At 61.5% G+C, this 53952-nt stretch carries 62 protein-coding genes and 1 pseudogene (2 of these 63 cut by a window edge); 40 read left to right on the forward strand and 23 right to left on the reverse strand.

Annotated elements, in window-relative coordinates; all coding sequences use genetic code 11:
• Positions 1-3134, reverse strand: partial view of a translocation/assembly module TamB domain-containing protein gene (locus U9970_RS06330; RefSeq protein WP_322765809.1) — the 5' portion only. It extends 1054 nt beyond the left edge of the window; 3134 of the gene's 4188 nt are visible here — the first part of the coding sequence; it begins with the start codon at positions 3132-3134; the stop codon falls past the left edge of the window.
• A 158-nt stretch (positions 3135-3292) separates the two neighbouring features.
• Here U9970_RS06330 and U9970_RS06335 point away from each other — a divergent pair, with 158 nt between their 5' ends.
• The 9 genes from U9970_RS06335 to U9970_RS06375 all read left to right on the forward strand — a co-directional run bounded on the left by U9970_RS06335 (position 3293) and on the right by U9970_RS06375 (position 11961).
• A complete protein-coding gene (locus tag U9970_RS06335; protein ID WP_322765810.1) occupies positions 3293-3760 on the forward strand; it encodes a DUF2518 family protein in 468 nt (155 codons plus the stop codon).
• A gap of 2 nt (positions 3761-3762) precedes the next feature.
• A complete protein-coding gene (locus U9970_RS06340; protein WP_322765811.1) occupies positions 3763-4146 on the forward strand; it encodes a DUF4332 domain-containing protein in 384 nt (127 codons plus the stop codon).
• Positions 4147-4330: 184 nt separating this feature from the next.
• Positions 4331-4528 (forward strand): hypothetical protein, encoded by a 198-nt coding sequence (locus tag U9970_RS06345; RefSeq protein WP_322765812.1) that lies wholly within the window; start codon positions 4331-4333, stop codon positions 4526-4528.
• On the forward strand, positions 4529-6154 hold the full coding sequence (locus U9970_RS06350) for a CocE/NonD family hydrolase (protein ID WP_322765813.1): 1626 nt from the start codon (positions 4529-4531) through the stop codon (positions 6152-6154). It abuts the gene before it with no gap.
• Positions 6155-6174: 20 nt separating this feature from the next.
• The gene (locus tag U9970_RS06355; protein ID WP_322765814.1) at positions 6175-6981 is read left to right on the forward strand and encodes a DUF3887 domain-containing protein; all 807 of its coding nucleotides are present in this window, start codon (positions 6175-6177) and stop codon (positions 6979-6981) included.
• 42 nt (positions 6982-7023) lie between these two features.
• Positions 7024-9348 carry a 1,4-alpha-glucan branching protein GlgB gene (glgB, locus tag U9970_RS06360; RefSeq protein ID WP_322765815.1) on the forward strand — a complete coding sequence of 775 codons (2325 nt, stop codon included), beginning with the start codon at positions 7024-7026 and terminating at the stop codon, positions 9346-9348.
• Between the two features lie 26 nt (positions 9349-9374).
• Positions 9375-10433 carry a uroporphyrinogen decarboxylase gene (gene hemE / locus U9970_RS06365; RefSeq protein ID WP_322765816.1) on the forward strand — a complete coding sequence of 353 codons (1059 nt, stop codon included), beginning with the start codon at positions 9375-9377 and terminating at the stop codon, positions 10431-10433.
• On the forward strand, positions 10430-11440 hold the full coding sequence (locus U9970_RS06370) for an NAD-dependent epimerase/dehydratase family protein (protein WP_322765817.1): 1011 nt from the start codon (positions 10430-10432) through the stop codon (positions 11438-11440). Before hemE ends, U9970_RS06370 begins: the two co-directional genes overlap by 4 nt.
• A gap of 179 nt (positions 11441-11619) precedes the next feature.
• Complete coding sequence (locus U9970_RS06375; protein ID WP_106501929.1) at positions 11620-11961, forward strand: c-type cytochrome; 342 nt, start codon at positions 11620-11622, stop codon at positions 11959-11961.
• Between the two features lie 118 nt (positions 11962-12079).
• Here U9970_RS06375 and U9970_RS06380 read toward each other — a convergent pair whose 3' ends face one another.
• A complete protein-coding gene (locus U9970_RS06380) occupies positions 12080-12286 on the reverse strand; it encodes a hypothetical protein (protein ID WP_322765818.1) in 207 nt (68 codons plus the stop codon).
• 58 nt (positions 12287-12344) lie between these two features.
• Here U9970_RS06380 and U9970_RS06385 point away from each other — a divergent pair, with 58 nt between their 5' ends.
• Positions 12345-12662, forward strand: a complete 318-nt coding sequence (locus tag U9970_RS06385; RefSeq protein ID WP_322765819.1) for a hypothetical protein — start codon at positions 12345-12347, stop codon at positions 12660-12662.
• 113 nt (positions 12663-12775) lie between these two features.
• Entirely contained in the window at positions 12776-15406 is a 2631-nt protein-coding gene (gene clpB / locus U9970_RS06390; RefSeq protein ID WP_322765820.1) for an ATP-dependent chaperone ClpB, read from the forward strand.
• On the opposite strand, the gene U9970_RS06395 is transcribed toward clpB, so the two are convergent.
• Complete coding sequence (locus U9970_RS06395) at positions 15389-15868, reverse strand: HIT family protein (protein ID WP_322765821.1); 480 nt, start codon at positions 15866-15868, stop codon at positions 15389-15391. The two genes, clpB and U9970_RS06395, sit on opposite strands and share 18 nt — an antisense overlap.
• Before the next feature lie 24 nt (positions 15869-15892).
• Positions 15893-16345: a secondary thiamine-phosphate synthase enzyme YjbQ gene (locus tag U9970_RS06400; protein ID WP_322765822.1), complete on the reverse strand. Its 453-nt coding sequence runs from the start codon at positions 16343-16345 to the stop codon at positions 15893-15895.
• A 42-nt stretch (positions 16346-16387) separates the two neighbouring features.
• Here U9970_RS06400 and U9970_RS06405 point away from each other — a divergent pair, with 42 nt between their 5' ends.
• On the forward strand, positions 16388-16627 hold the full coding sequence (locus U9970_RS06405; protein ID WP_322765823.1) for a hypothetical protein: 240 nt from the start codon (positions 16388-16390) through the stop codon (positions 16625-16627).
• Between the two features lie 23 nt (positions 16628-16650).
• Positions 16651-17082: a thiol-disulfide oxidoreductase DCC family protein gene (locus tag U9970_RS06410; protein ID WP_322765824.1), complete on the forward strand. Its 432-nt coding sequence runs from the start codon at positions 16651-16653 to the stop codon at positions 17080-17082.
• Positions 17083-17136: 54 nt separating this feature from the next.
• Here the strand turns inward: U9970_RS06410 and U9970_RS06415 are convergent, their stop codons facing one another.
• Positions 17137-18684 (reverse strand): deoxyribodipyrimidine photo-lyase, encoded by a 1548-nt coding sequence (locus U9970_RS06415; protein ID WP_322765825.1) that lies wholly within the window; start codon positions 18682-18684, stop codon positions 17137-17139.
• A gap of 186 nt (positions 18685-18870) precedes the next feature.
• Here U9970_RS06415 and U9970_RS06420 point away from each other — a divergent pair, with 186 nt between their 5' ends.
• Positions 18871-19305 (forward strand): DUF1499 domain-containing protein, encoded by a 435-nt coding sequence (locus U9970_RS06420; RefSeq protein ID WP_322765826.1) that lies wholly within the window; start codon positions 18871-18873, stop codon positions 19303-19305.
• Positions 19306-19307: 2 nt separating this feature from the next.
• Here the strand turns inward: U9970_RS06420 and U9970_RS06425 are convergent, their stop codons facing one another.
• From U9970_RS06425 to U9970_RS06445, 5 genes are all read right to left on the reverse strand, one after another.
• Positions 19308-19517, reverse strand: a complete 210-nt coding sequence (locus tag U9970_RS06425) for a hypothetical protein (RefSeq protein ID WP_322765827.1) — start codon at positions 19515-19517, stop codon at positions 19308-19310.
• Positions 19518-19841: 324 nt separating this feature from the next.
• Complete coding sequence (locus tag U9970_RS06430) at positions 19842-20405, reverse strand: pyridoxamine 5'-phosphate oxidase family protein (RefSeq protein WP_322765828.1); 564 nt, start codon at positions 20403-20405, stop codon at positions 19842-19844.
• Between the two features lie 30 nt (positions 20406-20435).
• Positions 20436-20900: a DoxX family protein gene (locus tag U9970_RS06435; RefSeq protein ID WP_322765829.1), complete on the reverse strand. Its 465-nt coding sequence runs from the start codon at positions 20898-20900 to the stop codon at positions 20436-20438.
• Positions 20901-21438: 538 nt separating this feature from the next.
• Positions 21439-21666, reverse strand: a complete 228-nt coding sequence (locus U9970_RS06440) for a hypothetical protein (protein WP_322765830.1) — start codon at positions 21664-21666, stop codon at positions 21439-21441.
• Between the two features lie 23 nt (positions 21667-21689).
• Positions 21690-22697 carry an SDR family NAD(P)-dependent oxidoreductase gene (locus U9970_RS06445; protein ID WP_322765831.1) on the reverse strand — a complete coding sequence of 336 codons (1008 nt, stop codon included), beginning with the start codon at positions 22695-22697 and terminating at the stop codon, positions 21690-21692.
• A 174-nt stretch (positions 22698-22871) separates the two neighbouring features.
• Between U9970_RS06445 and U9970_RS06450 the strand changes: the two genes are divergently transcribed.
• The 9 genes from U9970_RS06450 (at position 22872) to U9970_RS06490 (ending at position 30373) form a co-directional block, all read left to right on the forward strand.
• Positions 22872-23549, forward strand: a complete 678-nt coding sequence (locus U9970_RS06450; protein ID WP_322766051.1) for a peroxiredoxin-like family protein — start codon at positions 22872-22874, stop codon at positions 23547-23549.
• A 63-nt stretch (positions 23550-23612) separates the two neighbouring features.
• Positions 23613-23756 carry a chlorophyll a/b-binding protein gene (locus U9970_RS06455; protein ID WP_322765832.1) on the forward strand — a complete coding sequence of 48 codons (144 nt, stop codon included), beginning with the start codon at positions 23613-23615 and terminating at the stop codon, positions 23754-23756.
• Between the two features lie 177 nt (positions 23757-23933).
• A complete protein-coding gene (locus U9970_RS06460) occupies positions 23934-24170 on the forward strand; it encodes a chlorophyll a/b-binding protein (RefSeq protein ID WP_322765833.1) in 237 nt (78 codons plus the stop codon).
• A gap of 258 nt (positions 24171-24428) precedes the next feature.
• Positions 24429-24971, forward strand: a complete 543-nt coding sequence (locus U9970_RS06465) for a methyltransferase domain-containing protein (protein ID WP_322765834.1) — start codon at positions 24429-24431, stop codon at positions 24969-24971.
• Positions 24955-26136, forward strand: a complete 1182-nt coding sequence (locus U9970_RS06470) for an NAD(P)/FAD-dependent oxidoreductase (protein WP_322765835.1) — start codon at positions 24955-24957, stop codon at positions 26134-26136. Before U9970_RS06465 ends, U9970_RS06470 begins: the two co-directional genes overlap by 17 nt.
• Before the next feature lie 6 nt (positions 26137-26142).
• Complete coding sequence (locus tag U9970_RS06475; protein WP_322765836.1) at positions 26143-27213, forward strand: type III polyketide synthase; 1071 nt, start codon at positions 26143-26145, stop codon at positions 27211-27213.
• A gap of 845 nt (positions 27214-28058) precedes the next feature.
• Positions 28059-28337: a hypothetical protein gene (locus U9970_RS06480; protein ID WP_322765837.1), complete on the forward strand. Its 279-nt coding sequence runs from the start codon at positions 28059-28061 to the stop codon at positions 28335-28337.
• A gap of 231 nt (positions 28338-28568) precedes the next feature.
• Positions 28569-29849: a glycosyltransferase gene (locus U9970_RS06485; protein ID WP_322765838.1), complete on the forward strand. Its 1281-nt coding sequence runs from the start codon at positions 28569-28571 to the stop codon at positions 29847-29849.
• The gene (locus tag U9970_RS06490) at positions 29846-30373 is read left to right on the forward strand and encodes an NADPH-dependent FMN reductase (protein WP_322765839.1); all 528 of its coding nucleotides are present in this window, start codon (positions 29846-29848) and stop codon (positions 30371-30373) included. The genes U9970_RS06485 and U9970_RS06490 overlap by 4 nt, the downstream gene beginning before the upstream one ends.
• An 85-nt stretch (positions 30374-30458) precedes the next feature.
• Here U9970_RS06490 and U9970_RS06495 read toward each other — a convergent pair whose 3' ends face one another.
• Positions 30459-31994: a phytoene desaturase family protein gene (locus tag U9970_RS06495; protein WP_322765840.1), complete on the reverse strand. Its 1536-nt coding sequence runs from the start codon at positions 31992-31994 to the stop codon at positions 30459-30461.
• An 85-nt stretch (positions 31995-32079) separates the two neighbouring features.
• Here U9970_RS06495 and U9970_RS06500 point away from each other — a divergent pair.
• Positions 32080-32735: pseudogene (locus U9970_RS06500) on the forward strand (cytochrome P450); the annotation flags it as partial.
• Between the two features lie 98 nt (positions 32736-32833).
• On the opposite strand, the gene psbA reads toward U9970_RS06500, so the two are convergent.
• Positions 32834-33913, reverse strand: a complete 1080-nt coding sequence (gene psbA, locus U9970_RS06505) for a photosystem II q(b) protein (RefSeq protein ID WP_197147936.1) — start codon at positions 33911-33913, stop codon at positions 32834-32836.
• A 424-nt stretch (positions 33914-34337) separates the two neighbouring features.
• Between psbA and cysK the strand changes: the two genes are divergently transcribed.
• Entirely contained in the window at positions 34338-35324 is a 987-nt protein-coding gene (gene cysK / locus U9970_RS06510) for a cysteine synthase A (protein ID WP_322765841.1), read from the forward strand.
• 21 nt (positions 35325-35345) lie between these two features.
• Here the strand turns inward: cysK and gorA are convergent, their stop codons facing one another.
• Both gorA and U9970_RS06520 read right to left on the reverse strand, forming a co-directional pair.
• Positions 35346-36689: a glutathione-disulfide reductase gene (gene gorA / locus U9970_RS06515; RefSeq protein WP_322765842.1), complete on the reverse strand. Its 1344-nt coding sequence runs from the start codon at positions 36687-36689 to the stop codon at positions 35346-35348.
• Between the two features lie 219 nt (positions 36690-36908).
• Positions 36909-38114 carry an ammonium transporter gene (locus tag U9970_RS06520; RefSeq protein WP_322765843.1) on the reverse strand — a complete coding sequence of 402 codons (1206 nt, stop codon included), beginning with the start codon at positions 38112-38114 and terminating at the stop codon, positions 36909-36911.
• Between U9970_RS06520 and U9970_RS06525 the strand changes: the two genes are divergently transcribed.
• Both U9970_RS06525 and U9970_RS06530 read left to right on the forward strand, forming a co-directional pair.
• Complete coding sequence (locus tag U9970_RS06525) at positions 38113-38334, forward strand: hypothetical protein (RefSeq protein WP_322765844.1); 222 nt, start codon at positions 38113-38115, stop codon at positions 38332-38334. The two genes, U9970_RS06520 and U9970_RS06525, sit on opposite strands and share 2 nt — an antisense overlap.
• A gap of 309 nt (positions 38335-38643) precedes the next feature.
• Positions 38644-38985 (forward strand): P-II family nitrogen regulator, encoded by a 342-nt coding sequence (locus U9970_RS06530; protein ID WP_322765845.1) that lies wholly within the window; start codon positions 38644-38646, stop codon positions 38983-38985.
• Positions 38986-39094: 109 nt separating this feature from the next.
• Here the strand turns inward: U9970_RS06530 and U9970_RS06535 are convergent, their stop codons facing one another.
• Positions 39095-39613, reverse strand: coding sequence for a phycocyanin subunit beta (locus U9970_RS06535; RefSeq protein ID WP_322765846.1), 519 nt, complete (start codon positions 39611-39613; stop codon positions 39095-39097).
• Positions 39614-39706: 93 nt separating this feature from the next.
• Between U9970_RS06535 and U9970_RS06540 the strand changes: the two genes are divergently transcribed.
• The 3 genes from U9970_RS06540 to U9970_RS06550 all read left to right on the forward strand — a co-directional run bounded on the left by U9970_RS06540 (position 39707) and on the right by U9970_RS06550 (position 41884).
• The gene (locus U9970_RS06540) at positions 39707-40963 is read left to right on the forward strand and encodes a glutathione S-transferase family protein (RefSeq protein ID WP_322765847.1); all 1257 of its coding nucleotides are present in this window, start codon (positions 39707-39709) and stop codon (positions 40961-40963) included.
• Between the two features lie 6 nt (positions 40964-40969).
• Positions 40970-41527 carry a DUF2808 domain-containing protein gene (locus U9970_RS06545; protein WP_322765848.1) on the forward strand — a complete coding sequence of 186 codons (558 nt, stop codon included), beginning with the start codon at positions 40970-40972 and terminating at the stop codon, positions 41525-41527.
• Positions 41528-41605: 78 nt separating this feature from the next.
• A complete protein-coding gene (locus U9970_RS06550) occupies positions 41606-41884 on the forward strand; it encodes a DUF427 domain-containing protein (RefSeq protein ID WP_254941654.1) in 279 nt (92 codons plus the stop codon).
• Between the two features lies 1 nt (position 41885).
• Here U9970_RS06550 and U9970_RS06555 read toward each other — a convergent pair whose 3' ends face one another.
• From U9970_RS06555 to U9970_RS06570, 4 genes are all read right to left on the reverse strand, one after another.
• Positions 41886-42401, reverse strand: coding sequence for an SgcJ/EcaC family oxidoreductase (locus U9970_RS06555; protein ID WP_322765849.1), 516 nt, complete (start codon positions 42399-42401; stop codon positions 41886-41888).
• Entirely contained in the window at positions 42395-42631 is a 237-nt protein-coding gene (locus tag U9970_RS06560; RefSeq protein WP_322765850.1) for a hypothetical protein, read from the reverse strand. The genes U9970_RS06555 and U9970_RS06560 overlap by 7 nt, the downstream gene beginning before the upstream one ends.
• A 104-nt stretch (positions 42632-42735) precedes the next feature.
• Entirely contained in the window at positions 42736-44904 is a 2169-nt protein-coding gene (locus U9970_RS06565) for a glutamine synthetase III family protein (RefSeq protein ID WP_322765851.1), read from the reverse strand.
• Positions 44905-45029: 125 nt separating this feature from the next.
• Positions 45030-45425, reverse strand: coding sequence for a Hepatitis C virus core protein (locus U9970_RS06570; RefSeq protein ID WP_322765852.1), 396 nt, complete (start codon positions 45423-45425; stop codon positions 45030-45032).
• 79 nt (positions 45426-45504) lie between these two features.
• Here U9970_RS06570 and arsS point away from each other — a divergent pair, with 79 nt between their 5' ends.
• The 4 genes from arsS (at position 45505) to U9970_RS06590 (ending at position 48215) form a co-directional block, all read left to right on the forward strand.
• A complete protein-coding gene (arsS, locus tag U9970_RS06575) occupies positions 45505-46491 on the forward strand; it encodes an arsenosugar biosynthesis radical SAM (seleno)protein ArsS (RefSeq protein ID WP_322765853.1) in 987 nt (328 codons plus the stop codon).
• Positions 46492-46664: 173 nt separating this feature from the next.
• Complete coding sequence (locus U9970_RS06580; RefSeq protein WP_322765854.1) at positions 46665-47033, forward strand: PilZ domain-containing protein; 369 nt, start codon at positions 46665-46667, stop codon at positions 47031-47033.
• Positions 47030-47623, forward strand: coding sequence for a hypothetical protein (locus U9970_RS06585; protein WP_322765855.1), 594 nt, complete (start codon positions 47030-47032; stop codon positions 47621-47623). Before U9970_RS06580 ends, U9970_RS06585 begins: the two co-directional genes overlap by 4 nt.
• Before the next feature lie 70 nt (positions 47624-47693).
• The gene (locus U9970_RS06590) at positions 47694-48215 is read left to right on the forward strand and encodes a LexA family protein (RefSeq protein WP_322765856.1); all 522 of its coding nucleotides are present in this window, start codon (positions 47694-47696) and stop codon (positions 48213-48215) included.
• 89 nt (positions 48216-48304) lie between these two features.
• On the opposite strand, the gene U9970_RS06595 is transcribed toward U9970_RS06590, so the two are convergent.
• A complete protein-coding gene (locus U9970_RS06595) occupies positions 48305-48619 on the reverse strand; it encodes a hypothetical protein (RefSeq protein ID WP_322765857.1) in 315 nt (104 codons plus the stop codon).
• Positions 48620-48709: 90 nt separating this feature from the next.
• Here U9970_RS06595 and U9970_RS06600 point away from each other — a divergent pair, with 90 nt between their 5' ends.
• Entirely contained in the window at positions 48710-48874 is a 165-nt protein-coding gene (locus U9970_RS06600) for a hypothetical protein (protein ID WP_322765858.1), read from the forward strand.
• 93 nt (positions 48875-48967) lie between these two features.
• Positions 48968-49180: a hypothetical protein gene (locus tag U9970_RS06605; RefSeq protein WP_322765859.1), complete on the forward strand. Its 213-nt coding sequence runs from the start codon at positions 48968-48970 to the stop codon at positions 49178-49180.
• Positions 49181-49792: 612 nt separating this feature from the next.
• Here the strand turns inward: U9970_RS06605 and U9970_RS06610 are convergent.
• The 3 genes from U9970_RS06610 to U9970_RS06620 are packed head-to-tail and all read right to left on the reverse strand — an operon-like array spanning position 49793 to position 51248.
• On the reverse strand, positions 49793-49930 hold the full coding sequence (locus tag U9970_RS06610; protein WP_322765860.1) for a hypothetical protein: 138 nt from the start codon (positions 49928-49930) through the stop codon (positions 49793-49795).
• 40 nt (positions 49931-49970) lie between these two features.
• On the reverse strand, positions 49971-50093 hold the full coding sequence (locus U9970_RS06615) for a hypothetical protein (protein ID WP_322765861.1): 123 nt from the start codon (positions 50091-50093) through the stop codon (positions 49971-49973).
• Positions 50094-50111: 18 nt separating this feature from the next.
• The gene (locus tag U9970_RS06620) at positions 50112-51248 is read right to left on the reverse strand and encodes a rhodanese-like domain-containing protein (protein WP_322765862.1); all 1137 of its coding nucleotides are present in this window, start codon (positions 51246-51248) and stop codon (positions 50112-50114) included.
• 110 nt (positions 51249-51358) lie between these two features.
• Between U9970_RS06620 and U9970_RS06625 the strand changes: the two genes are divergently transcribed.
• The 4 genes in view from U9970_RS06625 to U9970_RS06640 are tightly spaced (at most 47 nt apart) and all read left to right on the forward strand, a layout consistent with a single transcriptional unit that may run on beyond the window.
• The gene (locus U9970_RS06625; protein ID WP_322765863.1) at positions 51359-51679 is read left to right on the forward strand and encodes an ArsR/SmtB family transcription factor; all 321 of its coding nucleotides are present in this window, start codon (positions 51359-51361) and stop codon (positions 51677-51679) included.
• A 47-nt stretch (positions 51680-51726) separates the two neighbouring features.
• Positions 51727-53277 (forward strand): carboxypeptidase M32, encoded by a 1551-nt coding sequence (locus tag U9970_RS06630; RefSeq protein WP_322765864.1) that lies wholly within the window; start codon positions 51727-51729, stop codon positions 53275-53277.
• A gap of 30 nt (positions 53278-53307) precedes the next feature.
• Positions 53308-53895 carry an inorganic diphosphatase gene (locus U9970_RS06635; protein WP_322765865.1) on the forward strand — a complete coding sequence of 196 codons (588 nt, stop codon included), beginning with the start codon at positions 53308-53310 and terminating at the stop codon, positions 53893-53895.
• Positions 53896-53909: 14 nt separating this feature from the next.
• Positions 53910-53952 carry the 5' portion of a L,D-transpeptidase gene (locus tag U9970_RS06640; protein WP_322765866.1) on the forward strand. Its footprint extends 446 nt past the window's final position, so only the first 43 of its 489 coding nucleotides appear in the window; it begins with the start codon at positions 53910-53912; its stop codon lies beyond the right edge, outside the window.

Genomic DNA, 53952 nt, shown 5'->3' on the forward strand with positions numbered 1-53952 from the left:
ATGCTGCCCCGGGAAATAGCCAGTTCCCCGCCAATATCAAGGGCAGCAAGGCTGCCTCCGATTTGGAGGGCCCCATCAGCCACGGCCTTGATACGGGGCATGGCGAAGGCCACCTTTTCGAGCTCCACCTTCAGGGTGGCGTCTTTGCCATCGGCGGTGGCCTCAGGGCGAAACAGCCCCAGGCTTCCTTGACCGCGCAGCACTCCCTTATCTCCCACCTTGGCGTTGAACTCCTGAAGCAGGAGCTGCTCAAAGTCGAACAGCACGGTTGCATCGACGTCACGAACCTTTTGGCCGATGAACTGCAACTGAGCCCCCCGGAAACGCAAAAATCCGTTAGCGATCGGCTCGCTGACGCTGCCGCGCACCAGCAGTTGCAGGTCGCCGCTGCCCTGATTCCACTGCAGGGCAGGCTGGGCAAGCCCCGCCAGGAAACGCAAGCCGTCGTCGCGGCTGGCCAGGCGCAGTTCAAGACCCTGCTTACCTGAATCCAAGGGCACAACCCCCGCCAATTCGACGCTGCTTGAAGCCCCTGCCGCCCGCAAAGAAAGATCAAGGAGCAGCCTGGCCTGCTCCAGCTGAATGGTGCCCCGCTCCAGCACCAAAGCCGTTTCCCTTAGGTAGCCATCAACCAGGCTGATGTTGAGGGCAAGCTCAGGCTGGGGAGTTCCGAGGCGGTAGCGCCCCTGCAGAGATAGGCGGCCCCGCAATCCGGCGGGCACAGGGGTAAGCAGCGCCAACAGCTCAAGGGGCAGGTCGGCCAGGCTGAAATTGCCAGCCCCCCGCCGCAGGGGCCCGGTGAACTTCACCAGCACCGGCACAGAGGTAAGGGGCTGGTCCTGGTTTGCCTCAGGCAACCAAAGGTGGGCGCGGGCCTGGAGGTCGGCGCGGGCTTCCAGCAGGGTGGCTCCATCAAGGCGCAGGTCTGCGTCGATGTGACCTGCCAGCCGCTGCAGTCGCTCTTGAGGAGTGCTTTGCCGGTCACGCTCCAGCCGGGCAACCCTCAGCCGAGCTTTAGCGAGCTCCAGGGCCCGCAGCTGGTCCTGCACGCTGCCGCCAAAGGTATCGATAAGCAGGGTGCCGATGTCGCTGGCCCGGCCCAGGATCGGAACCCCCTCGCCGCGCCACAGGGGCCAGGCCCGCACCAACTGCTGCAAAAACAGCGGCGGCAATCTGTCACCCTGCAGGCGGGCTCGGAAGGCGCCATGCCAGACGCCACTCCAATCGATGGCAAGTTTGCCCCCAGCAAGAGGAGAAATAGCTCCTTGGGCTGAGTAGCGACGCTTGGCATAGCGGAAATTCGCCTGGGCCGATTTCCCCCAAACGCCCAAAAACACTGGCCGATCAAGCTGGGCGTTGCCGCTGAAGGCCAGGGGTTGGAGTTCCAGCAGGCCCTCACCGCTCAACAGGGCCTGCAGGGGCTGCCGGCGGGACTTGGGCCCTAGGGCTAGCTGCAATCCATCGAGGGGCATCTGGATCGCCTGCCAGCGATAGCCCCGAGGGCGGCCGTTGAGTTCCAGCGTCCCGCCGGCCCGTTCAAGGCGCACCTGAAGCGGTACCCAACTGGAATCGAGGCGGGCAGTAAGCACCCCCACCGGCGCTGGGGCGAGGGCTTCCATGCGTAGGCGCCCACCACCAACCGGATCACCCAACCAGTTGCCCTGCCAGTTTTCTCGCAAGCTCAGGGGGCCGGCACCGGGCTGGTCGATCCGGAGATCCAGGTCTGGGGTCAAGGCATTGAGAGGGCCCCGCACCCGGCCGGAGGCTTGCAAGATTCCCCGCATTTGGGCGCCCAAAAGCAGGTCGAGTCGCTCCAGGGGGTAGCGCTGCAGCTCCAAGCTGAGATCGAGCTGGCCTGGCACCAGCCCCTCACCCGCCCGTAGGCCCAGGGGCAACACGCCACGGGCCGAGAGGTGGGCACTGCTAAACCGCTGCAGCACTAGGCGCTTGTCGCGCCAAGCCAAAACCGCATCCCAGGGACCCAGCAAGGGGTTGCTGGGCTGACCAAAGCGGGCCTGGAGCTGGGGCAGGTCCCACGGCCCCCTAGCCGAAACTGAACCGCCTACCTGTTGGTTCAACACCCACTCAGGAGTTCCAGCCTGAAGGGGAAGGTCGCTTGGCCGGAGCTGCCATTGCCCCGTCAGCTCAAAAGTCCTGGCCAAGCTCCCCTTGAGCCTTAGCCAGGAACTGCCGCGGGCCAGCTCAAACTGGCGTACCTGAAGCTGGTTGCGCTGCCATAGCCCCTCAAGCTGCAGCGTGCCCTGCAGGCCCTTGCTCCCCGGTGCGCCCCAGCGCCAAGCAGAGCGATCCAATTCGAGCGCCTGGCCGCTGCAGCGCAGTTGGCTGAATGGCAACTCCAATCGGGCAACGCCAGTAGCTGGCCGCCAGCGCAATTGGCGCAGCTGGGCTCCCCCTTTACAAAAGGGCTGGCGATCCCTCCAAGCCAAGGCGAAGGTGCCATCTGCCCTGCCAGCAAGCAGACCAGGCACGCCTAAAAGGCGCTGCAGCGGGGCAAGCTGCAAGGCCTTTGCCCGTAAGGTTCCACCCCATCGCTGACTCTGCCAATTACCCTGGAGCTCCATGGCCAGCTCGCCAGCGGCCGCCTCTGAGCCCAGCCAAGCCGCCAGCTCCAGCTCGCTCCGATGGGGCCGAACTGCACCGCGGCCCGTGAGGCGGAGGCTGGCACCGGAAGGCAGCAGGGTGAGCATGGCGGGATCAACCAGGCGCAACCTGAGATCCAGCCGCGGCGGCTTTGTGCCTAGGTCAAGCCGCCCTGGCACCCAATACTGACCTTGAGAATTGCGGCGCAGCTCAGCTCGCACTCCGGCCAAGCCCACATGCAGCACTGGCAAACGCTGGCGCAGGCTCGCCAGCGGGTCCAGGCTCACCGAAACCGAACGCACCAAGACTGTGGAGCCATCCAGCCGCCCAGGGGCGATGCCACTGGGCCCAATGCGCAGACCACCCCAGCCCAGACCCTGATACTCGCCAAGCTCAACGGGATGGCCGGAAAGCTGGCTGAGCGGCTGCTCAAGCCGAGGTCTCCAATGCTGGTAAAGCTTTCTCAGGGCCTGATCACCACCCCAAGCAAGCAAAAACAGGGTGCCGCAGCTGCCAGTCAATGCGGCCAGCAAGCGGACGCCACCGGAGCCGCGAGGCCAGGGTGGGGGAGCAAGTGATGACGAAGCGGGGACGGGCCCAGGGTTCTGTTCCGGCAACTCCGCCATTCCGGTGGGCTGCCACCCCTTGCGACCGGCGCAATATAAAGGCACTAACCAAAACTTCCAGCCCTATGGCCGCTGATCCAATCCTGCTGACAGCGGGCAAATGGCTGGGGGCCGCCAGTGGGGTCCTGGCTTTGACGACGATTGCCGGTTATCTGAGCCGCTGGGGGATTCGCTTTCGCCTGGTTGGTGTCACCAGCTTCACGGCTCTGCTTGCCGTTTCCTGCCTGACCTTCGCGGTGAGCTACAGCCCTCGGGTGCAGCTAGCTGGAGCAGTGAGCGTGCCGGTGGTGTTCGACAACGGCATCGACCTGGTGGTGGCAACAGCTCCAGACGGCCTGGCGGACGGGGCCGCGGCAGCCACCGTTCAACAAGTAGCCCTAAACCTCAGGGGTGGCGGGCGCAGCAGCGCCGACAACCTGGTGCATGTGCGACTGCGCCGGGTCGAGACGGTCGCCCCAGGGCTGAGCAAGCCGGTGGTGCTAGCGGAAGCCACTCGCAGCCTGACGGATGGTGACGTTCAGCTACAGCCCTAACCATGTGGCAATTGCCAATTCACTTTCAGCGTGAACAAAGCCAATTGGAGCTGGCCGGCATCGATGACTGGCCCCAACTGGCCGGTCTTCAAGACCAGGATCTGCGCCGACTCGGCCGCAGCGGCGGCGCCAGCGAGGCCCGGCTGATCAAGCTTCGGGGCCAGGCCCGGCTAGTGGTGGAGGTGGGACTCGAGCCTGCAGAAGCCGCCCTGCTGCTCTACGCCGGCATCGCTAGCAGGGCTGGCTTGGCGGCTAGTGACCCGCATCAACTTTTGGTCCAAATGGGCCGGCTGCAGCGAAGCCTCACAGGCATGGCTTCCCCCCTGCTCGATCTGGCCACCTTGAGCGAATGGATCCGGCGGGCCAAACGCCGCCCCACAAACTGATCTAGAGCAGGCTCCAGCCGCTGCGCCGTGTGGCTCAAATGGAATAGCTATGGGGCTGCATGAATTGTCTGATCTCCACTCCCCCAAAATTCATTCGGCAGTTGGAAGGGCCCTATCCAGTCTTCTGTCCTTACTGCTAATCAACATTGCAGCGGTTGGGTCGCCTGCCCTGGCCCAATCCCAATTGCTTGAGTCCGTAAAGCAAAACCCTGCCAGGGCGAAGGCTCTTTGCAGACAGTTTCAGGGCTTCAACGCCCAGGGGCTCTCAGCTACATCCCGCTCGGCCGTAGGCCAAATCGCCCGCCAAGAAAACCTCAGCGCCATGGATTCAGAGGTTCTTATCACCTACGTGATCGGCCTGTATTGCCCCGACGTGCGCTGAGTGAGCAGCCCGGCGCCAGAGCTGCTGCGGGTTCAGTGGCGCGACGAGGCCATGGAATGCCGCGATGGCATCAAGTTAATCAGCCGCGTTTGGCAACCAGCCGGCCAGGGACCATGGCCGGTGCTGCTGATGCGCCAGCCCTACGGCCGGGCAATCGCCTCAACTGTTACCTATGCCCATCCCAGCTGGTACGCAGCCCACGGCTTTCTGGTGGTTGTTCAGGATGTGCGCGGTCAAGGTGCCTCCCAGGGGAAGTTCCAAGGATTCGAGCAGGAGTTATCCGATGGTGCAGACACCATTCGCTGGGTTCGCAAACTTGCTGGCAGTAACGGGCGAGTCGGTTGCTATGGGTTTTCTTACCAAGGCCTGACCCAATTACTTAGCGACGACCCTGCGGCTATTCCTGACTGCCTCGCTCCAGCAATGACAGGCTTGGACGAGCGCAGCGACTGGGCTTGCGAGGGAGGAGCCCACTGGTGGGCCCTAGGCCTCGGCTGGGGACTGCAATTGGCGGCCATGCGCTGCCAAAAACTTGGGGACGATGCCGGCTGGCAAGCAATTCGCCGCAGCCTCGACTCAAGAGACTTTCTTGCTGAAGGCTTGGACCTTCTCAAGCGCCATGACCCCCAAGGCATGGCCTGTCGCTGGCTGCAGCTCCCGGCAAGCGAGGCCCCCAGGTGGGTTTGCCACCAACCAGACCCAGCTCTTTGGCAGCGCCCCATGCTGCTGATTGGTGGCTGGTACGACCCCCATCTGCGCGGCATCTTGAACCTCTTTTCACTTGCTAAAGCTGCAGGGGGCTCGCCGCTGTTGCGCATTGGCGCCTATACCCACCTCGACTGGAACGGCGGTCTTGATCGGTTGCAACTGGCCTTTTTTCAGCACCATCTGCAGGATCAAGCCGCTGCAGAAGAGCTAAGCGTTGCCGTTCTTTTAGAAAAAGACCCCCATGCATACGGCAAGCAGTCAAGCCGCCATTGGCGAGCCCCAAATTCAGCCGGCAGCCCCCTGAGCTGGGGGCTGGGCAGTAGCGGCCTGGCCACAATCGACGCGGAAGAGGGCGAGTTGCTGCTCGATCAATTTGGCAGCGGCGAGGTTGCCCTGGTGCACGATCCCTGGCGACCAGTTCCAGGCCGGGGCGGCCACCTTGGCCTCGATCCAGGCCCATGTGAGCGCGGCGATCTGGACTGCCGTGGTGATGTGATCTGCTTCACGAGTTCACCACTTAGCGCAACCCTGGAGCTGGAGGGACGGCCGGTATTAACTGTTGCTGTGCGGGCGGACCAACCCAGCTTTGACCTTTGTGCAACGCTATCGGTACTGGATATCCAGGGAAGGGTGCTCCAACTGAGCACGGGCGTGGCCCGAACCCAGCAGCCAGCCGGTGAAAAATCGCTGCTGCAAGTTCAATTGCAACCCCTGCTAGCTGAACTCGGCCCCGGCGAACGGTTGCGACTCTCCTTAGCGGGAGCGGCCTGGCCGCAGATTGCCGTCAACCCCGGCGATGGCCGCGAGCCCCTTGGCCCTGCCGGCCCGCTCCATCGAGTCATCACGCTTGAGATCGAACTCGCTGATTCCCAATTGCAGCTGCTGCCCCTCTTGGACAGCAAATTTGGGCCACACTGAGCCAAATGTTTGTTTTTGCGATGTCGCTGCGCCACCTGCGCCCTGCTCAACAGCCCCAAACCCTCAGTCGCATGGCTCTGGCCATGCTTTCCCTGGCTACTGGGCTGAGCATCACCGTGGCTTCCCTGCCAGGAGTTCCAGGTGGTGCGGCTTTGGCCCAGAGCCAGAGCGGTGGCGTGGATCGTCCAGCCCTCAGCGTCGAAGCCGCCCGCGCTGCCGCCAATCGCATTTTGGCAGCAGTAAAAAGCCGCGATCCCAACCTGCGCTACAGCCAATTCTCAGAGGAACTCAAGGCGGTTAGCAGCCCTTCGATGGTGGCGGAGACAATGCGTACCCAACCCCAACTACTGAGCTGGAAGCTGCTCAGCGTCCAGCGCGGCCTGCGCAGCACCACCGTGGAGGTCAGTCTCAACACGAGCGCTGGCAAGAGAGAGGTGTTCCTAGTGCTCAATGGTGCCGGACAGATCAGCGGTTACCACATCGATCTGGCCGATCAGGCCCCCAGCCTGGTGGCCATAAAATTTGTCACGGCCCTCAGCACTGGCCACTTCATCTCTGCCCGCGGCTTTCTCAGCCTGGAATTGCAGGGGGAGATTGACGTCGCCAGTCTGCAGGCTCGCTGGCAGCAGCTGCAGCGCCAGACCGGAGATTTTGTGCGCATCAACAAGGCCGTTGAAGCGGGCAGCAGCGCTGACCAGCACCTGGTTTTGGTTTACACCGAATTCAACCGACTGAGCGACTCCCTGTTTGTGATCCTTAATGCCAACAACGACATAATCGGTATCGACTTTCCCAGCGATCCAATCGTCCCCAAGCAGGTGCGCTGAGCCCTAGGCCGCCTAAGCTCGCCATCCGATCGCTGCTGGTACATGTCCTTGCTCACCCTTAACTGGATGGCGGAGGATTGCCAGCGGCTGGCTGAATGCCGGCACGACCACCCGTTTGCGGTGCTGGGGCCCCAGCCTCTCGAATCGGGCGGTTGGGTGCTGCGCGTCTGGATGCCTGAGGCAGAGCGCGTTGAGCTGCTGATCGATGGCCAATCGCTGCCGATGGCCACCCCGAATCATCCTTGGATTTTCGAGGCCCCTTGGGGCAGTGATCCTGGTTCTTCCTATCAGGTGCGGGTCAACCGAGGCGGCATCGAACACGTGCAGCCCGATCCCTGGTCGTTTCGCCATGAGTGGATGGGCGAACTGGATCGCCTGTTATTTGCAGAGGGCAACCACCACCACATTTGGCGCCGCATGGGTGCCCACGTAGTCGAGCACAACGGCGTCAAAGGCGTTCAGTTTTGCCTCTGGGCCCCTAATGCCCGCAGCGTGGCGGTGCTGGGCAATTTCAACGGCTGGGATGGCCGCCACCATCCGATGCAGGCAAGGGTGGGCGGATCCTGGGAGCTATTCATTCCTGGGATTGAGCCAGGTGAGATCTACAAATACGAGGTGCGGGCTCAAAACGGGCACTGCTACCAGAAAGCCGACCCCTATGGCTTCCGCCACGAGATTCGTCCAAACAACGGCTCAATAGTTGAGTCCCTTGCAGGCCACCATTGGCAAGACTCGGGCTGGATGCAGGAGCGGGACAGCCGCAACCCCCTCGACCAGCCGGTTTCTGTGTATGAAATGCATCTGGGCAGCTGGATGCACGGCGCTGCCGACCAGCCCTACATCGAACCTGACGGCACACCGAGAGCGCCGGTGCCTGCAGCCGACCTCAAGCCCGGTGCTCGCCTGCTCACCTATCCAGAGCTAGCTGATCGGGTCATCCCCTATGTGAAGGCCCGCGGCTTCACTCACATCGAGCTGATGCCCATCTCGGAGCATCCCTTTGATGGTTCTTGGGGCTACCAAGTCACGGGCTGGTACGCCCCAACCAGTCGCTTTGGCACACCGGATGAATTCCGCTCCTTTGTAGACCGTTGCCACGCCGAAGGCATCGGCGTGATCCTCGACTGGGTGCCAGGCCACTTCCCCAAAGATGCCCACGGCCTGGCCTTCTTTGATGGCGCCCATCTTTATGAGCATGCCGATCCGCGCATCGGCGAGCACAAGGAGTGGGGCACCCTCATCTTCAACTACAGCCGCAACGAAGTACGCAACTTCCTTGTAGCCAACCTGGTTTATTGGTTTGAAGAGTTCCACATCGATGGCATCCGCGTAGATGCGGTGGCCTCCATGCTTTATCGCGACTACCTGCGTCCAGATGGTGAATGGTTGCCGAATGAGAATGGCGGCCGGGAAAACACCGAGGCCGTTACTTTCCTGCAACAGGCCAACCACGTGCTGTTCGAGCACTTCCCCGGAGCACTCTCTATTGCCGAGGAATCCACCACCTGGCCCATGGTTACCCAGCCCACCAATATCGGTGGCCTCGGGTTCAACCTCAAATGGAACATGGGCTGGATGCACGACATGCTCGATTACTTCGAGCTTGATCCCTGGTTCCGCCAGTTCCACCAGAATAACGTCACCTTCTCAATCTGGTATGCCTTCACCGAGAATTTCATGCTGGCTTTGAGCCACGATGAAGTGGTACATGGCAAGAGCAACCTCTTGCACAAAATGCCAGGTGACGACTGGCAAAAATTCGCCAATGTGCGGGCACTGCTGGCATACATGTGGACCCATCCCGGCAAGAAGACCATCTTCATGGGGATGGAATTTGGCCAGCGGTCTGAGTGGAACGTATGGGGCGATTTGCAGTGGGATCTGTTACAGCACGACTCTCACCAGGGATTGCAGCGCCTCGTCGACGATCTCAACGTCTTCTACAAATCTGAGCGAGCTCTCTGGGGAGACGACTTCAGCGAATTTGGCTTCCAGTGGATCGATTGCAACGACAATCGCCACTCGATCATCAGCTTCATGCGTCGTGAAAGTGCTACGGGCAAGTGGCTTGTGGTGGTGGCCAACTTCACCCCCCAGAGCCATTCCCACTATCGAGTGGGTGTACCGCTGGAAGGCTTCTATGAGGAAGCCTTCAACACCGATGCCGAGCGCTACGGCGGCAGCAACCTGGGCAACCTGGGTGGCAAATTCACCGACCAGTGGGGTATTCACGGCTATGAACAATCCCTTGATCTCTGCCTGCCACCCCTTTCGGTGCTCGTCTTCCGTCGGGATGAAATCCGCAGCCAGCAGCTGGATGAAGACACCTGTGACGAAGCCGCCAATTCCGGGGCCCTGCTCGGGTAAGTTCTCGCTTCGCTCTGCTTGCACCCATGACCGAAACCGCCCCCCTGCTGCTGCGCGCCGCCCGAGGTGAGCAGGTGGAGCGGCCCCCTGTCTGGATGATGCGCCAGGCCGGCCGCTACATGAAGGTGTATCGCGACCTTCGCGACCGCCATCCCGGCTTCCGGGAGCGCTCGGAAAACCCCGATCTCTCATACGAGATCTCGATGCAGCCCTTCCACGCCTTCAAGCCCGACGGCGTGATCCTCTTTTCAGACATCCTCACGCCCCTGCCGGGTATGGGGATCAACTTCGACATCATTGAAAGCCAGGGGCCCCTGATCCAGGAGCCAATCCGCAATCTTGCCCAAGTAGAGGCTTTGCGAGCCTTGGAGCCGGCCGAGAGCATGCCTTTTGTGGGTGAGGTGCTCACCCGCTTGCGTCAATCGGTTGGCAATGAAGCTGCCGTACTCGGCTTTGTGGGTGCTCCCTGGACCCTGGCCGCCTACGTGGTGGAAGGCAAAAGCAGCAAGAACTATGCCGTTATCAAGGCGATGGCCTTCCAGGAGCCGGAGCTGCTGCACAAGCTGCTAGACCACTTCGCCGAATCAATTGCCACCTACCTGCGCTACCAGATCGATTCCGGCGCCCAGGTGGTGCAGATGTTCGATTCCTGGGCCGGCCAGCTCAGCCCCATGGATTACGACAGCTTCGCGGCGCCTTATCAGAAGAAGGTGGTGGATCTGGTTAAGCAAACCCATCCCGATACCCCCTTCATCCTCTACATCTCCGGCAGCGCCGGGGTGCTTGAGCGCATGGCAGGCACAGGGGTAGACATCATTTCGCTCGACTGGACCGTGGACATGGCCGAGGGCCTGGCCCGCCTGCCCGAGCACATCGGCGTGCAGGGCAACGTGGATCCCGGATTGCTGTTCGGTACCCCGGCAGCCATCCAGGCCCGCATCGACGACACCGTGCGCAAAGCCCGCGGCCGTAAGCACATTCTCAACCTGGGCCACGGCATCCTGCCGGGCACTCCAGAAGAAAACGGCCGCGCCTTCTTTGAAGCAGGCAAGAGTGTGATGGAGCGCATCGGAGCGGCTGGTTGAGCAGCCCCGCTGGTGGATCCCGGCCCCAGCGGATCCTGATCACAGGGGCCAGCGGCTGCGTTGGTCAATACATCACCGAGCAGCTTTATCGCCACAGCGATGCGGAGTTGCTGCTGCTGCTGCGTGATCCAGCCAAGCTCAAGGTTGTTTCAGCGGATGATCCCCGGATCACGCTGCTGGTTGGTGACCTGCGGGAGCTAACGCCCCATGCCGGTGCAATCGCCACTGCTACCCGCATCATCCACACGGCCACCGCCTGGGGCGATCCCTTAAGAGCCCAGCAGGTGAACGTGGACGCGGTGAAGCAGCTGCTGGCTTTCACCAGCCCTGTATGGCTGGAGCAGGTGATCTACTTCTCCACTGCCTCAATTCTGGATCGCCACTTGCAGCTGCTGCCCGAGGCAGCGGAATTTGGCACTGAATACATCCAAACCAAGGCTCTCTGCCTGCAACAACTGGAGGCCCACCCCCTCGCCGCCAAAATTGTTGCCGTATTTCCCACCCTGGTTTTTGGCGGGCAGGTGGGTCCGGGCGACTGCCATCCCACCAGTTATCTCACCGCTGGGATTAGGGAGGCAACCCGCTGGTTGTGGCTTGCTAAGTGGCTGCGTGCCGAGGCCAGCTTCCACTTCATCCACGCCGCCGACATAGCCCTGGTGTGCGCCCACTTGGCCACCCAGCCCCATCAGCCCAATCAGGAGCCAAACCAGGGAGCCCTGCGGCGCCTGGTGCTCGGCCAAGCGCCGATCAGCGTCAATGCCACCGTGGCCCAGCTCTGCCGTTGGCGCCGCAGCTGGCAGCCAGCCTTTGGCATCGATCTGCAGGGCTGGCTGATTGAAGCCCTGATCAAGCTGCTACGCATCGAGGTCAACGCCTGGGATCGCTTCTCAATTCGCCAGCGCCACTTCGTGCACGAACCGGTGAGCCCACCAGAACGCTTTGGCTTGGTGAGCTACGCCCCCACTCTCCAAGCTGTGTTCGAAACCGCTGGCCTGCCGCACAGGTGACTACTACAGGAATGGTTGGGGCAGCAGGGATGACCGCTGAAATCAACGTCCTGGGACCTGGCTGATCCCTCTAGCGACCCAACTTTGTGGCAATTGTTTCGAACCTGGTTGGCAGAGGTCACATCAGCCCGGTTCACGCCTTAATTTTGGCGGGTTGCCCATGCTTTTAAGCGCCCCCCATGCGCCGTCTCTTCTCTCTGATCGCTCTCTGCCTGGCGCTCGTGCTGGGTGCTGCTCCGAGTTTCGCTGCCGATGTGGCCCATGGCGGCCAGATCTTCTCCGCCAACTGCGCCGCTTGCCACATGGGTGGCGGCAACGTTGTTAACGCCGAGCGCACCCTTAAGCAGGATGCACTAACGGCCTACCTGGCTAACTACAGCGAAGGCCACGAAGCTGCCATTGCTTACCAGGTGACTAATGGCAAGAACGCCATGCCTGCCTTCGGTGGCAAGCTAAGCGAAGGTGACATCGCCGATGTCGCCGCCTACGTCGAAGACATGTCTTCTAAAGGCTGGGCTTGATCTAAGCCTGCTCTCCCGGACTGATGTCCAATTAGTCCTTAAGCAAACCCCGGCTAAGGCCGGGGTTTTTTGTTGGCCACGGAAGCCAAGCGAACATCCCGGAACTTCAGAGCTGATCTCAGCTCTGGCTTCGGCGCACAGCCAGCACGGCCAGATAGAGCTCCTCCGGAACCTCGCGGATGTCGTATTCGCTGGGAAGCACACCGTGCACATAGCGATGCACGGCCAGCCAGCAGTTGCGCTCCGGATCCCGACCAGTGCCATCAAACTCCCGCGACTCAGCAGCCAGTTGCTCAATCAACGGGTCGTTCCAGGTGTCTTTCACGGCAGCGATCCCCTATCTGGGGGGCCAGAGTGGGAGCAGTCTGAACTAGTGCACTGGCATGGCAGCCCATACCCCCTCGCCAGCGACGCTACTGCTGCTGGGACTCGCCCTCGCCGGGGTTGGGCTGCTGGGAAGCCTCCAAGGCCAGGCTCTGGCTCAGGGCTTGCCTAAGCCCTCCTGTCCCCTGGCGGTGCCGCCTAGCCAGAAATTGTTCCAGCCCCGGCGCATCCAACCCAATCAGGTGCAGGCCAAGAACGCAATGGGCTGCCTCTCCCCCGCCGACGCGGTTTACGGAGCGGATGGCTGTCCACTGCGCATGTGCGGCGCCGAGGCCGGCGTGATCCAGCTGCCTGATTACAACGGCACGCCGCGTTGACGGTTTCCCACTAGCTCTAGGGAGGACCGAATCAATCCGTTCGGTTCTCCTCGCTGCTGGATTGAGACAACGGACATACGGTTGATCGAGCAGCTCAAAGGAGGCAAGTGGCCATGCATCCCACCGCCGAACTTTTCACCGAGAAAGCCTGGGCCTCCGTGGTGGCGGCCCAGCAACTGGCGCAGCAGCGGCGTCAGCAGCAGATGGAAAGCGAGCATCTGCTCGCCGCCCTACTAAGCCAGCAGGGCTTGGCCGGCCGCATTCTGGAAAAGGCCGGCGTAGATGTGGGCACCCTCAGTCAGAAGGTTGAGGCCTGGATCCTCGCTCAGCCAAGCCTTAGTGCGCCCCCCGATAACGTCTATCTCGGCAAGGGGCTCAATACCGTTCTTGACCAGGCCCAGGAGCTCAAACAGTCCTACGGCGACAGCTACATCGCTATTGAGCACCTGCTTCTGGCCCTAGCGATCGACGACCGCTGCGGCAAGCAATTGCTATCTCAAGCTGGCACAAACACCAACAAACTCAAAGAAGCTGTACAGGCCATCCGCGGATCCCAAAACGTGACCGATCAGAACCCAGAAGGCACCTATGAATCCCTGGAGAAATACGGCAGGGATCTCACGGCCGCTGCGCGCGAAGGCAAGCTCGATCCGGTGATAGGCCGCGATGAAGAAATCCGCCGCACGATCCAGATCCTCAGCCGCCGCACCAAGAACAACCCGGTGCTGATCGGCGAGCCCGGTGTGGGCAAAACCGCGATCGTCGAGGGCCTGGCCCAGCGCATCGTCAATGGCGATGTGCCCCAGGCGCTGCAGAACCGCCAGCTCGTGTCGCTGGATATGGGGGCCCTGATCGCAGGTGCCAAATACCGCGGTGAGTTTGAGGAGCGGCTCAAGGCCGTGCTCAAGGAGGTCACAGCCTCCGAGGGCCAGATTGTGCTGTTCATCGACGAGATCCACACGGTGGTGGGGGCAGGCGCCAGCGGCGGTGCCATGGATGCAAGCAACCTGCTCAAGCCGATGCTGGCCAGAGGTGAACTGCGCTGCATCGGCGCCACCACCCTCGATGAGCACCGCCAGCACATCGAGAAGGATCCGGCCCTGGAGCGGCGCTTCCAGCAGGTGTTCGTGGATCAACCCACGGTGGAAGACACCATTTCAATCCTGCGGGGCCTGAAAGAGCGCTACGAGGTGCACCACGGCGTACGCATCGCCGACAACGCCCTGGTGGCAGCTGCCGTGCTCTCCAGCCGATACATCGCCGATCGCTTCTTACCAGACAAGGCAATCGATCTGATGGACGAATCGGCCGCCCGCCTAAAGATGGAGATCACCTCCAAGCCGGAGCAGATCGACGAGCTCGATCGCCGCATCCTGCAGCTGGAGATGGAAAAGTTGTCTCTGGGGCGCGAATCCGACCCTGCCAGCAAGGATCGGCTTGAGCGACTGGAGAAGGAGCTGGCCGATCTAAGCGAACAGCAGAGCACCCTCAATGCCCAATGGCAGGCAGAAAAGAGCTCCATCGATGAGCTGGGCGCCATCAAAGAGGAGATCGAGCAGGTGCAGCTGCAGGTGGAGCAGGCCAAGCGCAACTACGACCTCAACAAGGCCGCTGAGCTCGAATACGGCACCCTGGCCGAGCTGCATAAGAAACTTGCAGCCAAAGAAGAGGCACTTAATGCCAGCGGCAGCGATAAGACCATGCTGCGCGAAGAGGTCACCGAAGACGACATCGCCGAGGTGATCGCCAAATGGACCGGCATCCCCGTGGCCAAGTTGGTCCAAAGCGAGATGGCGAAGCTGCTGCACCTGGAGGAGGAGCTGCACACCCGTGTGATCGGTCAGGCCCAGGCGGTCACAGCAGTAGCCGATGCAATTCAGCGATCAAGAGCAGGTCTGAGCGATCCCAACCGGCCAATCGCAAGCTTCCTGTTCCTTGGCCCCACGGGTGTGGGAAAAACGGAGCTCTCCAAGGCCCTGGCGGCCCAGCTGTTCGATTCCGAGGAGTCAATGGTGCGCATCGACATGAGCGAATACATGGAGAAGCACGCCGTGAGCCGCCTGATTGGAGCCCCTCCGGGCTACGTGGGCTACGAGGAGGGCGGCCAGCTCACCGAAGCCGTGCGGCGCCGGCCTTACGCCGTGATCCTGTTCGACGAGGTGGAGAAGGCCCACCCCGACGTGTTCAACGTGATGCTGCAGATCCTCGATGATGGCCGCGTCACCGATGGCCAGGGGCGCACGGTGGACTTCACCAACACGGTGCTGATCCTCACCAGCAACATCGGCAGCGCCTCGATCCTTGATCTGGCAGGAGATCCGGCCCGGCACGGCGAGATGGAAGCCCGGGTGAATGAGGCCCTGCGCAGCCACTTCCGCCCCGAGTTCCTCAACCGCCTGGATGAATCGATCATCTTCCACAGCCTCAGGCAAGAGGAATTGCGCGAGATCGTGGAGCTGCAGGTGCAGCGGCTGGCCAGGCGGCTGGAGGACAAAAAACTGGGGCTGCAGCTCAACGCCGATGCCCTCGACTGGCTTGCCGGTGTGGGCTACGACCCGGTGTATGGCGCCCGTCCACTCAAGCGCGCCATCCAGCGCGAGCTGGAAACCCCGATCGCCAAGGGCATCCTGGGAGGCCAGTTCACCGGGGGCCACACGATCACGGTCGATGTTGCAACCGAAGGCGAGGCGCGCAAGTTGCGCTTCCAGCAAAGTGAGCCAGCCAAGTTACCCGTGCTGGTGTAGTTCATCCAAAAGCTGGTGCGAGAAACTGTGGCGGGCCCGGGTCACCAGGTCCGTCACCTGCTCAGGCGCTGCGGGTAGCAACTCTCCAGCTGCCACCGCCCGGTAGTGATCTGCCACCAACCAGGCGCTGGTGCGGGGATCGCCAGCAAAGCGGGGAATTAAGTGGAGGTGCAAATGGGGCGCACCTTCGCCAAAAGCAATCGCATAAACCCTGTCGCAGCCGGTTTGTTCCTTGAGCAGGGCGCTGGCATAGCGAACTGCAAGCCCCCAGGCGGCTGCCTCCTTGTCGTTGAAATCAGCCGGGCCCGCTACATGGCGAAGACTATCTAGGAGCAACCAACCAACCAGGGGCGCGGGGTCGGGATGGTGGCGCAGCAGCCATAGCGAACCTCGGCCTATTTCGTAGGCGTCACGCGCTGCGGGGTCGTCATGAAGGCTGCAGATGGGACAGGGCCTGGTCATGGATCGCTGGAAAAGGACGTGGCCCTAAGAACCCAATAGGTGGACTGTTAGCAACCGCTCGCTGCCCCTCCTGCGATGCTCCCACAGATAGACCGCCTGCCAGGTACCAAGCAACAGACGGCCAGCCTCAAACGAAAGGCTGAGCTGACTGGTGGTGAGGGCCGTACGGATGTGGGCCGGCATGTCATCTGAGCCTTCATCAGCGTGTACGTAGGGGCGCAGTTCACCCCGGCCACTAACCGGACGGATGCCCTCCTCCGGCACCAGGGCGCGCAGGTAGCTGGAGAGGTCACGCAATACGCGTGGGTCGGCGTTTTCGTTGATGGTCAGGCTGCAGGAGGTGTGCAGACACACCAGATTGAGCAGCCCCTGCTCCATGCCGCTAGAGGCCAAAGCGGCATTGAGTCGGCCGGTGAGATCGGTAAAGCCCTCACCTGGGGTCACCACCCTCAGGGTCTCAAGGCTTTGGCGAAGCATGCAGAATGACCAGGTATCCACTCCTGCCTAGCACCGGCTGCCATGCGCATATTGCTGTCCCTGTTGATCGTGTTGCCGGGCCTGGCATTGACTGCCCCAGCCGCCCAAGCCCAGCGCCAGGTTCCAAAAATCGGCGACATCTGCCCAATGGGGTATGTAGACATGCTGAATGGCAAATGCAGCACCCTGGGACTGATGACCTACACGGTGCAACCCACCAACGGAGAAGCCTGCCCGACAGGTTGGATGAATGTGGGTGGAAACTACTGCCGCAAAAAGTGAGTCCCACCGCTTGCGACAGACATTTGAACGCAGCCGATTTTCCAGCACTCACCCTTCTCTTCGACGGGGGTTGCCCCCTCTGCCTGCGGGAAGTGGAGCTACTGGGTCGCAAAGACCGGCAGCGCCATGGGGAGCGACTGAAACTCGACTTCGTGGACATCGATCAGGCCGACTACAACCCAGATAGCTACGCCGGCATCAGCTACAGAGAAGCTATGGGTCGCATCCACGCCATTGATGCCAGTGGTGCAGTTCTGCGTGATGTCGAAGTGTTTAGACGGGCCTACGAACTGATCGGCTTGGGGTGGCTCTATGCCCCAACCCAGTGGCCACTACTCCGTCCCATGACAAACCTTGCCTATGGCATTTGGGCAGATATGCGGCTGCGGATCACAGGACGACCGAGCTTGGAAAGACTCTGTCAAGGGCGCAAGGATATTTGTCGCCGCAACTAACGCAGATGTAGTTGAGCTACTTGTAATCGACAGCCCTTGAACGGAATGAATCCGTTACTGAGCAACGGCCGTATCTCCCACAAAATCCAAGCAAAGCTGGTCTATAGGCGAATTGCCTCGCCGTCCTCTGCTGCTGGTGCGCAGACCAGAACGCCGAGAACCATGGCGCTGCTGGATGGCGTCGGCAGTTGCCGCAAAACCATGCTGCTGCCGTAGGGCCCAGACTCGCTCGCGGGCGACTGCGGCCGCCGTATGCCAATCGATCAGCGGCAGCGGGTAGGAGCGAGCGATCTCGATGCCAAGCCGGGCCTGGCTGCGGCCATCCATGGTCCAGGGGGTGTGCAAATACACCGGTGGAACCGCCGCCAGCTCGGGCAGCCAGCGGCGGATGAACACACCCTCGGGGTCGTGGTCTAGACCCTGCTTTAGCGGGTTGTATATGCGGATCGTATTGATGCCGGTGGTGCCAGATTGCATCTGACACTGGCTCCAGTGAATGCCAGGTTCATAGTCGACGAATTGGCGGGCGAGATGTACACCGCTCTCACGCCATGGAATCCACAACTGATAGCTGGCCACGGACAGCAGCATCGCCCGCATACGGAAATTCAGCCAACCGGTTTCGTTCAGAGAGCGCATGCAAGCATCCACAAAAGGAAGGCCCGTGCGCCCCTCTGCCCAGGCTGCCAAACGCTCATGGTTACTTTCGCGCAGTCCGGCAGTGAGGTGATGGAGCTCGCTGTATTCCAAGCTCGGCTGGCATTCCAACTTCTGGATGAAATGGCAATGCCAATGCAGGCGCTCATCAAAGCGCTGCAAGGAGCGCCGCCAGGGGGCCACCGCAAGAGCCTGGCGGCGTAGGCGGCTTTTTTGCACTACCTCACGCATCGACAAGCTGCCCCAGCTGAGATGGGGCGAAAGGCGCGAGCAGCTGACGTCGGCCGTATTGGGGCTAGACAACCCCGATTGGTAGGAGCGGCTGCGCTGATCCAAGAAGGAAGCGAGGGTTATCAAGCCCTGGGCTCGCCCCCCCTTTTGCCGACCAGGGCAGTAATCGGTCTCCAGTCCCAGCTCTGCTGCCATAGGCAGGGCGCCGGGGTCGAGCCGGGGCAGCGGGGTAAGTCGGGGCGGCGCGGCGCTCAACTCCTCAGCCATGCGCTGCTCCCAGCGCTTTGCCCAACCCGTTCGCCTGCTGAGCCGCCGGATGACACCGAACTGGGGAATCTCCTGCCACTCAATGCCGTGCTGGCGGGCCCAGTCAGCGACACGCCGGTCGCGGGCGTAGGTCCAGCCGTTGCCAGTCTCCTCGTGACTCCACAAGCCAGCTACACCAAACTGTCGATGGGCCCGCTCCAGCACCTGCTCAATCGCACCGATGCGCACCACAAGTGGTTGGCCGAGGCCGCCAAGGGCCGCGCGCAGCTCTACTAGGCATTCGCGGCAAAATTCCCACTGCCGAGCGGAGCTGTCTGGCTGGCGCCACAGGTCTGGCTCCACCACAAAGAGTGGCAGCACTGGTCCCCGCAGCGACGCCTCTAGTAAAGGTCTGTGATCGAAGCTGCGAAGATCGCGCTTGAACCAAACGATTTGCAGCGGCCCCATGGCGCGAGAGGCAAAATCCGCAAAATTAGTTTAGTCAATCTGGAGCTAGCCAGGCGGCCCAACCTGGTTACGGTGGCAGCATGAATGCTCTACAAGCATTGATCCTGGGGGTTTCCGCAACGATGGGGTGGCAGCCTCAATCGCTCGATTCCTGCCTATCTCCAATCTCCCCCACCTGAGCCAGCGATGATCAACCTGCTACAGCATCTGGCCGTAGTGCTGAGCCTTGCCCTGTTTCACTTCGTTGGTCCGGTACCGATCGAACTGGGCGTGCACGACGGTGCCCTGGCCCCTTGTCCCACGCCAGCTCACTGCGCGAGGGCGGACTGGCCTATCCAGCAGAGCGGGGGCGATACTCCCCAAAGCGCCCTCGAAAGCCTGATTCCCGTGATTGAAGCGATGGGGGGCGCCGAGATTGTGGAGCGAACTGAGGGTTATCTGCACGCAACCGCAACTAGCGCCCTGTTTGGCTTCGTCGACGATCTAGAGCTACATGCCGACAATGAGCAGGCAATTCTCCAAGTTCGATCCGTCTCGCGGCTTGGCGATTCAGATCTGGGAGTCAACAGCAAACGCCTAGAGATCTTGCGCCGAGCGCTGAAACCAGCACCACAGGTGTGAAATCAGCTGGCCCGGCGTCCCCAGCGCTGCTGGACACCTAGCAGCAGCGATTGTTGGATCTGCCAAAGGAAGTCATGAAGGCGTTGCTGTCTGGCAGCAGAGCGGGGCAAATGGTCCGAAAAAGCTCCGGCGTGGCAGAGATCAACCAACAGGCCAACCTCCTCGGAGCTGAGGCAGATCAGATGCTGATCGCCGTGACGAGAAACCTTCATCGCAAGCCGACTCTGATTTTATTCAACAGGGAGGCGTTGAGGGGTGCTTTTGGGCGGGCTTTGGTGTTTCAGCGGCTGACTTCAAGCCGTCAAACAACTGGCCAAGCAGAGTTGCCATATCAGGAGGCAGTGCCGCCTGGGGAGCAGCCTCAGAAGCCAGTACCAACAAGGCACAGGCATCAACCAAACGGGAGGCCTCTGATGCCGTTAGGGCGATCAGATGTTCAGAATTGCACCGCGTAATTCGCATACAGCTGCGTCCTTACCAGTTAAACGGTACTCCGTAAAGGGGTTGCGTGTGATCGAGCACTCCAAATGGCTGAATCAAGGGTTCAGCAGCTGTTCAGACCAGGCCCCAGAGGCGCTCCAGCGCCTGCGCCGGTGGGGTTGCCCGCCAAGTTCCAGCAACTCAACCTGATGCACCTCAAAGCTCAGCAGTTCAAAGTGGCTGGGCATGGGTGTGGTGTCGCCAAGTTCCTGGGGGAAAGCTGCCTCCAGCTCGAGGGGAATTCCTGGCTCAGGCCAGCCCCACAAAGCCCTAGCGGAGGGTGTGAGGCTTTGCCAATGGTGCTGCCGCTGGATCAGCAGCTCCGCTGCAGGAAGCTGGCATCGCCTTGAGCGCAAGCGAAACTGGCTGCGTGCCCGAGGCAAAAGCCAGCAGATTTCCGCCTCTGGCAAATTTCGCAGCTCGCTGGCTTTCTCACTGCGACCATCAGTAAACAAATCCAGAACCGCTGGAGCTGACCAGCCCCTAAACACCAAGGTGCGCACCCTGGGGGTGCCATCGCAGGCGACAGTTGCAAGTTGTAGCCAGCGGCTATTGGAAGATCTGCCCTCCCTCTGCAGGGCAGCTCGCAAAATGGGGCGCCATGGGGGGAGAATATCCATTATTAAGCCCAAGCAGAACAGCCAGCTGGTTCAGCGGTTTGAGTTGCTGGCTTTAATTGGCACGTAAGCAGGGGCCAATCCTGAAATGCCAGCGGAGGGGGCAGAAGTCTCTGGCTTAATACGAACAACTGGCTTAAGGAGCAGACCCTTCAGCATGCCGGCATCAAATGAAAAGCGGCCAGGACCAACAAGTAAGAGGGCAAGGCTGCCGCCCAAATAAAGGACTACCAGCTCGAGCACATAAATGTTGAGCCCTGCGGTAAGGATGTGTTGGTAGGCGGCAACTGTCATAGTGCCGGTAAGGGCAAGAGCTCCAACTGGTGTCAGCAAGCCGAGAATCACCAACCAACTGCCGATCAGCTCAGAGAAGCCTGCGGCATAAGCAAAAAACAAGGGAAATGGCAGGTGCAGAGATGCCACATAGATATTGGCAAATTGTTGCGGATCGGCAAGTTTTTCCTGGCCATGGTGAATCATCATCACGCCGATAGCCAAGCGAAGCAGCAGCAGGCCGAGCGACGCAACCGCGCCTGGCTTCAGCACATAGGCCTCTAAACCGGAACGGATCCGTTGAGCCTGGCCAGTCGTGATCCATTGATCATTTGCAGGGCTCTGGGCGGCAGCCGGTTGATCAGCAGGGCGGCTGAGGGCGACAAACCAAAGAGCCATACAGGCAGCCAAGAAGCTTCCAAACAGCTCAAGAAGCAGGGGCGTGGACATGGTGAATTGATTGCTTCACCAATCTTGGCAAGCCAGATGAAGAAACGTGAAGCAGCCAGTTGGACCTGCCCAGGGCTTAGCCCAGCGCAACGGCGATCATGCGGGCGCTGGAGCGGTAAGCCAGTGTTTCACCCCCTAGGGTTCGGCCAAACGCCAATGCCTGCGTTTCCAGCCAACCCATTTGCTGGTGAAGCGACGCATCAGGGGCCGGAGCAGAAGCTGCCACGGAAATACCCATTTATCCCAGAGGATTTAAGAAGAAGGATAAGTTCCTTTTGAATGTTATCCGCTTACTACGCATTTATTACCAAAATCAGGGGGTTTGCTGAAAGATCTGCTCTAAACGCTCGCGGCTGAAGTCGACGTAAAGCACCTCTTCGCCTGCCTGGGGAGCCTCTGGGTGAACCCTGCTGCGCTTGCGAGGAGCTCGAAGCGAATCACTCTCCTGGGAATTACGCAAATTTTGAGTCATCAGAGCAAAGGCGCCGCCTGCGATGGCCGCAAAGAAAACCAAATAAATGAGTGCCAGTAAATCGTTCATTAGTCCATCGGCTTTTACAAATCCTAATATGAAGAAATGTGAAACGTGGCTTTCGGCCCTGCCGCTGCGGCGCTCAGATCCCATAGAAGCCGCGCCAATGGATCGGAGCAAGCCTCCGCACTGGGTTGGCTGGCCTCAAAACGCAGCCGACCTGGCCCCACAACTCGGTTGCTCAGGTAGTGGAAGCCACTGGCGTGCTGTTTTGAGCCAGCGGCAAAGCCGGCCAACAGGGCGCCTGCCCTCTGGGGAGTTTCGGTGAGCCGCAGCAGGTCGCGGGCAACGAAGGCGAACAGGGCCTGGCCCACGGGGTTATGGCTGCAGCTGTAGCGGAAAAAGCCGCCCTTGCTGCGCGGGATCACCAGCCCCGGGCTCCAGGCGAGCACCGGCAGCTGAATGCCCTGCTCTCTCAGCCGCCGCTCCGCCTCCCTTGCCATCAGCAGGTTGCAGAGCTTGCTGTCTTTGTATGCCTTCTCGGCATTGAAGCTGCCGCTGCCATCCAGCATTAGCGCCCCAGGACCCTGGCGCAGACCAGCAAGATCCCCGAGGCCAGCCGGGAGGCCCACTTTTCCTCCGGCACTGGTGGGGTCATGCACCTCCGATGCGGTGACCACCAAGCGAGGGGCTGTGCTGCGAATCAACAGGGGCAAAAGTTGCTGCAGCAGGGCCTGGTGGCCTAGGTGGTTGACGGCGATAGTCAGTTCAAACCCCTGGGCCGACCAGCGGGGCTCGACCATGCCGCTGTACTGCAATCCGGCGTTGAGCACCAAGGTGTCGATCGGCTCGCCCTTTGCCAGCAAGGCATCAGCACAGCGCCCGATACTGATCAGATCGGCCAGATCGCAAGTAGGGGTATCGATGCTGCCGCTCAGGCGCTGGCGCAGGAGCGCGGCGGTGGTCCCGTCCCGGCAGGGAATGATGAGCTTGTGACCGGCCTGGAGCAGCAGGGTTGCCGCCTGAAAACCGATCCCGGAGCTGCCACCAGTGAGCAGGATCTTGCGCGCGGCTCCATCACTGTGCTCATCAACCGCCATGGCATCTGTTTCCGGCAAGACTCGATTCTGTTGATCCAATAGGCGGATCGCCAGAGAACCTGATATGCGCCGGCATAGCGCCACGATGGTCAGCTCAAGAGCGCAGTGATCCCCGTGGCCAGCACCGAGTTAGCCCCAGATGCCCTGGTTGAGCGGCTAGCGAGCGTTGCGGGGATGGGTCGGGGACGCCGCCGTTTGGTGCTTCTGCTACCCCAGCTGGGGGATTTCGACAGCCTCGAATACGCCCAGGCCCTGGTAGCCGCTTTGCCGCAGCTGGAGTCTGCTGGCATCGTTGTGCTGGCAATCGGTATCGGCCAGAGCGCCGGAGCCGATCGCTTCTGCGAGTTCACAGGCTTTCCCCGCGAGCTACTGCAGGTGGATGCAGACCCACAACTGCACCGTGCCCTAGGCCTCTACGAAGGCCTGCAGCAACTCGGCGGCCCCTGGCCCAACCTGCTTTTGATGTGCGCCGGCATCGGCTCCCCCGGCACCCTGGCCGAGGTGTTGCGCGGCTACACGGGCGATCGAACGGCCCCCCAGCGAATCGCCGATGACGAGACCATCCAGGCCGGCCCCTTACCGCCGATCAAAGGTGCCTTCTTTGCAAGGGCTGGCGGGACCGGATTCCAGCGCCCCTTCGAACTGGCCACGGTTCGCCTGCGCAACATGAGCGAAGTGTTGGGCAACTGGCGCACCTACGTGCCTTGCGACGACTTTCTTACCCAGCGCGGCGGCACCTTCTTGCTGGAGGAAGACGACACCCTGCTCTACAGCTACAAAGACCGCGGCATCCTCGGCTTCTCGGCATCCATGGCAAGGCCGCTCAGCTTCCTGGATCCTTACCTCGAATGAGCCTTTAGCCCACGGACCCTCGTCATATCGCGTTACAGTCCTCCGTAACAAACCGCAACACTCATGGCCAATTCTGCTGCCCGCTTCGGATTCGTTGAATTTGCTGAAACCTGGAATGGCCGCCTGGCCATGCTCGGCTTCGTGATCGGCCTTGGCACTGAGCTACTCACAGGCCAAGGCATCCTTTCCCAGATCGGTTTGGGTTGATCAGCATGGAAACCGATTACACCGCCGCCATTTTCACCGTGATCGCCCTTGTGGTGGTGCTTGGTGGCATGAGCATCTATGTGCTCAGTCGCCCCACCGATCTGACCCCTAGGTCCAGATAGGCGCAACCCTCGAGATCGTTGAGTTTCTTACACCTCCATCTTTGCTGCAGAACCAATGACGAACACTCCGGCTGGCCGAGAATGGCTGAAGCATCGGGCCGAAGAGCTTATTTTATTGGAGCAGCTCAAACGAGTTGAACTATTTAACGGCCGGGCGGCAATGTTGGGTATTGTGATTGGCATCATTACTGAAGGGCTTACGGGCTCCGGTATTGCCCATCAGATTGGCCTCGGAGCCCTAATAGACGGTTACGCGGCCTGTCGTACCCAGTTTCTGCCCTTCTGCTTCTGATCCCGCTAAATGCGGCAAGGAAATTTGCAGCCTAAATTCGCTAATCTTCAAGCGGACCTTGCGGTGCCCTTGCCCCAGTTATGGAGTCAGCTTGATCAGCGGCAGCTCAGGCCAGAGCTGATGGATCAGCCCGGACTTGATCCTATCCATCATCAGCAAGCCCTGCTTGGGCTGGCTCGCATCAATGGCTTGACCCGCAGTGCTGCTTGCTTCTTTCCGGATATCCGTCGTCTAGCAAAATTGAATCCATCTAGGAGGTTGCGCCTCCTAGATGTGGCCTGCGGTGGGGGCGACACAGTGCGTGCCATTAGTCGCATGGCCCGGCGCGAAGGGATTGATCTGGAAGTGCACGGCTGCGACATCAGCGCTGAAGCTGTTTCCCTGGCAGGGGCCGCTGCAAAAGCTGAGGGATTGGAAACTCATTTCTTCCAAACCGATGCAATCAATACTCCTCTTCCTGGTGGTTATCACCTAATTACCACCTCTTTGTTTTTGCATCACCTCAGGGAAGCCGATGCAGAAAGTTTGTTGCGCTCTATGGCCGCCGCCACCCTCGAGCAGCTGTTGGTGCACGACCTAATCCGCAGCCACGTTGATCTACTGCTCACCTGGATCGGCACCCGGCTGCTTAGTCGCTCGCCGATCGTGCAGATTGATGGTCCACTCTCGGTGGGGGGTGCCTTTCAACTCGATGAAGTGGCGCAGCTGGCAGCAGCGGCTGGCCTGGTTAATGCAGAACTCAGCCGGTTTTGGCCCGAGCGCTTCCTTCTCAGCTGGAGCCGGAATGCCCTTAGCTCCTGAGGTTCAAGGGTTACCTAGCTCCACTTGCTGGGATGTGGTGGTGGTGGGTGCTGGACCGGCCGGCGCCCTTGCCGCCCATGGTCTCGCCAGCCGGGGCGCGCGCGTGTTGCTGGTGGAGCAGCGCCTGTTCCCGCGCTGGAAAGTCTGCGGGGCCTGCCTCAGCCCCCAGGCCCTGGCAGCACTTGAAGCCGCAGGACTTGCCGACCTAGTGGCAGCCCAGGGTGGCCTCTCCCTTGAGCGGCTGCAGTTAGGGGTGGCCGGACTGGTGAGCCCAATCGCCCTGGGGGCTGGCCGGGTCCTATCCCGCTCTCGCCTTGATCAGGCGCTGCTGGAAGCAGCTGTAGCTGCTGGTGCCACGGTGCTGACGGGTACCCGAGCCGTATTAGGAGCCACCGCCACCGGCTTAGAACCAGACCGGGAGGTGGTGCTGCAAACAGGCACGGCGCGGCGGAGTGTCAGCGCCAAGGTGGTGTTGATCGCGGCGGGACTCAGCCACCGCGCCATCGATGACGAGTCTGAGATCAGCACCAGCATCGAGCCCGGTAGTCGTATGGGCGCAGGATGTGTGCTGCCCGGAGAAGCTGCCGGGCTCCCGCCCGGTGTGCTGCAGATGGCTGTGGGCCGAGGCGGTTATGTGGGGTTGGTGCGGGTGGAGAGCGGGGAGATCAACCTGGCCTGTGCCTTCGATCGGCCCATGCTGGGCTCCGGTGGTGGTGCGGCCCTGGTATGCCAAAAAATCCTTGCTGAAGCTGGCTTTGCGCCGCTGCCTGGCCTCAAAGAGGCAGCCTGGCAACTCACCGCAGCGCTCAGCCGCCGCACAACTCCGCTTGCGGGCCACAGGTTGCTGCTGCTTGGTGATGCCGCCGGCTATGTGGAGCCCTTCACCGGCGAAGGCATGGGTTGGGCTCTGAGCTCCTCACTAGCTGCCCTGCCTCTAGTGCTTCGCGGATTGGAGCAGTGGGATGGCGCGATTGAGATGGAGTGGCGGCACCTGCACCGGCGCTGGGTTACAAAGCGGCAGAGATCATGCCGAGTGCTGGCAGTGGTTTTGCGGCACCCCAGGATCAGCTGGGGCCTGCACCGGCTAGCGGGGAGCTTCCCCACGGTCGTCGGCTCCATGATTGGGCTTCTGCAACGGCCCGCCCTGCCCTGCTCGACGGCCTGATCAATCATGCCCTTGTCCTTGATTGGTCTTGGCACTGCGGTGCCTCAGAGGCGCATCAGCCAGCGAGAAGCCCTGGCCCTTGCACCACAGATGCGCAACGCCAGCCCTCGTCAACAACGCCTGCTGGAGAGGATCTACCAGCGCTCGGGCGTGATGCACCGCCACTGCATTCCCCTGCCTGACTCCAGCAACCCGTCAACGGCTGAGCGGATGAGGAGCTATCAACCGGCCGCGCTGGAGCTAGCTCTAGAGGCATCCCGGCTAGCGCTGAAGGATGCCGGCATCGAGGCAAGCGCGATCACCCACTTGATCACCGTTTCATGCACAGGCTTCGGCGCCCCTGGCTTTGACCTGGCCTTAATCGCCAACCTGCCACTAGCAATGGATGTGGCCCGAACCCATGTGGGTTTCATGGGCTGCCACGGAGCGTTCAACGGACTGCGGGTGGCGCGGGCCTTTGTGGAGGCTGATCCCAGTGCCTGCGTACTGCTGTGCGCAGTGGAGTTGTGCAGCCTGCACCTGCAGGAGGGCTGGAACCCCGACCACATCGTGGCCAATGCCCTATTCGCTGATGGTGCAGGCGCGGTAGTGGCGATAGCTGCCGATGGCGCTGATGTGGGCTCAACTAATAAAAAAGGCTTGCAGCTAGTTGCTTCAACTTCAACGGTGCTGCCTGGCACTGAAGAGCTGATGGGTTGGATCATTGAAGATCATGGTTTTTCCATGGTTCTTTCATCAAAAGTCCCCAGTCGCATCGCCACCCAGCTGCGCCCTTGGTTGGAGCAGTGGCTGGCGGGCTTGGGGCTGACGTTGCCAGAAATAGAAACCTGGGCTGTTCATCCCGGCGGCCCCCGCATCCTTGCGGCGGTACTAGAGAGCGCTGGGTTGCAACCGGCCCAGATTGATCTCTCCACTGCGGTATTGCGTCAGTTCGGCAATATGTCGTCGGCAACTATTTTGTTCATCCTGGAGCGGCTGCGCACCTCAGCAGGCCGAGACGGCCCCTGCCTGGCTTTGGGGTTCGGTCCCGGTCTCACAGTGGAAGCGGCGTTGCTCATGGTGCAAAAGCCCATCTGATTGCGGTTCTGACCACCGGAGATGGGAGCAGGTTGGGGTGTTGGCGTGCTGCTCACCAAAGGCCTGGCAGCAGCCGGGAGCTGCGCTGCTGCCAGGCGCTGAATTCCGGGTATTTCGCTGCCATCTGCTTTTCCTTCTGGCCGATGCGCTGCAGGTAGATCAGCAGATCGCCTAGGTAGTTCACATGGCGCACACGCCGCCAGATGCCATCGCTCACCAGGCCAGCCCCCATCGCTCACCAGGCCAGCCCCCATCGCCTTGGCGGTGGTTTTCTGCGCATCGGCGCTGGCGTTGATCAGGCTGCCAAAGCTGAAAAGCACCAGTGCCAGGGCTACGGCGGCCTGGGAGATCGGCACGGGATTGAGAAAAGCCAGCAGCCCCGGCAGGCTGTAGAGCACGCCGATGAACAGCAGGGCGAAGCCAAAGCTCACCACCCCTACGCGCTCGTTGAACAGTTGGCGGGCCCGCTCGGGAAACAGCCACTGCTCCAGCAGCCACCAGAGGCAGTAGCTGATGTGCAGGCTGAGGTAAAGCACCTGGCGCATGTCCTGCACCCCGATCACGGCCGCCAGCACCAGCAGCAGCAAAATCGTGAGCGCCTTGGCGGTGTTGATCGCCGTGAGTTGGCTCCAGCCCATTAACACAACCGCGATGGCGCACCCTACCGGCGCTGCCAGTTGGGCCAGAGACGCCCATTTGCTCGTGCTGGATCCCTGGCTGCCCTGCAGGTATCCCTGCCGACCCTGGTCTGGGCCCCGGCCGCATAGGCGGAACAGCCCTCCGCTCCCTCCAGCCGTTGCAACAAAGCCACCCTGAAGGGCACTTACCTCTATAGCTCGGTCGGCATGCTGGATGGCAAGCCCTACGCCGAAGCCGGCCGGGAGGTGTATGACGGCAAAGGTGGCGTTGAACTCACCTACCGCGGCACCGGTGGCGCCACCGGCACGATGCGCACTACCTACAGCCCGAGCCCCGACTGCATCGGCAAGGCTGTCTATCCCTACGGTCAGACCCTGGTGAGCTTCATCAGCCCCGATGGCAGCCGCTTCGCTTACACGATCACCCGCGGCCCTGGAGATCGGCCCACCGTGCTCTCAGGCTGGGAGATCCGCGTCGATCCTTAAGGACCCGTCGTTGCCGAACCACCCAGAGCAGTTTGTGGCGGGCCCTCACCTTCCACCAACTCAGAAGGGACTGGCGAAAGCCTTCCTGCCGGGGTGTGATCTGACCCGCTGCGACGGCGTATTCGGCCCCTATGCCGCGTCTCGCCTCTGATCCCTGGGTTGCCAGCCTCGGGGCTGTAGGGCGAGCGCCCCTAGGGTCCGCTTTGGCTCCAAGTTTCCTGCGGCGCGCCCATGGCTTTGATCCAGCTGATCAGTGTGGGGTCGCGAGGCGATTTAGTGCCTTATCTGGCCTTGCTGCTTGAGCTGCAGCGCCTCGGCCACAGCGTCACCTTGATCGGCAGCACCAATTTCGCCGATGCGGCCCGGAAGGCCGAGATTGCCTTTACCCCCTTGCCCGGTGATTTCCGCGACCTGCTGGGCTCCCCTGCCGGACTGGAGCTGATGCAGGGCAAGCCGGTGCGACTGGTGAACGATGCCCTGCTGCATCAGTGGCTGACCACCGCCCGAGAGGCCATCCGGGGGTGCGATCTGCTGCTGGTATCGCCGCTGGCGCTGTGGGCTTATCACCTCGCCGAAGCCGAGGGGTGTCGTTTCGCCGTGCTCAGCCCCATCCCGGTGGTGGCGACCGGGGCTTTTCCCTTTTTGAAGTTCCCGGCCCGCAAGCACTCCCCCGGCAGGTTGCAGCGTCGGCTGAACCGCCTCAGTTACCGAGCCTTCCGTCTGATCAAATGGCGCCAGGAATCCGGTGTGATCCAGGCCTTCCGCAGCCAGCAGCTGGGATTGCCGCAGTTGCCCTGGAGCGGGGCTGGGAAGCGGCGCGATGCCCCGCCCCAGTTGAAGGCGCCACCGATTCTCCATCTGTTCAGCCGCCATGTACTGGAGCGTCCAGCGGATTGGCCCGCCCATGCTCAGATCACCGGCTACTGCTTCAACCCCACGTCGACAGCGGAGAGCTACAGCCCGCCTCTGGATCTGCAGCGCTTCCTCGAGGCCGGGCCACCTCCTTTTTATGCCGGTTTCGGCAGCATGATTCCGCACAATCCCGCGTCGTTGGGCGCGGTGCTGGTGGAAGCCGCACGGCTGGCGGGACAGCGCCTGATTCTCTCGCCGGGCTGGGGCCGGGTGGTGCCCTCTGCCGACCTTCCCGCCACGGTGTTTCTGTTGGAGGAGTGCCCCCACGACTGGCTGTTCCCGCAACTGCGTGGCGCCGTGCATCACGGCGGGGCCGGCACCACGGCCGCCACCCTGCGCAGTGGGATCCCCTCCACGGTGGTGGCTTTCTTCGCCGACCAGCCTGCCTGGGGCCGAACCCTGGAGGAACTCGGCGTCAGCCCTGCAACTCATCACCACACCACGCTCACAGCCCTAGCCTTGGCGGAGTGCTTGCGGTCGATGGCGGAGATCCCCAGCTACCGCTGCAGGGCCGAGCAGCTCCGCGATCAGCTCGCTGCGGAGAATGGCCTCGCCACGGCGGTGGCGGCCTTGGAGACGCTCCTAGAACCCCAGCCATGACCATTCCAACACCGACAAATGTGCTGGTGATCGCCGCTAGCAACGGCCATAACCTCCAGCTGGCTGAGCGCTTCGCAGCGGCCGCCGGCCAACAGGGCCACAGCGCTGCTGTGCTCGATCTCACCACCATCGACCTGCCGCTGTTCACCCCGCGAGCCCAAGTCGCCGGCACACCGCCTGGCTTGGCGACGTTGGAGGCTCAGCTGGCTGCCGCTCCGCGCTGGGTGATCTGCTCGCCGGAATACAACGGCTCGATCCCGCCGGTGCTCACCAGCGCCATCGCCTGGCTGTCGGTGCAGGGCAGCGACTTCAGGGCCCTGTTCAACTGCCGCCCCGTGGTGCTCGCCACCCACTCCGGCGGCGCTGGCTATGGCGTGCTCACGGCCATGAGACTGCAGCTGGCCCATCTCGGTGCCCATGTGGTGGGCCGCCAGCTATCGAGCAACAGCGACCATCCCGCCCAGGACGACTCCATTGCTGATCTGATCACGCAACTTCACCAGCTCCATATCACCCAACCATGACCGCTAGTGATGTTGAGGCTTGCCTCCCTGCTAATTGGTAACCATCACCGTGATGGCCTTGCCGGACTCAATAAGTAGTCAGGGTTCAGCTCACCAGCTCCAACTCCTCCAGTAATCGTCGTTGGGCCGCAGCGGGCACAAATCGGTGGGCCGCCATGGCGCCGCTCACGGCTACAGGCGGCACGCCAATTCCGGGGAACACGCCCGCACCGCAGAGCACCAAGCCTTTGATCGGGGTGCCGCCGCCGGGGAAGGCTCCGCGGTTGGCGGGCCAGGCGGGGCCATAGCTGCCCTGGTGCACCCGCAGAAAATCGCGATGGCTGAGGGGGGTTCCCTGCAGCTCAAACACCACCCGCTCGCGCCAATCGGGCACCAGTTGATCGAAAACGCCATGGAACACACCGCAACGCTCGCGGCGCAGCTGCTCATAGGCGGGAGTGCCCCGCTCCAGATCCTTCCAGAGCTCCCAGGGTTCGTTGGCTGGCGTGTAGCCGTGCAGCACCTGGTGGCCAGGCGGCGCCAGGGAGGGATCCAGCCGCGACGGCATCGACAGCACCACCATGTTGCGCTCAGCCCTGATGCCCCGCTGCCAATCCCCCACCCACACATGGTGGATCGGCAGCTCGGCCAGGCCTTCAGCTTTGAAAGCCAGGTGCCAGTGCAGAAAACTGGGACAAGCCGGCGCAGCTAGAAGCTTCTGGCGCCAGCGCTCCGGGGCACTGCCCTTACCCAGTAGGGCGGCCGTATCCCATGGGCTGGCATTACTAATAACTCCGTGGCGGGCGTTCAGCCGTTCGCCGCTGACCAGGCGCACCCCCGTGGCTCGCCCCCCCGACAGTTCGATTTCAGCCACCGCCGCGCCCGTGCGCAGCTCGCCCCCATGGCGGCGGATGCCCCGCACCAAGGCGTCCACCACGGCGGGGCTGCCACCTAACGGGTAGTCCAACCCCGCATCGGGCTCAAACCACTCGCCAAATAGGGTGGCCATGGCGGCTGCACTGGTCTGATCCGGCTCCAGTCCGGAGATCAGAAAACACAGCATCTCCACCCAATGGAGCAGGAAGGGATCACGCAGATGGCGGCGGGCAATAGGCCCAAAAGCTCCGCCCAGCGCTGCCAGCTGGCCCGCCTGGCCGATCAGCCCCAAACCCTGGCTGCCCAGAGTGGTGAGCAGGCCAGCGCCGGGGCGCAGGGCCAGCAGCGGCAGCGATCCGGCGGCGCGGCACAACGGGGCCATGGCCACCAGAAAGTCCTGCCATTCAGCGGCAACCGCTGGCCCCCGCAGGCTGCGGAGCACCTCCAGAAATGGATCCAAACCCACACCAACCCGAAGACTGCCCTCGGGCAACAGCAGGCCCCACTCCGAGTAGCGCACCACCGGCACGCTTTCGCCCACGGCCCGCAGCACCTGGGCCAGGGGGTTGGCACTAGGCCAGCGGCCCAGCCCGCTCCAAAGCGAAGGGCCAGACTCGAAGTGGAAGGGTCCCCGTCGAAAACCATGGGCGGCGCCGCCGGGCTGACTGTGGGCCTCCAGTACCTGCACCTCTAGCCCGTGACGCGAGGCGATGGCGGCGGCACAAAGGCCCCCCAGGCCACTGCCGATCACGATTAGATCCGGCATCGCCCCCCTAGCTCGCGGCCAACCATTAACGCGACCCTAGGGAGGGGAGATAGGCCTTGGGCTAGGGCCCACACCTACAGGGTCAGGCTTGGATGAATCCGGCCTTCCACTGGCTGACGACGACGTGGCTGAGCAGCTCCTGCTACTGCTGTTTGCCGGTTACGAAACCACTGACTCATCGTTGAGTTGCTTGCTGCTGGCCCTGCTCCAGCACCCCGAGCAACTCGCCTGGTTGCAGGAAGAACTCGACACCTTGTCTTGGCCAGCTGCAGATGGTGATGCTGTGAACGCCTTCGACACCTCAAGGGCTCCCCGTCTTGATGCGGTGGTGAAGGAGGTGTTGCGGCTCACCCCCCCGGTGGGGGGCTTTTTTCGCCGCACCCAACAGCCCATCGGCCTGGCTGGCGTGCTGGTGCCTGCCGATCGGGTGGTGCAGGTGAGCATCAGCGCTAGCCAGCTCCACGGCGCTGATCCTGATGATCTAGCGACTTTTCGGCCCCAGCGGCATCTCGACAACGACGAAACAATGACCCTGTTGCCCTTGGCGGCGGCGAACGGGTCTGCCTCGGCAAGGCGCTAGCGGAACTGGAAATCCGGCTGTTGGCTGTGGGGTTGCTCAAGCAGCTCACCCTGGAGTTGGAGCCGGATCAGGACCTATCACTCAGCATCATCCCCACCCCCTCTACCAAGGACGGCTTGCTGGTGCGTTCAAGCCGCAAACCATCTCAAGCCAGAGCCTGATAGATCGAGATAGGGCACCCAGCCAATAAAAAAGCCCCCTCTGGCGAGGGAGCTTTTGGGATTCCGTTATTACCCAGCCGTAGCTGGGCTGTTGACTATCAACCGATTGCAGGTGCGGTCAGTGCCACGGGGGTGGCAGTAGCAGCAGCAAGGTCAAGCGGGAAGTTGTGAGCGTTGCGCTCGTGCATCACTTCCATACCCAGACCAGCGCGGTTCAGAACGTCGGCCCAGGTGTTCACCACACGGCCTTGGCCGTCGAGGATCGACTGGTTGAAGTTGAAACCGTTGAGGTTGAAGGCCATCGTGCTCACGCCAAGGGCGGTGAACCAGATGCCAACCACGGGCCAGGCAGCCAGGAAGAAGTGGAGGCTGCGGCTGTTGTTGAAGGAGGCGTATTGGAAGATCAGACGACCGAAGTAGCCGTGAGCAGCCACGATGTTGTAGGTCTCCTCTTCTTGGCCAAACTTGTAGCCGTAGTTCTGGCTCTCGCTCTCGGTGGTTTCACGAACCAGTGAAGAGGTAACGAGTGAACCGTGCATTGCAGAGAACAGGCTGCCACCGAAGACACCAGCCACTCCCAGCATGTGGAAGGGGTGCATCAGGATGTTGTGCTCAGCCTGGAACACCAGCATGTAGTTGAAGGTGCCGGAGATGCCCAGGGGCATGGCGTCCGAGAAGGAGCCTTGACCGAAGGGATACACCAGGAACACAGCAGATGCTGCGGCCACAGGTGCGCTGTAGGCGACGCAGATCCAGGGGCGCATGCCCAAGCGGTAGGAAAGCTCCCACTCGCGGCCCATGTAGGCGTAGATGCCGATCAGGAAGTGGAAGACCACCAGCTGGAAAGGACCACCGTTGTACAGCCACTCATCGAGGCTGGCGGCTTCCCAGATTGGGTAGAAGTGCAGGCCGATGGCGTTGCTGGAAGGAACAACAGCACCGGAGATGATGTTGTTGCCGTACATCAGGGAGCCAGCTACGGGCTCACGGATGCCGTCGATGTCGACAGGGGGTGCGGCGATGAAGGCCACGATGAAGCAGATGGTGGCAGCCAGTAGGCAGGGGATCATCAGCACACCGAACCAGCCCACATAGAGGCGGTTGTTGGTGGAGGTGACCCAGTCGCAAAACTGATTCCACGCAGAAGCGCCTTGGCGCTGCTGAATAGTGGTTGTCATGAGAACGAGAAGAGGGTGTTCCAGAGGAACGGGTATGGAAGGTGGCAAGCCACCAGACGGAATCCCGTCAAGCGCAAGAACATTGCGCAACACAACTGTAACGGAAGATTGCAGCGTTGGTGAGAAGACTGGCCGGGCGGCGCCAAAGCCCTGCTGATGCATCCCATAAGCGGCGCTGATGTGGGTTAAGAGGTGCGCTTCTTAAGGGCTTGGCAACCAGGACGACCACAGACCCGAAATCAGATCAAGACCTCGATTAAGGATGGGGAAAAAGCCCATTTGGGTCTGATCGGGCTGGGTCATCTGGCTAATCGGCAGCTGGAAATCCTTCATCTGCAAAAAGGCCTGTAAAAACTGGCTAATTCCTGCTGTTCGCTCGGCCGAGCATCCCTATGGTGCGCCAAGAGAATGGCTCCCCCAAAGGATGACGAGCATCTACGCCGACAACAGCCTCACCATCGGCAAAACCCCCCTGGTGCAGCTCAATCGGGTCACAGAGGGATGCAAGGCCCGCGTTCTGGCCAAGATTGAAGGCCGCAATCCTGCCTTTTCGGTGAAGTGCCGCATCGGTGCCGCCATGATTTGGCGCGCCGAGCAGGAGGGTCTGCTGGGGCCTGGCAAGGAGCTGGTGGAGCCCACCAGCGGCAATACCGGCATCGCTCTGGCTTTCGTAGCCGCCGCCAAGGGGATCCCCCTAACCCTGACGATGCCGGAAACCATGAGCCTGGAGCGCCGCAAGCTGCTCACGGCCTACGGCGCCCACCTCGTTCTCACTGAAGGCAGGATGGGCATGCCCGGCGCCATCGGCGCTGCCAAGGAAATGGCAGCCTCCGACCCCGACCGGTACGTCCTTCTGCAGCAGTTTTCCAACCCGGCCAACCCCCAGATCCACCACGACACCACCGGCCCGGAGATCTGGACTGATACCGAAGGATCGGTGGATGTACTCGTGGCTGGAGTGGGCACCGGCGGCACCATCACTGGCGTCAGCCGTTACATCAAGGGCACCCTCGGTAAGCAGTTGGTGTCGGTGGCGGTGGAGCCCACCAACAGCCCAGTGATCAGCCAGGCCAAGGCGGGCCAGGAGCTCAAGCCCGGTCCCCACAAGATCCAGGGCATCGGCGCTGGCTTTGTGCCCGCAAACCTCGATCTAGGCCTGGTGGACCGGGTCGAAACCGTGAGCGACGAGGAGGCGGTGGCCATGGCCCGCCGGCTGATGAAGGAGGAGGGAATCCTGGCTGGCATCTCCTGTGGTGCCGCAGCCACGGCCGCCCTGCGGCTAGCCCGAGAGGAGACCTACGCCGGCAAAACCATCGTGGTGGTGCTGCCTGACTCCGGCGAGCGCTACTTGAGTTCAGTGCTGTTTGAAGGGGTGTTTGACGAGAAGGGGCTGGCCGCACCAGCTAGCTGAACCCACCTTGGAGCTCCCTGCCTAGTTCGGCATGGTCACAAACTCCTCGGCAACCGAGGGGTGCAGGGCCATGGTGCGATCGAAGTCGGCCTTAGTGGCGCCCATACCGATGGCAATAGCTGCCATCTGAATAATTTCAGCGCTGTGCTCGCCCACCATGTGGCAGCCCAGCACCTTGCCGCTTTCCAGCTCCACAACCAACTTGAGCAATACCCTGGGCCCCCTGGCCGGCAAGGCCTGGCTCATTGGCCGGAAACGGGCCCGATGCACCCGCACGCCAGCTGGTCCGTGGCGCTGGATCGCCTCCTCTTCGGTGAGCCCCACAGTGGCCAACTCCGGCTGACTGAACACCGCACAGGCAACCAGGCTGTGGTCCACCTGGCGCGGGCTAGGGCCATAGACACTGTCAGCAAAGGCGCGTCCCTCATCAATGGCAACCGGGGTGAGGTTGATGCGGTCGGTGACATCGCCAACTGCATAAATGTGGGGCACGTTGGTGCGCTGCTCCCTATCAACCGGTATGCGATTGGCCTCAGTGGCGATAGCCGCTGCCTCAAGGCGCAGGCCCTCCAGGAAAGGCCGCCTTCCTGTGGCAAGCAACACCCCACCACAGGCAATGATTTCGCCGGTCTCGCTGTGGACGCTGAGGCTGCCGGCACTGCCGCTGATAGCTGCAGGACTGTGGGCAAAGCGAATCTCAATACCCTCCTGCTCCATGCCCTCTTGAACAGCCTTGGCAGCTTCAAGATCAAAGCCCCGCAGCAAATGATTGCCGCGTACCAGCTGGGTCACAGCCACGCCAAGGCCATTGAGGATGCAGGCGAACTCACAGGCGATGAAGCCAGCGCCCACCACCACAACGCGCTCAGGCAGCTGCTCCAACAGAAACATCTCATCGCTAACCCAGCCCAGCTCTGCCCCTGGAATCGCTGGCCGCTGGGGCCGCCCTCCCACAGCGATCAAGATGCGCTCGGCCCGCAGGCGGCGCTCGCCAACGGCAATGGTGTGACTGTCTTCAAAGCAGCCCCAGCCGCGCACAAGCTCTACCCCCGCTTTTTCAAGAAATCCAAGATGCAGCTGGTTGAGCCGATCCACCTCAGCGCGCACATTGGCCAGCAGGATGCTGGGGTTGGAGCGAATCCCCTCGATTTGCCAGCCATAGCTGGCTGCATCGGCGAGCAGGTGTTTGTAGGCAGAGCCATAAACCAGCAACTTTTTGGGCACGCAGCCGCGGATCACGCAGGCGCCGCCCACCCGATCACCCTCCACAATCGCCACCCGGGCGCCGTGGCCAGCGGCCCGTTTGGCAGCAGCTAGACCACCCGAGCCAGCACCAAGCACCACCAAGTCGAAGTGTTCGTTCATGGGCTGGCAGCCAGTTGCTCAGTGCTTCCCATCTTCCCTGCTACCTGGACCAATGATGTCGCCACCTGAGCGGGGGTGGGCAAATAAGCTTGACTCACACGCACAGGGGCACGAATCAATGGCGGTTTTGCTTGTACAACTGCCCAACTAAAAAGCCCGCAGCAGAACTGCGAGCTGAATAGAGGATTTGAAAACTAGCGTGAAATAAACAGCAGATACTTACTTTGCCGAGGTGGCGAAGTCAGGATAAGCTTCCATTCCATGCTCACCGATGTCAAGGCCAATAACTTCTTCACTCTCACTGACGCGAATGCCACCGAAGAGGGCTCCTATTACTGACCAGACTATCCAGGAGGAGACAATCGCGAAAACAGCAAAGGCTGCTGTCCCAATGATTTGAATCCAAAGCTGACTGAAACCGTGGCCAGTAAGCAGACCTTTGTCCACATTGAACAAGCCCACGGCAAGGGTTGCCCAGATGCCGCATACACCGTGCACCGAGAAAGCACCAACGGGATCATCAATCTTGATGCTGTCGATGAAGGCCACCGAGAACACCACAATGATTCCTGAGATGAATCCAACTACCCAGGAGCCGGGCATGGAGAAGCCATCGCAACCTGCAGTAACTCCCACCAAACCGGCCAGAATGCCGTTGATGGTCATGGTGAGATCAGGCTTGCCCGGGCGCTTATCTGGACCCATGCCAGGCAGCTGGGATGCCAGGGTTGCAGCGATAGCACCGCCTGCAGCACCAAGGGTTGTGGTCACGGCGATGTAGGGAACCTCAGGTGCCATGGCAAGCCAGGAACCGGGGTTAAAGCCGTACCAGCCAATCCAGAGGATCAGGCAGCCCAAGGTTGCAAGCGCCAGGTTGTGACCAGGGATGGCCTGGGGCTTGCCATCAACAAATTTGCCAATACGGGGGCCAAGCAGCATGGCTCCTATCAAGCCAGCCCAAGCACCAAAGGAGTGCACCACAGTTGAGCCAGCAAAGTCGATGAAACCGAGCTTGTTGAGCCAGCCTTCACCAACGTTCCACTGCCACGAACCAGAAATCGGATAAAGAACTCCGACCAAGATCAGCGAGAAGATGACAAACTCGCCAAATTTGATCCGTTCGGCAACCAAACCTGAAACGATCGTGGCAGCAGTGCCGGCGAACGCAGCCTGGAAGAGAAAGTCAATGCTTGGCACCAGACTGCCATTTGTAACCATCTCAGGCGTGACGGTTGGATCGAAGAACAAACCACCAAACTTGAACCAGCCTGGAATTACCCAGCTGGCGTTGTACATGATCTTGTAGCCAATGAACCAGTAGGCCGTCACCGCCAAAGCGAAGACGATCAGGTTCTTAGCCAGAATGTTGACGGCATTCTTGGAACGACACATGCCGGCTTCCACCATGGCAAAGCCGGCGTTCATGAAGATCACCAGAACGGCGCAGATAAACAAGAACGAGTTATTGGCCAAGAAGGCCGGAGTGAGCTCGGGTAGCTCGGCGGCATGGGCCGCCAAATTGAATACGCCTAGGCCAAAAAGCGCCAAGGGCACGCAGGCCAGCCACACAAGGGTGCGGCTGTTGCTGAAACCTTTGATACTGCGGATCAGCATCATCGGGGCCTCGGTCAGACTCGCCTCTTGAAGGCGCTTGCGCCGGGGAGGGGTGGAAGCAATGGTCATGGGCAGATCAGAGGGACGGCTGCTCAGGTTGGGGATTGTCGAGATCCCATCGCCAAGAAGAATGAGTGTTCACCGTGGGATGGGATGTTCGTTTTGATACCAAATCAGCCCTCGACTGGCCGCTCCGCCAAAAAGCCTGCGTTGAAAAGGCAAAAATGTTCGCTCCAAACATTTTTGGTGACGTTGCCCAAGTCAGGGCCCTGCTTGCTGCGGTTGCTACAACAAGCCCGGCTGGTTGTGGCTAGAAATCATCGAGACTCTCTCTGACCACGTGAAACAGATCCAAGCCATCATCCGCCCCGAAAAGCTTGATGCCGTCAAGGATGCTCTTGTGAGCCTCGGCATCAACGGCATGACAGTCACCTCCGTTCAGGGCTTCGGCAAGCAGATGGGTTACACCGAGGTCTACCGGGGCGTCAAGGTGGAAGCCCGGCTGCTCTCTAAGACCATGATCACAGCCGTGGTAACAGATGCCGCCCTTGCTGGCGTGGTCGAGGCGATCAAGTCTGCAGCCCAAACCGGCGAGATTGGCGACGGCAAGATCATCGTCCTCCCCGTGGAAGCTTCCATCAGGATTCGAACGGGCGAAACAGGTGATGTCACCCTGGATTAATCTTTTAACCATCCAGGCCTTTTCGCCAAATAAAATCTAGTTCAATAAAAACGTCGTTCAATCAAAAGATTGAGCGACGTTTATTTTTTGCTTTTTACAAAAGCTGCGATCAGCCTACTGCAGCAGCAGCGCGGTCGAAGTAGGTGCCAACTTCGGACATCAAGGCGGAGCAATCGCCAGGGGTGATGCCGTTGCGATCGTTAGCGATCGAGATAGCAGCGTCCTTCATTTTGCGAACGCCTTCTGCCACAGAAGCGCCAGGAACGCCGAGGGCGAGGTAGGTCTCACGCAGGCCGTTGAGGCAGCGGTCTTCCAGCACGGAAGCATCGCCGTTGAAAATGGCATAGGTGACGTAGCGGAGAATGATCTCCATATCGCGCAGGCAAGCAGCCATGCGGCGGCTGGTGTAGGCGTTGCCACCTGGAGCGATCAAGGAGGACTGCTGATCGAAGAGATCGCGAGCAGCTTTGGTAACGATGGCAGAAGCGTTGGAGGTGATGCGGTTCACCGTATCCATGCGCTTGTTACTTTCAGCAACCATCGCCGCGAGGGCATCGATCTGGCCGGCGTTAATGAATTCGCCACGGGCATCAGCCTGGGCAACAACCTTGGTGAAGGCGTCGAACATTGGATCTCTGTTATGGAATTTCGCTCTTGAAACTTAGATAGGCCACCTAGCACCCCGCGAGCTCCTAGAACCAAGGCTGCTGCAGCGATAGGCATGGAGTCGACAGCCGAGGAAGTGCTCGATTGGCAAGAGCTCACTCAGCTGGTAGCCCAGCCAGGCGATCCCATCAACGGGCCCGCCAGTGCCCAGGCGAACCTGCGCCTGTTCGGCCACCAGGAGCAGGACGTTCGCGTCACCTTGTTTCGCGATCACCATGCCTGGTGCCCCTACTGCCAGAAGGTTTGGCTCTGGCTGGAAGAAAGGCGGGTGCCCTACCGGGTGCGCAAGGTCACGATGTTTTGCTACGGCGAAAAGGAGACATGGTTCAAGCGGCTGGTGCCTTCGGGGATGCTGCCGGCGCTTGAGCTCGATGGCCGCCTGATCACGGAGAGCGATCGCATCTTGGAGGCCCTTGAAGGGGCTTTCGGCAGCTTGGGCCCGGGCATGGGCGACCCCGCAGTGCTGCCCCTGCGCCAGCTCGAGCGGTTGTTGTTTCGCGCCTGGTGCCAATGGCTCTGCAGTCCGGGCCTACGGCCTGCCCAAGAGGAAGCTGCCCGGGCGTCTTTTCAGCGCATCGCCAGCAAATTTGAGCAGGCGCTCAGCCAACACAGTGGGCCGTTTCTGCTTGGCGAGTTAGGCACCGCTGATCTGGTGTTCGTGCCCTACGTGGAGCGCATGGCTGCAAGCCTGGCCTACTACAAGGGTTTTCTGCTGCGCAGCGAACATCCGGCCATTGGCCGCTGGTTTGAGGCCCTGGAGCAGCGCCCCAGCTACTTAGGCACCCAGAGCGACTTCCACACCCATGCCCACGACCTACCGCCCCAGATGGGTGGCTGCTACGCCAGCGGAGAGGCCAACCAACAAGCACTGGCCAGCCAAATCGATCGGGGCCCCTGGCCCCTGGGCAGCCCCGACCCGGAAACCAGCCAAACCGAACCGGCCAATGCGGCAGCTTTTGCCCTCAGCCGGGTGATCAAGCACCGAGCGGCGATTCTTGGCCGCAGCCCCCTGGGAGCGGAAAAATTCGATGTCCCGCTCCGCACAGCTCTCACGGCCCTGATCCACGCCAAGCCCCTGCCAGCACCGGCGGGCTCTGCCCCTGCCCTGCGCTACTTGCGCGATCGGATCAGCGTGCCGCGGGACATGCCGCTGCATGCGGCCCGGCGCCTGCGCCAGGCACTGGAAACCACGGCCAGCCTCGATCCGCTGGCTGGCACAGCCCAGGGAGAGCCGCTCCCGGTGGCCCATCGCCGTGATCAAGATCCCAAGCCATTTCTCCAGGCTGCCCCTAGCGTTTTTCCAGTCGCCTAGCTCCCTATGAACCTGGCTCGACTTCGCCGCCTTGCCCTTGGAGTGGCCCTAGCTGCCTCGATTGGCCCAGGGCTGATTGGCACTGCCCGAGCCCTGGAGCTCAGGGGGTCTACCTACTTCACCAGCCCCCCCTGGAAGGTGGATCTGGTGAGCTACTACACCACTATTTGGCAGCCTTTTGCCAAGTATTACTTCACGATCAGCCTCGATGCCGACGCCGGTGCCGCCTTGGGCGGCCTCACCATTCAGCAGACCCGCGGGGTAGACAATCGCTTCCCATTTGCTGTGGAGCGCACCGAAGCCTTTTTGGGCCGGCCACGCCAGCGGGGCCAGCGGCTGCCAGTGCAGGCGGAGTTTGATGCTGCTGCAAGGCAGTTCAGCCTCACCTTCCCTGAACCAATCCCCCCCGGCTCCACCTTCACCGTGGTGCTCAGACCCTGGAACAACCCATCTTTTTCAGACACCTACATGTTCCAGGTGACGGCCTATCCAGCCGGCCCCAACCCCTCGCCAGCGCCGGTGGGATTTGGCACCCTGCGGATCTACGACCCCGATTGGCGCTGAACCAATTCAACGCCCTGCTGGCCCCTCAGCCTGCAGCACCTGTTGCCAGAATTGGCACTTGATGGCCAAGTGATGCCGATGCAAGCCCAGTGGAATGGTCAGGTGATCGCCAGCAGCGATGACATCGTCAAGGTCGACGGCAACGCCTATTTCCCCGCCGCCGCCCTTGACCCCGACTGCATCCGCCCCTCCAGCCACACCAGCGTGTGTGGCTGGAAAGGCACGGCCCACTACTACGACCTAGTGGTCAATGGTCAGGTAAACGCCAATGCGGTCTGGTTTTATCCAGAGCCCAAGGAGGCGGCCGCCAACATCCGCGGCCGGGTGGCCTTCTGGAAGGGAGTGCAGGTGACCTGAATCAGCTGGGTTGCAAGGAGGAGTGGTGATGGAGGATCCGCCACTTGCCATCTTCCAAGCCATACACAAATGTGTAGCGAGCCTCCACCGTGGCCTCTGGGTCATGGAGGGTGAACCGGTAGGTGCCCGCATCTACGGCTCCATTGCAACCCAAACGGATCTGACGGTGGGTGACGCTGCCACTGGGGTGGCGGGCCAAGAAGGAGTTGAAGTAATCAGTGATGGCCTCTGGTGTCTCGCGCAACTCACTAGAGAGAGTCGGCAGCAGCAAGGCATGGTCGCCATAGAGCTGGGCGACTTGGGCCGGATCGCCGGTGGCTAAGGCCTGATTCCAGCTTTCAAACCAGCCTTCCACCTGCCGCTCATCGAGGGGGCTGCAGGCGGCTTGCTGGGTGCTGGGGTAAGCACTGGCCTCAAGCGCCAGCACCGGTGGGGCCAGCAGAGCTACGGAAAGGGCTAGGACCAAACCGCAAAGCTGCAGGCCAGTCTGGAAGTGGCGAAGCAAGGGATTCAGCAACCTGGAAATCGCAGGGTGCGCCAGTCGCCGCTGGCAGTACTCACTTCAACGCCAATCTCCACAGGCCCTGAGCTGCCACCGCAGTGGTCATTCCACCAGCCAATCGCCTCGCTCCAGGCGGCATCGAGGGATTCGTAGAGGTCGTCGAGCACGGGATGGGGGGCGCCCTGACGATCGACTAGGCGGTAGATCCGCACGTGGCTAGGGGATTGGATTCGCACTGCTGGCATGTCTGGCTTCGCTGCTCTGCTGGTAATCATGGACCTTGTGCCAGATCGAAACTGTCACCTTCACAACATCTTCCGGTGTTGCAGGTTGCTGCACCGCCAGGGCCTCAGCGCATAAACAGCATCTCCTGGTAGCTGGGCAGGGGCCAGAGACCGTCGTCGACCAAGCCCTCCAGGCCATCCACCGCCGCACGCAGGTCGCCGATAAGCGGCATCAGGCTGTCGGCGCAGTGACGCATGTGGGCTTCGCTGCCGTGGGGCGCGGCATGTAGGGCCTGATCGAGGCTCTCGCAACCGTTGTTGAGCTGCTCGAGCAGTTCGCCCAACTGATTGCGCAGTTTGAGATTGGGATGCAGACCCATTGCCTGCTGCTCCTGCAGGGCCTGGCCCAGCTCGCCTAGATAACGCACAGCAGCTGGATATACCTGGGTGCGAGCGATCTGCAGGGCCAGCTTTGCCTCCACTTCAATCGCCAGCACGTACTGCTCGGCGTACACCTCAAAGCGGCTCTCCAGCTCCACCGCACTGAGCACTCCCTGGCGCTCAAACAGCTCCCGCACCTCCGGACGTTGCAGCACTGGCAAGGCGTCGGCGCAAGTGCGCAGGTTTTCCAGGCCACGCTCTTCGACAGCCAGGCGATGCCATTCGCTGGAGTAGCCGTCGCCGCCAAACACCACGGCGCCGTGCTCTCGCATCACCTGCTGGAGCACGTTGAAGGCCGCCTCGCCTAGGGCGGTGCCGCTGTCGAGCTGACTTTGCAGCCGATCGGCAATCCAGCCGATCGAATCGGCCAGCACCGTGTTCATCGCCACCAGGGGCCCGGCAACCGATTGGTTGGAGCCAACTGCGCGGAATTCAAAGCGGTTGCCCGTAAAAGCAAATGGTGAGGTGCGGTTGCGATCGCCGGGGTCTTTGGTGAATTCCGGCAGGGTGTCCACCCCCAGGGTCATCACGCCGCCCTTGGCGGAACTCTGCAGGTTGCCCTCGCGGATCTGGTTGAACACATCCTCGAGCTGGCTGCCCAAATAGACCGAGATGATCGCCGGGGGAGCCTCATTGGCGCCGAGGCGGTGATCGTTGCCAGCGGTCGCCACCACCGAGCGCAGCAGGGGCCCGTAGCTGTGGACGCCGCGAATCACGGCGGCGCAGAACAGCAGGAACTGCAGGTTGTCATGGGGCGTTTGGCCGGGGTCGAGCAGGTTGCCCTGGGTGGCGTTGCCGATCGACCAGTTGACGTGCTTACCCGAGCCGTTGATGCCCGCGAAGGGCTTTTCGTGCAGCAGGCAGGAGAAGCCATGCTTTTTGGCCGTGCTCTTGAGCACGGTCATGGTGAGCTGCTGGTGGTCGGTAGCGACATTGGCGGCTTCGAAGTAGGGCGCAATTTCAAATTGCCCAGGTGCCACCTCGTTGTGGCGAGTCTTGGCGGGAACGCCCAGGCGGTAGAGCTGCTGCTCCACGTCCTGCATGAACACCTGGACGCGCTCGGGGATGGCGCCGAAGTAGTGGTCGTCGAATTGCTGGCCCTTGGCGGGCGGGGCGCCAAACAGGGTGCGGCCAGCGAGGAGCAGGTCTGGGCGCAGGGCGACGAAGGCGTTGTCGACCAGGAAATACTCCTGCTCGGCGCCGCAGCTGGAGTTCACCGGAGCAACGTCGGTTTCACCGAGCAGACGCAGCAGGCGCTGGGCCTGGCGATTCATGGCGGCGTTGGAGCGCAGCAGCGGCGTTTTTTTATCTAGGGCCTCCCCGGTCCAGGAAACAAAAACGGTGGGAATGCAGAGGGTGACCCCATTGGGGGTCTGCATCAGGTAGGCGGGGCTGGTGATGTCCCAAGCGGTGTAGCCGCGGGCCTCAAAGGTGGATCGAATGCCGCCATTGGGGAAGGAGGAGCCGTCGGGCTCGCCCTGTACCAGCAGCTTGCCCGTGAACTCGGTGATCACCCGACCATCACTTTTGGGCGAAATGAAGCCGTCGTGCTTCTCGGCCGTGGAGTTGGTGAGCGGGTAAAAAACGTGGGCGTAATACAGCGCTCCACGGGCGCTGGCCCAGGTCTTCATGGCGTCGGCCACGGCGTTGGCCAACGACAAATCGAGCTTGCCGCCTTCCCGGATGGTGAGCTGGATCGATTTAAAGATGCGTCCAGGCAAGGCTTCCTTCATCGCCTGGAGGCCGAATACGTCGCTAGCCCACAGCTCATCGAAGGGGCCGGCAGCAGTTGTCACCACCGGGCGTCGCCGCTGAATCTGCTGGAGGGCGGCGTAACGGTGCGAGCTGGGCATGGGATCGATGTGAAAAAGCTTTATGGGGGCATCCAATGCGGCAATCCCGCCCCCTTATGTAGCTGTTGCTACAAAATTGCTCTCCGCATTCGAGGGCTGGTGGCCACGGCGACAGACCGGCCAGCTCAGATCAAGTAACGGCGAATGCTGGGCCGACTCCAGAAAACCAGCGCAGCAGTGGTAGCGGCCCAAAGCAGACCAGACAGCACTGCGGTGAGCAATCGGCCCTCACTGAGCAGAGCCAGGCGCACGATTCCGTAAGGCAGCCCCACCGCCAGAGCCATAGAAAGGGCCACGATCGCAAGGATCTGGCCCCAGGCACGCCACTTGAGCAGGGCGATCGAGGCCACCAGGCCCACCACGGCCGTAGGCAGCACGGCACTGGCGCCCACCACCAGATTGGCCGTGCGCCAGGTGGGATCCAGCAGGATTACCGCCAGGCCGAGGGGAATGGCCAGACCATTGGCCATTAAACCCAGGCGAGCCAGGGTCACGTAACCGCGGGGGGGATGCTGCAACATCGCAAACTCGGTGCCAGCGACTCACCATGCTCGTTCATGGGTAGGCGGCAGGATGGTGGCGTTCGCAAATGGACGGGGATTGCAACTCCATTCCGCCCCGCCCCCAACAGGAGCCCAAGGGCCAGCAACGGCCTTCCCGCCGCTGCAACGGGGACCCCTGACAACCCTGCAGGTAAACCTTGGCTACCGCTGTAACCAGGCCTGCAGCCACTGCCACGTCAACGCTGGTCCATCCCGCACCGAAATGATGGATCCGGCCACCCTGGCCCTGATCCCGCCGGTTTTGGCGGCTCGCCAGCTGAGCTGCCTCGACCTCACCGGTGGAGCGCCGGAGCTCCATCCCCAGTTCAGGGAGCTGGTGGTGGCTGCCCGCCAGCTTGGCGTCGAGGTGCTCGATCGCTGCAACCTCACGATTCTGTCGGAACCCGGCCAGGCTGATTTGGCTCGCTTTTTGGCCGATCAGGGCGTCACGGTGGTGGCCTCCCTGCCCTGCTACGCCGCCGAAAACGTTGATCGCCAGCGAGGTAGCGGCGTGTTTGAGCGCAGCATTGAGGCCCTACGCCAGCTCAATGCCCTTGGCTACGGCCAGCAAGGCAGCGGCCTCGAGCTGCAGCTCGTTTACAACCCCCAGGGGCCGGAGCTACCCCCTCCCCAAGCCCAGCTGGAGGCCGACTACCGCCGGGTGCTCGGCGCCGACTTCGGGGTGGTTTTTACCAGCCTCTACGCCCTTGCCAATATGCCGATCCAGCGTTTTGCCAGCTGGCTCCAAGCCCAGGGAAAGCTGGAGGCCTACCAAGCCCTGTTGCAAAACAAGCATTGCGGCGCCAACCTCGAGCGGGTCATGTGTCGCTCCCTGATCAGTGTCGACTGGCAGGGCTGGCTTTATGACTGCGATTTCAACCAGCAGCTTGGTCTGAGCGCAGCTGGCCGGCCCAGGCGCCATCTTGGCGAACTGCTGAGCTGGGATCCGCAGGGCGATGCGGTGGCAGTGGCAGATCATTGCTTTGGCTGCACCGCCGGGGGGGGCTCTAGCTGCGGTGGTGCCCTAAGCCGCGCCGCGGGCTGAATGCATCCTGGCCACGATCAAAATTTTCAGCCACTTCTCAGTTGGCTTTTCGAGTCGCCTCAGTAAGATGCGAAGAAATTACTGGGTGATGTGCACACGCGGATGTTTACGAATATCTGCCTGCATTTGACTTGATGCCGGATCCTTCCCCAAGGAACGAGGAGAGGCACATCGTGCCCTCGATCAGCATGACGATTCAGATCGACTTTCATGTCGATCCAGTTCCGTTTATTGGTCGCCTTTGGGATGTGAGCTCCTCCGGTGCCTGCCTGCTGTTTCCCATCCGCGAGCCTGTTGTGCCTGGCTTGGTCGGCACCCTCACGATTCACCACCCCACCTTCGGCGATCCGATCCGGCTGCGGGCCAGCTCCCTCTGGGTAGATCGGCTGGAGTCTGCCTCCTATGTGGGGGTGCGCTTTCTTGAAACCGTCGACTTCAACACCACCTTTTTGAATTTTCTGATGCGCCGCAGCGGTGGCCATACGCCCGTGGGTGGTTTTGGCGACCTTCGCTCTGGCACGGCATTCGGCAGCTTCAGTTGAGCAAGCAGCGCCTTGGCCCAGCCCTGCTGATACCCCTTGGGCTGGGCTGGCTGCTTGCTAACTCTGCCCAAGCCCTGCAGCGGCCGGTGGATCCAGTAGCGGTCTGCGTGGTAGCCCCCCGGGTCGAGCCAGTGACAGAGGGCGATGCCATTGGCCTGGTGCCCACACCCATGCCCCTGCTGGTCGTGGTCGAACCCCTGCTGGAGCTCCGCATCGAGCGCCAGGGCCTGCTGGCCTGGCAGCAGCTTGCGCCTCCAGGACGCCCCTTGCGCGCCCCCCTGGCCTGGCCCCTGGCCCCCATTGCCCCCGGCGAGGTGGTGGTGCTGCGCCTGAGACCTGAGCAGGCGGCAGAGGGCAGCTTTGCCCAAGTGCAATTAGTGGGGGCCGACGCCGAGCGGATGGCTCGCACCGCTGCCCTGATTCACTCCCTGGGCCAGCGCCCCCCCGCCTGGCTGGCAGCGATCGAAACGGCCCTGGAAGCTGGAGATGTGTCCCTGGCCTGGACCCTGCTGTTTGAACCCCAGCTCCCCGATGCAGCCGATCTAGTCGCCCTGCGCAACGAGGTGGTGAGCAGGGGCTGCGGCGACTGACGCGCCACTGCGGCACCGGTCAGTACGGCCGTACTACTTTTCGCTAGTGTTGCGGCCTTCTGGGATTGCCATGGCGAGCGATCTGATCTGGCTTGGTCCCTTGCAGCCAGCACATCACGACCTCGAGCCCCTGCTCCTGCCCTTGGCGGGAGAAACCGTGGCCGCAGGTTTTCCCAGCACTGCCGATGACTACATCGAGGCAACGATCGATCTAAATGGAGCCCTGATTCCGCGACCGAGCTCCACCTTTTTGATGCGGGTAGACGGCGATGCCATGCGCAGGGAGGGCATCCACCACGGCGATCTATTGGTGGTTGATCGCAGTGTGGGTCCCCGTTCGGGCTCCATCGTGGTCGCCGTGCACGAGGGGCGCTTTCTGCTGCGGCGACTGGAAGGGGCACCTGCCCATTGGCGCCTGGTGGCCAGCGATGCCACTAGCCCCGCCATTGCCCTGCAAGGTGACGATCCCGACCTGCTGATCTGGGGCGTGGTGATCCATGCGGTGCATCACCTCTGGAAGCCATCGCCGCAATCGCGGGTCCGAGGAAGCGCTTTTAAGCCTTCACCAGAAGCCTTTGGAATAAAGCCATAGGCCTAGCAATCCCACTGGCACAAACACTGCGCCAAGGATCTGCAACTTGATGGTGCGCGCAGATGGCTGATTCTTACTAGGCATGGGGATCAGGCTGAAGGGGAGAACAAAATCGGGCGATAGGTGGGGCGAGCGGCGGGCGAAAGGCTCCAGTTCACCCGGCAGGTGAAGGTGGCGTATTCACCTTGGATGGCAGTTGATAGCCGCATGGCCGTAGCGGTTGCATTGGCTGGCATGCGGTATTGGGCCTGGTTGCAGGAGTCCACTTCCGAGACTCCCGAGCTGTATTCAACGGTGCCACTGGTGGGCGGGGCTTTGGCCTCTGCCTGGGCTGCTCCGGGAGCAAGCAAGGAAGCGGTGGTACACAGGACCAGCAGACAGGGAAAGGCAGCAATGCGGCGCATGGCTTGGCTTTAAAGTCTTCCTGTAATAGCCGAAGAGAGGCAGCCGCGCCCAGGCGAGCAGCCAGTGCGGCAACCTGGACCTACCGCTTCGTGAACCTGCGCAGCCATCGCGTTTTTCTAACAATTCTTGTCGTGGTGATCGCAGTGGTCGTGGCGGGTTTGGCAGCAGGAGCGCTGGTGAGCTTCCCAGCCTCACTACTAATTCCCCTGCTGCTGATGGCTGCTGCCACAGCCCTTTTTTACATCTGGGCCTAAAATCTGGGCCTAAAACATTTGCGGTATGGCGAAATGGCCAAGCAGCGTTGCGGCGCCAGGAGCGGTACTTAGAGCGGCGGCATTGCCACGGGGATGACTTTGCGAGCCCCGCAGCATCACATTGGCCATTCCTGTGGCGGACCGCGCGGGGCAAACCAACTGGGTCAGCTAGCCGATCAACTCGAAATCCTGGCGCTGGTGGAGCGACTCCAATCCGTGGGCATGTGGGACGGAACGTTTAACCAGCTCGAAGATCGCGAGGTGCTTAATCTTCTGGCAGCGGGAACACCCGAAGCCCCCAGCTAAAATCACTGCTTGCCCTTGACCTCAAGATCGTGGGCACCCTTTTGCAAAAGGTAGGAATGGATGGCCTCTTTCAAGACGGCCCCAAGTTTTTTTCCTCGAGAATGGTTAAAAGTTTTAGAGCTCGATGCTCTTCCACGGAGAGCTCAACGGTAATTCTTGGCATGACTACGAAGGGAACTGGACCGATCAGACAAATCTATGCCAACACTACTGGAGAATGTGCAATCGGATATCAACACCTCAATGCCAACGCTTCAGCACGGGATTGTGAGATAGTGCTCAGGGCCAAGAGTTAAGTTAGTGAATTAGTGAATTTATGATTAGACTTCAAGGTTGATTTTGCAAAGCGTCCCAACATCCCAAAGCGTCGCAGCTTTACAAGTTGTCAGGCCGTGCGGCGGCCAGCTCCCCCACCAGGTCGGTGCGGCCAGCCTGTCGGAAGCTAGTTTCAGTAGTCCTGGAACTCTAGGAATGAATAATTATCATCAGGGCTTACTGCCTCGCCAACCAATCAAATAGGAAATTCTTCAGTGATATTGGCGCCAACAGCGCCAACTTTCAATATTGATCAACAAGCCAAGCAGGGTCATCACCGCCATCAGCACGATCTGATCAAGGCGTGCATCTGGCGCCAAACAAAAGCGGCAATGCTCCCAGAGGCACTTGGCTGTTGATCTCGGGTGACTGCTCGTGGAACAAGGGCATCAAGCCCAAATCCACATGGAACAGCATGGCCAGCAGGCGTGCCATGCCACAAAAACCACTGATGCCAGCAAACACCAGGCCGGCGTCACCCAGTGTGACCGCCGGCGAATTCCATTGCCTCGCGCACATCGATAACGCTGACCCGCTTTTCAGCCAGCTGCCTGGCTAGTTCCTGGGCATTGAGACGGGTATCGAGGTCTGGTTTCATGACTGATAAGAAGGTTGATCAAGTGGAAGCGACGCCTTGCAGCGGATAGCCCTCATCCGCCCAGCGGGCCAGGCCGCCATGAAGGTTTGCCACCTGGCTGAGGCCGGCCTTAAGCAACTGCTGGGTAGCCAGGGCCGAGCGGCTGCCGGAATGGCACACCACCACCACCGGTTGATTGGCGGGAAGTTCAGAGATGCGACTCTCCAGTTCCGGCAGGGGAATCAGCAGGCTGCCCGCCACCCGACCGTCGGGGCCGCCAAATTCCCCAGCCGAACGCACATCCAGCAAGGTGAGGCCATCACGGTGGGACGCCACCCAGGCGGGGTGAAGTTCCGGCAGGCCTGCATAGCTGCGTTGCAATGGCGCCCAACATGGGTTTGCAGCAGGGCTGGTGACGTCCTGATCAACGGGCTTGCCAGAGCGCATGTTGCCCGGCAGGGCTTCGGCGATCCTGTGGGGGTGGGGCAAATTCATGGACTCCATGTGACCAACGAAATCCCTTTCCGTGGCCATACCGCCTAGGCGAGCGTTGAAGGCTTTTTCTTCAACTACCGAGCTGACCGTGCGGCCCTCGTAGTCGTGGCCTGGATAGAGCAAGCAGGAGTCGGGCAGGCTGAAGAGTTGCTGGGTAATCGAGGCCCAGAGGGTATGGGGGTTGCCCTGCTGAAAGTCACAGCGACCGCAGCCCCGCACGAGCAAGGCGTCACCACTGAATGCCATCGACTGATCGTCGAGCACAAAACTGAGGCAGCCATTCGTATGACCTGGGGTGCTGCGCACCTCGAGCCAACGAACGCCAAAAGACAGCCGATCCCCGTGCTGCAGGGGCATGGTCACGTTTTTCGCCTTAGCGGCCGCAGCTAGGCCGATTGCACAGCCAGTGGCCTCGTGCAGTAGCCAGCTGCCGGTGACATGGTCGGCATGGACATGGGTATCCAGAGAGGCCACCAGCTCGAGCCCCAGCTCACGGATTAGGGCAAGATCCCGGCCATGGCGCTCAAACACCGAATCGATGATCACCACCTGGCGACTGGACACATCGCCTAGTAAGTAGGTGAAGGCGCCGGTCTGGGCATCAAAAAGCTGGCGGAAGAGCAGGGATCCCCCTCCAGCCGCTGCCCGCAGGGAGATCGGCCTAAACGGGGCGACAACCATCGCGGCATTGCAGCTTGTTATGACCATAGCCGCATAAAGGCGCCGCGTCCGCGGGTGGCTCGAGGGAATGCGTCTTGCGACATAATCAAGTCATGGCTTCTTCCAGCTCCATGCCGTCTCCCCAGTTGCTGGAGGAGTACTGCCAGTTTTTCCGTTTGCTGAGCGAGCCGGCGCGCCTGCAGTTGATTTGTCAGCTCAGGGCAGGGCCCATGGATGTGGCAGCACTGATCGGAGCCACTGGCTTCTCCCAATCCCACATCAGCCGCCAGCTCGGCCAACTGCAGCGGGCTGGCCTGGTGCACTGCGAGCGCGATGGGGTGCGCACGATCTGGAGCGCCGAAGGCGCCTTGGTAGACAAGCTCTGCTCCCTAGTTCAGACCCGACTCAAGCGACGGCTGGAGAACCAGCTGGCCCAACTGCAATCAGCCTGAGCGCGCAGGGCCTGAAGCCGGAAGAATGGCTGCATTAAGAGTTCCGTATGGCGCAGGCAACATCGCCCCTAGATCAGCTGCGGGAGCACCTGCGCCAGAGCCAGCTGCTGGGCTCAATCAGCAGTGCCCTCTACTACGACCAGAACACGGTGATGCCGGCAGCCGGCGCCGAATGGCGTGGCGACCAACTGGCCCTGCTGGCCAGCCAGCTTCACCAACGCCAGAGCAGCCCTGCTTACGCCGACCTGGTCGAGGCGGCGGAAGCCGAGCTGCAAGCCAGCACTCCAGCGGCGGTGCGCCGCAACCTGCAGCTACTACGGCTTGAGCTAAATCGCCAGCGCTGCCTAGATCCCCAGCTAGTGGCCCAAATCGCCCAAGCCCAGTCGCGCGGCAATGCCATCTGGCAGGAGGCACGGCGCCGCAGCGACTTCAGCATCTTTGCTCCGGCCCTGGAAAGCCTGATCGCCCTCCGCCGCGAACAAGCGACCCAACTTGCCGCCGCCGAAGCCCAACAGCGCAGCCCATGGGAAATCCTGGCCCAGCCGTTTGAGCCCGACGTCAGCAAAGAACGTCTGCAGCAGCTATTTGCCCCACTGCAGGCCGAGCTGCCCGTCCTGCTCCAGCAGGCAGATGCAACCCAGCCATCCCCCCTGCCAGAGCTACCCGAAGCCCTGCAGGAAAATCTCTGCACCGAGCTGCTCAACAGCTGGGGCTACGACCCGGCCTACTGCCAACGCTCCCGCTCAGCCCATCCCTTCTCCTGCACCGTGGGCCCCCAGGACTTCCGCATCACCACCCGGGTGGTGCCGGATCAGCCCCTCTCCGCCTTCCTTGCCACCGCCCATGAATGGGGCCACTCCTTATATGAACAGGGCCTGCCCCGCACGGGCAACCACTACTTCCCCTGGCCCCTGGGTGAGGCCACCTCGATGGGGGTGCACGAGTCGCAGTCGCTGTTCTGGGAATGCCGCGTGGGTCGTAGCCGCGCCTTCGCCGAGCGCTGGCATCCGCGCTTCTGCACCGGCCTAGGCAGTGGCTTAGGCAGTGGCGGTGGTAGGGATCCCTGGGGCGGCGCCTTCGGCTTCTGGCGTGGGCTCAATCCGTTGCGGCCCGGCCTGATTCGGGTGGAAGCCGACGAGCTCAGCTACTGCTTGCACATCGTGCTGCGCTTTGAGCTGGAGCTGGCCCTGCTCGAGCAGGACATGCCGGTGGCGGAACTACCCCAGCAGTGGAACCAACGGATGCAGCAGTTGTTTGGAATCCAGCCGGAAAATGACGCTGAGGGATGTCTGCAAGATATCCACTGGGCCGAAGGCCTGTTTGGCTATTTCCCCAGCTATGCCCTGGGCCATTTGATCAGCGCCCAACTCGCGGAAACCATGGAGCAGGAGCTTGGCGGCCCAGGTGCCATCGAGGCCGCGATCGCTGCTGGTCAGGAGAGCAGCCTGCGGGACTGGCTGGCCAGCAGGGTTTATCCCCTGGGCCGCAGCGTCAATGCGGAGGAGCTGGTGGAGCAGGTGAGTGGCCAGAGCCTTAGCGCAGCAGCCTTCCTTCGCTATCTGCGCAACAAGCTTGAGCGTCTGCGCTCAGATCCTTAGGATGCCGCCCAGCTACTCAAATTCCGCTTCATGGCGAACATCGACCACGCCCCGAGCCGCACAATGCTCAACCTGCTGCACGTGCTGCCGGCCTTCGCCGATGAAGCCAAGCTGCGTCTGAACGCCATCGTGGAGCTCAACTCCATGACGATCAACAAGTACGAATTGATCACGGAAACCGGCCACCTCAAGCTGGATCGCGTCGGCTACTCGTCGCTTGCATACCCCTTCGCCTACGGCTGCATCCCCCGCACCTGGGACGAGGACGGCGACCCCCTCGATATCGAGATTGTCGGCGTGACCGAACCCCTGGTACCCGGATCCCTGGTGGAAGCTCGGATCATCGGCATCATGACCTTTGACGACGGCGGCGAGGTCGACGACAAGGTGATCGCCGTGTTGGCCGATGACAAGCGCATGGACCACATCACCAGCTTCACCCAGCTTGGTGAGCAGTGGGTCACGGAAACCCAGTACTACTGGGAGCACTACAAAGATCTCAAAAAACCCGGCACCTGCAAGGTCAATGGCTTCTTGGAACCAGTTGAAGCCGTGCGCATCATCAAGGAGTGCGAGCAGCGCTACCTCGATACGATCGACGCCAAATTAGTGAACTGAGCGCCCGTATCTCTATGGCTAGCTACCTCAAGCCTCTCTGGCTTGCCGCAGCAGCCC

Source organism: Cyanobium usitatum str. Tous, from assembly GCF_963920485.1.
GTDB lineage: Bacteria > Cyanobacteriota > Cyanobacteriia > PCC-6307 > Cyanobiaceae > Cyanobium_A > Cyanobium_A usitatum_A.

Bases quoted from the DNA above. Each gene is read 5' to 3' on its own strand.
- U9970_RS06475 (WP_322765836.1), top strand. From the start codon at position 26,143: ATGCCCTTGTCCTTGATTGGTCTTGGCACTGCGGTGCCTCAGAGGCGC.
- U9970_RS06470 (WP_322765835.1), top strand. From the start codon at position 24,955: ATGCCCTTAGCTCCTGAGGTTCAAGGGTTACCTAGCTCCACTTGCTGG.
- U9970_RS06335 (WP_322765810.1), top strand. From the start codon at position 3,293: ATGGCCGCTGATCCAATCCTGCTGACAGCGGGCAAATGGCTGGGGGCC.
- glgB (WP_322765815.1), top strand. From the start codon at position 7,024: ATGTCCTTGCTCACCCTTAACTGGATGGCGGAGGATTGCCAGCGGCTG.
- U9970_RS06490 (WP_322765839.1), top strand. From the start codon at position 29,846: ATGACCATTCCAACACCGACAAATGTGCTGGTGATCGCCGCTAGCAAC.
- U9970_RS06610 (WP_322765860.1), bottom strand. From the start codon at position 49,930: ATGGCACGCCTGCTGGCCATGCTGTTCCATGTGGATTTGGGCTTGATG.
- U9970_RS06635 (WP_322765865.1), top strand. From the start codon at position 53,308: ATGGCGAACATCGACCACGCCCCGAGCCGCACAATGCTCAACCTGCTG.
- U9970_RS06560 (WP_322765850.1), bottom strand. From the start codon at position 42,631: ATGCCAGCAGTGCGAATCCAATCCCCTAGCCACGTGCGGATCTACCGC.
- U9970_RS06525 (WP_322765844.1), top strand. From the start codon at position 38,113: ATGAAGATCACCAGAACGGCGCAGATAAACAAGAACGAGTTATTGGCC.
- U9970_RS06385 (WP_322765819.1), top strand. From the start codon at position 12,345: ATGGCAGCCCATACCCCCTCGCCAGCGACGCTACTGCTGCTGGGACTC.
- U9970_RS06355 (WP_322765814.1), top strand. From the start codon at position 6,175: ATGTCGCTGCGCCACCTGCGCCCTGCTCAACAGCCCCAAACCCTCAGT.
- U9970_RS06545 (WP_322765848.1), top strand. From the start codon at position 40,970: ATGAACCTGGCTCGACTTCGCCGCCTTGCCCTTGGAGTGGCCCTAGCT.
- U9970_RS06595 (WP_322765857.1), bottom strand. From the start codon at position 48,619: ATGCGCCGCATTGCTGCCTTTCCCTGTCTGCTGGTCCTGTGTACCACC.
- U9970_RS06460 (WP_322765833.1), top strand. From the start codon at position 23,934: ATGACGAACACTCCGGCTGGCCGAGAATGGCTGAAGCATCGGGCCGAA.
- U9970_RS06480 (WP_322765837.1), top strand. From the start codon at position 28,059: ATGCTGGATGGCAAGCCCTACGCCGAAGCCGGCCGGGAGGTGTATGAC.
- U9970_RS06405 (WP_322765823.1), top strand. From the start codon at position 16,388: ATGCGCATATTGCTGTCCCTGTTGATCGTGTTGCCGGGCCTGGCATTG.
- cysK (WP_322765841.1), top strand. From the start codon at position 34,338: ATGACGAGCATCTACGCCGACAACAGCCTCACCATCGGCAAAACCCCC.
- U9970_RS06565 (WP_322765851.1), bottom strand. From the start codon at position 44,904: ATGCCCAGCTCGCACCGTTACGCCGCCCTCCAGCAGATTCAGCGGCGA.
- U9970_RS06625 (WP_322765863.1), top strand. From the start codon at position 51,359: ATGCCGTCTCCCCAGTTGCTGGAGGAGTACTGCCAGTTTTTCCGTTTG.
- U9970_RS06430 (WP_322765828.1), bottom strand. From the start codon at position 20,405: ATGGATATTCTCCCCCCATGGCGCCCCATTTTGCGAGCTGCCCTGCAG.
- U9970_RS06455 (WP_322765832.1), top strand. From the start codon at position 23,613: ATGGCCAATTCTGCTGCCCGCTTCGGATTCGTTGAATTTGCTGAAACC.
- U9970_RS06485 (WP_322765838.1), top strand. From the start codon at position 28,569: ATGGCTTTGATCCAGCTGATCAGTGTGGGGTCGCGAGGCGATTTAGTG.
- U9970_RS06375 (WP_106501929.1), top strand. From the start codon at position 11,620: ATGCGCCGTCTCTTCTCTCTGATCGCTCTCTGCCTGGCGCTCGTGCTG.
- clpB (WP_322765820.1), top strand. From the start codon at position 12,776: ATGCATCCCACCGCCGAACTTTTCACCGAGAAAGCCTGGGCCTCCGTG.
- U9970_RS06620 (WP_322765862.1), bottom strand. From the start codon at position 51,248: ATGGTTGTCGCCCCGTTTAGGCCGATCTCCCTGCGGGCAGCGGCTGGA.
- U9970_RS06450 (WP_322766051.1), top strand. From the start codon at position 22,872: ATGGGTCGGGGACGCCGCCGTTTGGTGCTTCTGCTACCCCAGCTGGGG.
- psbA (WP_197147936.1), bottom strand. From the start codon at position 33,913: ATGACAACCACTATTCAGCAGCGCCAAGGCGCTTCTGCGTGGAATCAG.
- U9970_RS06340 (WP_322765811.1), top strand. From the start codon at position 3,763: ATGTGGCAATTGCCAATTCACTTTCAGCGTGAACAAAGCCAATTGGAG.
- U9970_RS06615 (WP_322765861.1), bottom strand. From the start codon at position 50,093: ATGAAACCAGACCTCGATACCCGTCTCAATGCCCAGGAACTAGCCAGG.
- U9970_RS06605 (WP_322765859.1), top strand. From the start codon at position 48,968: ATGACTTTGCGAGCCCCGCAGCATCACATTGGCCATTCCTGTGGCGGA.
- hemE (WP_322765816.1), top strand. From the start codon at position 9,375: ATGACCGAAACCGCCCCCCTGCTGCTGCGCGCCGCCCGAGGTGAGCAG.
- U9970_RS06440 (WP_322765830.1), bottom strand. From the start codon at position 21,666: ATGAACGATTTACTGGCACTCATTTATTTGGTTTTCTTTGCGGCCATC.
- U9970_RS06570 (WP_322765852.1), bottom strand. From the start codon at position 45,425: ATGTTGCAGCATCCCCCCCGCGGTTACGTGACCCTGGCTCGCCTGGGT.
- U9970_RS06415 (WP_322765825.1), bottom strand. From the start codon at position 18,684: ATGGGGCCGCTGCAAATCGTTTGGTTCAAGCGCGATCTTCGCAGCTTC.
- U9970_RS06445 (WP_322765831.1), bottom strand. From the start codon at position 22,697: ATGGCGGTTGATGAGCACAGTGATGGAGCCGCGCGCAAGATCCTGCTC.
- U9970_RS06520 (WP_322765843.1), bottom strand. From the start codon at position 38,114: ATGAACGCCGGCTTTGCCATGGTGGAAGCCGGCATGTGTCGTTCCAAG.
- U9970_RS06540 (WP_322765847.1), top strand. From the start codon at position 39,707: ATGGAGTCGACAGCCGAGGAAGTGCTCGATTGGCAAGAGCTCACTCAG.
- U9970_RS06400 (WP_322765822.1), bottom strand. From the start codon at position 16,345: ATGCTTCGCCAAAGCCTTGAGACCCTGAGGGTGGTGACCCCAGGTGAG.
- U9970_RS06535 (WP_322765846.1), bottom strand. From the start codon at position 39,613: ATGTTCGACGCCTTCACCAAGGTTGTTGCCCAGGCTGATGCCCGTGGC.
- gorA (WP_322765842.1), bottom strand. From the start codon at position 36,689: ATGAACGAACACTTCGACTTGGTGGTGCTTGGTGCTGGCTCGGGTGGT.
- U9970_RS06495 (WP_322765840.1), bottom strand. From the start codon at position 31,994: ATGCCGGATCTAATCGTGATCGGCAGTGGCCTGGGGGGCCTTTGTGCC.
- U9970_RS06395 (WP_322765821.1), bottom strand. From the start codon at position 15,868: ATGACCAGGCCCTGTCCCATCTGCAGCCTTCATGACGACCCCGCAGCG.
- U9970_RS06420 (WP_322765826.1), top strand. From the start codon at position 18,871: ATGATCAACCTGCTACAGCATCTGGCCGTAGTGCTGAGCCTTGCCCTG.
- U9970_RS06590 (WP_322765856.1), top strand. From the start codon at position 47,694: ATGGCGAGCGATCTGATCTGGCTTGGTCCCTTGCAGCCAGCACATCAC.
- U9970_RS06630 (WP_322765864.1), top strand. From the start codon at position 51,727: ATGGCGCAGGCAACATCGCCCCTAGATCAGCTGCGGGAGCACCTGCGC.
- U9970_RS06550 (WP_254941654.1), top strand. From the start codon at position 41,606: ATGCAAGCCCAGTGGAATGGTCAGGTGATCGCCAGCAGCGATGACATC.
- U9970_RS06425 (WP_322765827.1), bottom strand. From the start codon at position 19,517: ATGAAGGTTTCTCGTCACGGCGATCAGCATCTGATCTGCCTCAGCTCC.